Origin of the sequence: Streptococcus chenjunshii (assembly GCF_003086355.1) — a bacterium.
Classification (GTDB): Bacteria; Bacillota; Bacilli; order Lactobacillales; family Streptococcaceae; genus Streptococcus; species Streptococcus chenjunshii.
In genome coordinates, this window is the sequence record NZ_CP031733.1 from 516,055 (window position 1) to 573,725 (window position 57,671).

At 42.4% G+C, this 57,671-nt stretch carries 52 protein-coding genes (2 of these 52 only partly in view); 46 read left to right on the forward strand and 6 right to left on the reverse strand.

Annotation, left to right across the window (positions count from 1 at the left end):
- On the forward strand, positions 1-82 hold the 3' end of the coding sequence (gene recG, locus DDV21_RS02680; RefSeq protein ID WP_116878107.1) for an ATP-dependent DNA helicase RecG. 1,934 nt of this gene lie to the left of the window's left edge; only the last 82 of its 2,016 coding nucleotides appear in the window; the start codon falls outside the window, past its left edge; its stop codon occupies positions 80-82.
- Between the two features lie 353 nt (positions 83-435).
- Positions 436-1,368 (forward strand): aldo/keto reductase, encoded by a 933-nt coding sequence (locus tag DDV21_RS02685; protein ID WP_116878106.1) that lies wholly within the window; start codon positions 436-438, stop codon positions 1,366-1,368.
- Positions 1,369-1,419: 51 nt separating this feature from the next.
- Here the strand turns inward: DDV21_RS02685 and DDV21_RS02690 are convergent, their stop codons facing one another.
- Positions 1,420-2,379: an asparaginase gene (locus DDV21_RS02690; RefSeq protein WP_116878105.1), complete on the reverse strand. Its 960-nt coding sequence runs from the start codon at positions 2,377-2,379 to the stop codon at positions 1,420-1,422.
- 835 nt (positions 2,380-3,214) lie between these two features.
- Here DDV21_RS02690 and DDV21_RS02700 point away from each other — a divergent pair.
- Positions 3,215-4,597, forward strand: a complete 1,383-nt coding sequence (locus tag DDV21_RS02700) for a Cof-type HAD-IIB family hydrolase (protein WP_116878103.1) — start codon at positions 3,215-3,217, stop codon at positions 4,595-4,597.
- Between the two features lie 153 nt (positions 4,598-4,750).
- Here the strand turns inward: DDV21_RS02700 and DDV21_RS02705 are convergent, their stop codons facing one another.
- Complete coding sequence (locus DDV21_RS02705; RefSeq protein WP_116878102.1) at positions 4,751-5,203, reverse strand: universal stress protein; 453 nt, start codon at positions 5,201-5,203, stop codon at positions 4,751-4,753.
- A gap of 388 nt (positions 5,204-5,591) precedes the next feature.
- On the opposite strand from DDV21_RS02705, the gene DDV21_RS02710 reads away from it, so the two are divergent.
- From DDV21_RS02710 to DDV21_RS02725, 4 genes are all read left to right on the forward strand, one after another.
- A complete protein-coding gene (locus DDV21_RS02710) occupies positions 5,592-7,334 on the forward strand; it encodes a glycerophosphodiester phosphodiesterase (RefSeq protein WP_116878101.1) in 1,743 nt (580 codons plus the stop codon).
- Positions 7,335-7,397: 63 nt separating this feature from the next.
- Positions 7,398-8,612, forward strand: a complete 1,215-nt coding sequence (locus DDV21_RS02715) for a pyridoxal phosphate-dependent aminotransferase (protein WP_116878100.1) — start codon at positions 7,398-7,400, stop codon at positions 8,610-8,612.
- A gap of 418 nt (positions 8,613-9,030) precedes the next feature.
- Positions 9,031-9,813: a GTP-sensing pleiotropic transcriptional regulator CodY gene (gene codY / locus DDV21_RS02720; protein WP_116878099.1), complete on the forward strand. Its 783-nt coding sequence runs from the start codon at positions 9,031-9,033 to the stop codon at positions 9,811-9,813.
- On the forward strand, positions 9,814-10,362 hold the full coding sequence (locus tag DDV21_RS02725) for a cysteine hydrolase family protein (RefSeq protein WP_116878098.1): 549 nt from the start codon (positions 9,814-9,816) through the stop codon (positions 10,360-10,362).
- A gap of 72 nt (positions 10,363-10,434) precedes the next feature.
- On the opposite strand, the gene DDV21_RS02730 is transcribed toward DDV21_RS02725, so the two are convergent.
- Positions 10,435-11,229: a TraX family protein gene (locus tag DDV21_RS02730; RefSeq protein WP_116878097.1), complete on the reverse strand. Its 795-nt coding sequence runs from the start codon at positions 11,227-11,229 to the stop codon at positions 10,435-10,437.
- 209 nt (positions 11,230-11,438) lie between these two features.
- Between DDV21_RS02730 and gatC the strand changes: the two genes are divergently transcribed.
- The 26 genes from gatC (at position 11,439) to DDV21_RS02860 (ending at position 37,242) form a co-directional block, all read left to right on the forward strand.
- A complete protein-coding gene (gene gatC / locus DDV21_RS02735; protein ID WP_116878096.1) occupies positions 11,439-11,741 on the forward strand; it encodes an Asp-tRNA(Asn)/Glu-tRNA(Gln) amidotransferase subunit GatC in 303 nt (100 codons plus the stop codon).
- Positions 11,741-13,207 carry an Asp-tRNA(Asn)/Glu-tRNA(Gln) amidotransferase subunit GatA gene (gene gatA / locus DDV21_RS02740; RefSeq protein ID WP_116878095.1) on the forward strand — a complete coding sequence of 489 codons (1,467 nt, stop codon included), beginning with the start codon at positions 11,741-11,743 and terminating at the stop codon, positions 13,205-13,207. Before gatC ends, gatA begins: the two co-directional genes overlap by 1 nt.
- The gene (gene gatB, locus DDV21_RS02745; RefSeq protein WP_116878094.1) at positions 13,207-14,646 is read left to right on the forward strand and encodes an Asp-tRNA(Asn)/Glu-tRNA(Gln) amidotransferase subunit GatB; all 1,440 of its coding nucleotides are present in this window, start codon (positions 13,207-13,209) and stop codon (positions 14,644-14,646) included. The genes gatA and gatB overlap by 1 nt, the downstream gene beginning before the upstream one ends.
- A 940-nt stretch (positions 14,647-15,586) precedes the next feature.
- Entirely contained in the window at positions 15,587-16,972 is a 1,386-nt protein-coding gene (locus DDV21_RS02750; RefSeq protein WP_116878093.1) for an MFS transporter, read from the forward strand.
- Positions 16,973-17,146: 174 nt separating this feature from the next.
- Positions 17,147-17,674 carry a YqeG family HAD IIIA-type phosphatase gene (locus tag DDV21_RS02755; RefSeq protein WP_116878092.1) on the forward strand — a complete coding sequence of 176 codons (528 nt, stop codon included), beginning with the start codon at positions 17,147-17,149 and terminating at the stop codon, positions 17,672-17,674.
- Positions 17,675-18,793, forward strand: coding sequence for a ribosome biogenesis GTPase YqeH (gene yqeH, locus DDV21_RS02760; protein ID WP_116878091.1), 1,119 nt, complete (start codon positions 17,675-17,677; stop codon positions 18,791-18,793).
- A 70-nt stretch (positions 18,794-18,863) separates the two neighbouring features.
- A complete protein-coding gene (yhbY, locus tag DDV21_RS02765; protein WP_116878090.1) occupies positions 18,864-19,172 on the forward strand; it encodes a ribosome assembly RNA-binding protein YhbY in 309 nt (102 codons plus the stop codon).
- A gap of 437 nt (positions 19,173-19,609) precedes the next feature.
- The gene (locus DDV21_RS02770; RefSeq protein ID WP_116878089.1) at positions 19,610-20,242 is read left to right on the forward strand and encodes a nicotinate-nucleotide adenylyltransferase; all 633 of its coding nucleotides are present in this window, start codon (positions 19,610-19,612) and stop codon (positions 20,240-20,242) included.
- Positions 20,239-20,832 (forward strand): bis(5'-nucleosyl)-tetraphosphatase (symmetrical) YqeK, encoded by a 594-nt coding sequence (yqeK, locus tag DDV21_RS02775; protein WP_116878088.1) that lies wholly within the window; start codon positions 20,239-20,241, stop codon positions 20,830-20,832. Before DDV21_RS02770 ends, yqeK begins: the two co-directional genes overlap by 4 nt.
- 67 nt (positions 20,833-20,899) lie before the next feature.
- Complete coding sequence (gene rsfS, locus DDV21_RS02780) at positions 20,900-21,253, forward strand: ribosome silencing factor (RefSeq protein ID WP_116878087.1); 354 nt, start codon at positions 20,900-20,902, stop codon at positions 21,251-21,253.
- 214 nt (positions 21,254-21,467) lie between these two features.
- Complete coding sequence (locus DDV21_RS02785; RefSeq protein WP_142917737.1) at positions 21,468-21,707, forward strand: hypothetical protein; 240 nt, start codon at positions 21,468-21,470, stop codon at positions 21,705-21,707.
- 8 nt (positions 21,708-21,715) lie between these two features.
- Positions 21,716-22,456, forward strand: a complete 741-nt coding sequence (locus DDV21_RS02790) for a class I SAM-dependent DNA methyltransferase (protein WP_116878085.1) — start codon at positions 21,716-21,718, stop codon at positions 22,454-22,456.
- 70 nt (positions 22,457-22,526) lie between these two features.
- Positions 22,527-23,621 (forward strand): nucleotidyltransferase, encoded by a 1,095-nt coding sequence (locus tag DDV21_RS02795; protein WP_116878084.1) that lies wholly within the window; start codon positions 22,527-22,529, stop codon positions 23,619-23,621.
- A gap of 132 nt (positions 23,622-23,753) precedes the next feature.
- Positions 23,754-24,605 carry an SDR family oxidoreductase gene (locus DDV21_RS02800; protein WP_116878083.1) on the forward strand — a complete coding sequence of 284 codons (852 nt, stop codon included), beginning with the start codon at positions 23,754-23,756 and terminating at the stop codon, positions 24,603-24,605.
- A 65-nt stretch (positions 24,606-24,670) separates the two neighbouring features.
- Positions 24,671-25,225 (forward strand): hypothetical protein, encoded by a 555-nt coding sequence (locus DDV21_RS02805; protein WP_116878082.1) that lies wholly within the window; start codon positions 24,671-24,673, stop codon positions 25,223-25,225.
- 103 nt (positions 25,226-25,328) lie between these two features.
- Positions 25,329-26,051, forward strand: coding sequence for a YebC/PmpR family DNA-binding transcriptional regulator (locus tag DDV21_RS02810; protein ID WP_116878081.1), 723 nt, complete (start codon positions 25,329-25,331; stop codon positions 26,049-26,051).
- Between the two features lie 199 nt (positions 26,052-26,250).
- Positions 26,251-26,937 (forward strand): gamma-glutamyl-gamma-aminobutyrate hydrolase family protein, encoded by a 687-nt coding sequence (locus tag DDV21_RS02815; protein ID WP_116878080.1) that lies wholly within the window; start codon positions 26,251-26,253, stop codon positions 26,935-26,937.
- Between the two features lie 564 nt (positions 26,938-27,501).
- A complete protein-coding gene (locus DDV21_RS02820; protein ID WP_116878079.1) occupies positions 27,502-28,344 on the forward strand; it encodes an amino acid ABC transporter substrate-binding protein in 843 nt (280 codons plus the stop codon).
- A gap of 197 nt (positions 28,345-28,541) precedes the next feature.
- Positions 28,542-29,387 (forward strand): MetQ/NlpA family ABC transporter substrate-binding protein, encoded by an 846-nt coding sequence (locus DDV21_RS02825; RefSeq protein ID WP_116878078.1) that lies wholly within the window; start codon positions 28,542-28,544, stop codon positions 29,385-29,387.
- A gap of 368 nt (positions 29,388-29,755) precedes the next feature.
- Positions 29,756-31,132, forward strand: coding sequence for a M20/M25/M40 family metallo-hydrolase (locus tag DDV21_RS02830; protein ID WP_116878077.1), 1,377 nt, complete (start codon positions 29,756-29,758; stop codon positions 31,130-31,132).
- A complete protein-coding gene (locus DDV21_RS02835) occupies positions 31,122-32,186 on the forward strand; it encodes a methionine ABC transporter ATP-binding protein (protein WP_116878076.1) in 1,065 nt (354 codons plus the stop codon). The genes DDV21_RS02830 and DDV21_RS02835 overlap by 11 nt, the downstream gene beginning before the upstream one ends.
- A complete protein-coding gene (locus DDV21_RS02840) occupies positions 32,187-32,879 on the forward strand; it encodes a methionine ABC transporter permease (protein ID WP_116878075.1) in 693 nt (230 codons plus the stop codon). It abuts the gene before it with no gap.
- 319 nt (positions 32,880-33,198) lie between these two features.
- Complete coding sequence (locus DDV21_RS02845) at positions 33,199-34,044, forward strand: SAM hydrolase/SAM-dependent halogenase family protein (protein WP_116878074.1); 846 nt, start codon at positions 33,199-33,201, stop codon at positions 34,042-34,044.
- A gap of 115 nt (positions 34,045-34,159) precedes the next feature.
- On the forward strand, positions 34,160-34,705 hold the full coding sequence (locus tag DDV21_RS02850; RefSeq protein ID WP_116878073.1) for an ECF-type riboflavin transporter substrate-binding protein: 546 nt from the start codon (positions 34,160-34,162) through the stop codon (positions 34,703-34,705).
- A gap of 37 nt (positions 34,706-34,742) precedes the next feature.
- On the forward strand, positions 34,743-36,419 hold the full coding sequence (locus DDV21_RS02855) for an ABC transporter ATP-binding protein (RefSeq protein WP_116878072.1): 1,677 nt from the start codon (positions 34,743-34,745) through the stop codon (positions 36,417-36,419).
- The gene (locus DDV21_RS02860; protein ID WP_116878071.1) at positions 36,412-37,242 is read left to right on the forward strand and encodes an energy-coupling factor transporter transmembrane component T family protein; all 831 of its coding nucleotides are present in this window, start codon (positions 36,412-36,414) and stop codon (positions 37,240-37,242) included. The genes DDV21_RS02855 and DDV21_RS02860 overlap by 8 nt, the downstream gene beginning before the upstream one ends.
- A 109-nt stretch (positions 37,243-37,351) precedes the next feature.
- Here DDV21_RS02860 and DDV21_RS02865 read toward each other — a convergent pair whose 3' ends face one another.
- From DDV21_RS02865 to rsmG, 3 genes are read right to left on the reverse strand one after another with little or no spacing between them, the layout of a single operon-like run.
- Positions 37,352-38,023 (reverse strand): potassium channel family protein, encoded by a 672-nt coding sequence (locus DDV21_RS02865; RefSeq protein WP_116878070.1) that lies wholly within the window; start codon positions 38,021-38,023, stop codon positions 37,352-37,354.
- A 12-nt stretch (positions 38,024-38,035) separates the two neighbouring features.
- Entirely contained in the window at positions 38,036-39,436 is a 1,401-nt protein-coding gene (locus tag DDV21_RS02870) for a TrkH family potassium uptake protein (protein WP_116878069.1), read from the reverse strand.
- A complete protein-coding gene (rsmG, locus tag DDV21_RS02875) occupies positions 39,433-40,146 on the reverse strand; it encodes a 16S rRNA (guanine(527)-N(7))-methyltransferase RsmG (protein ID WP_116878068.1) in 714 nt (237 codons plus the stop codon). Before rsmG ends, DDV21_RS02870 begins: the two co-directional genes overlap by 4 nt.
- A 266-nt stretch (positions 40,147-40,412) precedes the next feature.
- Between rsmG and DDV21_RS02880 the strand changes: the two genes are divergently transcribed.
- From DDV21_RS02880 to mltG, 13 genes are all read left to right on the forward strand, one after another.
- Positions 40,413-40,967 (forward strand): LemA family protein, encoded by a 555-nt coding sequence (locus tag DDV21_RS02880; RefSeq protein WP_116878067.1) that lies wholly within the window; start codon positions 40,413-40,415, stop codon positions 40,965-40,967.
- Positions 40,968-41,862: 895 nt separating this feature from the next.
- Positions 41,863-42,753, forward strand: coding sequence for a zinc metalloprotease HtpX (gene htpX / locus DDV21_RS02885; RefSeq protein WP_116878066.1), 891 nt, complete (start codon positions 41,863-41,865; stop codon positions 42,751-42,753).
- Between the two features lie 209 nt (positions 42,754-42,962).
- A complete protein-coding gene (locus DDV21_RS02890; RefSeq protein WP_116878065.1) occupies positions 42,963-43,496 on the forward strand; it encodes a YceD family protein in 534 nt (177 codons plus the stop codon).
- 232 nt (positions 43,497-43,728) lie between these two features.
- Positions 43,729-44,418, forward strand: a complete 690-nt coding sequence (locus tag DDV21_RS02895) for a response regulator transcription factor (protein ID WP_116878064.1) — start codon at positions 43,729-43,731, stop codon at positions 44,416-44,418.
- Positions 44,419-44,898: 480 nt separating this feature from the next.
- Entirely contained in the window at positions 44,899-45,393 is a 495-nt protein-coding gene (nrdR, locus tag DDV21_RS02900; RefSeq protein ID WP_116878063.1) for a transcriptional regulator NrdR, read from the forward strand.
- A complete protein-coding gene (locus DDV21_RS02905) occupies positions 45,380-46,561 on the forward strand; it encodes a DnaD domain protein (RefSeq protein ID WP_116878062.1) in 1,182 nt (393 codons plus the stop codon). Before nrdR ends, DDV21_RS02905 begins: the two co-directional genes overlap by 14 nt.
- The gene (gene dnaI, locus DDV21_RS02910; RefSeq protein WP_116878061.1) at positions 46,562-47,473 is read left to right on the forward strand and encodes a primosomal protein DnaI; all 912 of its coding nucleotides are present in this window, start codon (positions 46,562-46,564) and stop codon (positions 47,471-47,473) included.
- A gap of 213 nt (positions 47,474-47,686) precedes the next feature.
- Positions 47,687-48,997: a ribosome biogenesis GTPase Der gene (gene der / locus DDV21_RS02915; protein ID WP_116878060.1), complete on the forward strand. Its 1,311-nt coding sequence runs from the start codon at positions 47,687-47,689 to the stop codon at positions 48,995-48,997.
- Positions 48,998-49,243: 246 nt separating this feature from the next.
- On the forward strand, positions 49,244-52,333 hold the full coding sequence (locus DDV21_RS02920) for a pilus expression-regulating Snf2 family helicase (RefSeq protein WP_116878059.1): 3,090 nt from the start codon (positions 49,244-49,246) through the stop codon (positions 52,331-52,333).
- A 996-nt stretch (positions 52,334-53,329) separates the two neighbouring features.
- Positions 53,330-53,935, forward strand: a complete 606-nt coding sequence (zapJ, locus tag DDV21_RS02925) for a divisome accessory protein ZapJ (protein ID WP_116878058.1) — start codon at positions 53,330-53,332, stop codon at positions 53,933-53,935.
- Between the two features lie 545 nt (positions 53,936-54,480).
- Entirely contained in the window at positions 54,481-55,812 is a 1,332-nt protein-coding gene (murC, locus tag DDV21_RS02935; RefSeq protein WP_116878056.1) for a UDP-N-acetylmuramate--L-alanine ligase, read from the forward strand.
- A gap of 550 nt (positions 55,813-56,362) precedes the next feature.
- Complete coding sequence (locus DDV21_RS02940) at positions 56,363-56,860, forward strand: GNAT family N-acetyltransferase (protein WP_116878115.1); 498 nt, start codon at positions 56,363-56,365, stop codon at positions 56,858-56,860.
- A gap of 96 nt (positions 56,861-56,956) precedes the next feature.
- On the forward strand, positions 56,957-57,671 hold the 5' portion of the coding sequence (gene mltG / locus DDV21_RS02945) for an endolytic transglycosylase MltG (protein WP_116878055.1). It continues 911 nt past the right edge of the window; 715 of the gene's 1,626 nt are visible here — the first part of the coding sequence; the start codon lies at positions 56,957-56,959; the stop codon falls past the right edge of the window.

A 57,671-nucleotide genomic window follows, 5' to 3' on the forward strand; every position in this document is an offset into this window, starting at 1 on the left:
TGTCTCTGATGAAAACTGGCGTCAGGACAAACGATGGGCATCGATTTTGCCCCATCTGGATCAAAAAGACAGCTTCGATTAGCTGTCCAACTATTTATTGAGGCAACTGTTCCGCAGGGGAGGTCTGCGAAATCACAGACTTCTGGCTTACCGCCAGCCGTAGCTGACTGAAGGCTGATTTAGAAAATAGCCCTTATTGTTTGTTAGTATTAGGTACGAGACGCAGTAGTCTAGCGGCACTTTATTCGCTTTTTCAAAGCTTTAAATTACCTACTAAGCCTTGCGGGGGCGAGACAGTGAACGTTATGGTTTGGGGTTCTGTCTCGCTCCCTAGTCATCTTGGCAGAGGTGCGCCAACGAAATCACAGATTTCTGGCTTACCGTCTTTTTATACGAATTTTTAAGAGCTTTTATACTTTGGGGGGAGGAGGATTTATGTTACAAAAACTTGGTCAGAGTGACGTTCAGGCTTCGGTTATTGCTTTAGGCTGTATGCGAATGTGGGCCTTGTCAGTCGGTGAAGCAGGACAGGTATTGGATGCCGCCTTAGAACATGGTATTAATTTTTTTGATCATGCAGATGTTTATGGCGGCGGTGAATCTGAGCTCCGTTTTGGACAGGCCGTCCGCAATTTGGGTGTGGAACGAGAAAATCTGCTGCTGCAGTCAAAATGCGGTATCCGTCCAGGTTATTTTGACTTTTCAAAAGAACATATTTTGGCTTCGGCTGAAGAAAGTTTAGAGCGGCTGGGAACCGATTATCTTGATTTTCTGCTGCTCCACCGGCCCGATGTTCTTATGGAGCCGGAAGAAGTGGCAGAAGCTTTCAGTCAGCTTAAAAAACAAGGGAAAGTCAAGTATTTTGGGGTCAGCAACCACAGCCGCTATCAAATAGAACTGCTGCAGACTTATCTTGACGAGCCGCTTGTTATTAACCAGATGCAGCTCTCTCCAGCTCACACTGTCATGTTTGATGCAGCATTTAATGTTAATATGGCTAATCAAGCCGGAGTCGACCGTGACAATGGGACCATGGAATACTGTCGCTTGAACCGTATTACGATTCAAGCGTGGTCCCCTTTTCAGATTGATTCAAATCAAGGCCTTTTTATGACAAATGAGCGCTACAAAGAGCTGGCTCAGAAAATCGAATCTTATGCTGAACACTATCGGGTTTCAGCGGAAGCCATTATTGTTGCCTGGCTTTTGCGTCACCCCGCTCATGTGCAAGTGCTGATTGGTTCAATGAACCCAGCACGTATTGCTCGGATCATGAAGGCACAGACTATTTCCCTGACACGCTTTGAATGGTATGATATCTATCAAAGTGCAGGAAACAGGCTGCCCAGCCGGTTAATGCGTCGGTAGCTTGTTAATTTAGCTGTCTCTAAAGAAGAAAGATGGCCGGACATAGCAGCATCAGCCCTCAATATAGCTTTTGAGGGCTTCTTCCCTTAGGCCTGCATTAAGAGCAATAAGAAGTTTCAGTCGGGCTTTTTGGCTGTTAAGTTCTTTCACAAACATCAGTCCGGCCTGCTGGAGTTTACGGCCGCCGCCTTGATAGCCATAGACAGGCTCAGCAATACCATTAAAGCAGCGAGAAACCAGTACAACTGGGATATCCTCTTCGACCAGCCTTGTCATAGCCAGAGCGGCTTTAGGCGGAAGGTTTCCTGCTCCTAATGCTTCAACAAAAACCCCATCAATTTGATCTGCTGTCAGAAGACTGATGATACCGTCTTCCATTCCCGCATAAGCTTTGATGATGGGAACCAGTCCTTTTATTTCTCTAATGCTAAACCTTCTGCGCTGCTCTGCTGCTTTAAAGAAGCGGATATCCTGTTTCATGACAATGCCTAAAGGCCCGTGAGTCGGTGTTTGAAAAGTAGAAACATTAGTGGTATGAGTCTTTGTGACATATTTAGCGGCATGAATCTCGTCGTTCATCACAACCAATACCCCCTTATCAGCTGCTTGAGGATGGGCAGCTACACGCAAGGCGGAAAGATAATTATAAACACCGTCGCTGCCGAGCTCATTTGCGCTCCGCATGGCTCCAGTCAGGATAAGGGGGACAGGCGGAAGCTGCAGGGTATCGAGAAAATAAGCAGTTTCTTCTAAAGTATCTGTTCCATGGGTGATAACAACGCCGTCATACTGCAGAGCAGTTTCTTTTATGTAGAGCCCCAAATCCAGCATGTGCTGTGGAGTGATGTGGGGACTGGGCAGATTAAAAAAGTCAACTGCCTCAACTTGAATATCTTTAAGCGGCAGACGAACATGATTCATAGGATTGTCAGCTTCAGGCAAGACTTCTCCGTAGGCATTGGCCTGCATCGAAATTGTTCCGCCAGTATGGAGGACCAGGATTTTTTTCATAGCTGTAAAACTTTCTTAAAAAATATGATATAATCTATTTTAACACAAAAACGAAACACGGCTAAATGCTGCGGGAGTACACTGGCAGCCCGAACTTGAAAATGGGAGAGTGAGGGAACCTGTCATTTGAGGTTCTGTCACAGGGCCTAGCCAGCCGTAGACGTCTGGAAGCTTTGTCGTCCTAGCGGCCGACCGCATCTTTCTAGCCGTCCTGGCAGGAGCGCGTCTGCAAAATCGCAGATTTCGGACTTACCGCCTTTTCATGCGGATTTCTTCACGGCCTTTGTATCTTGGTGGAATTGAACATGGCCTAAAATCCTAATGAAAAAGAGACGCAATCGTAGGAAGCGCAAGCTGACGTACGAGTGTGGCTGCTCTGTGAGTATGCCTGCCAGCGTGATGCAAGAGCATCACTTGTCAGTCCCTATTTTCATACGGATTTCTTCACGGCCTTTGTATCTTAGTGGAACTGAACACGGCCTAAGCTCTTTGCAAAAAAGATAAACCTTCCTAGAGTCTGGCGACTCTTCGTCAGTTTTCCTATTTTTGCGGTGAGCTTTTCACGGCCTTTGTATCTTAGTGGAACTGAACACGGCCTAAGCTCTTTGCAAAAAAGATAAACCTTCCTAGAGTCTGGCGACTCTTCGTCAGTTTTCCTATTTTTGCGGTGAGCTTTTCACGGCCTTTGTATCTTAGTGGAATTGAACACGGCCTAAGCTCTTTGCAAAAAAGATAAACCTTCCTAGAGTCTGGCGACTCTTCGTCGGTTTTCCTATTTTTGCTGTGAGCTTTTAACGGCCTTTGTATCTTAGTAAAGGAAAGCGTAAAAATAAATTTGGTAGTTAAAGCAGTATTTTTTGATATTGACGGGACACTCTTGAATGATCGCAAGAATGTTCAAAAATCAACGGAAAGAGCGATTAAAAGTTTAAAAGAGCAAGGTGTTTTTGTGGGCTTGGCAACTGGACGCGGCCCTGCTTTTGTGCAGCCTTATATGGAAAATTTGGGTCTCGATGCTGCTGTGACTTATAACGGTCAGTATATTTATACACGCGATAAAATACTCTACCAAAATCAGCTGCCTAAGTCGCTGATCTACAAGGTTATCCGTTATGCAGGCGAAAAAAGGCGGGAAATATCTCTCGGGTTAGCTTCCGGGCTGGTTGGCTCTAATATTATTAATATGGGTACCAGCAGATTCGGACAGGTAGTCAGCAGTCTTGTTCCCAAAAGGATGGCTAAAACCGTGGAGCAAAGTTTTAAACATTTAATCCGCCGTTTTAAACCGCAAAACATGGAGACTCTGGTAACCATCATGCGAGAGCCGGTCTATCAAATTGTTATGGTGGCGACTGCGGGTGAAACGGCGAAAATTGAAGAAAAATTTCCTCATATCACAATTACCCGCAGCAGCCCTTATTCGGCAGATTTGATTTCAGAAGGGCAGTCTAAGATCAGAGGGATTGCCCGTGTTGGTGAATTGTTCGATTTTAATCTGACGGAAGTTATGGCTTTCGGTGATTCCGAAAATGATATTGAAATGCTTTCCGGTGTAGGCATAGGAGTGTCAATGGGCAATGCGGCCGAGTCGGTTAAAGCAGCGGCTCACTACACAACAGCAAGCAACAATAATGATGGTATTTCTAAGGCCTTAGCTCATTACGGTCTGATTCATTTTGATACGGAACAAAGCTTTAAGAGCAAGGATGAAAACTTTAACAAGGTTAAAGATTTCCATCAGCTTATGGATGGCAGTACCAGAGAAACGCCGAAAGTTTACGCTGTTAAAGAAGCCGGCCATCGGGCAGATTTTAAGGCTGAAGAAATTGTGGAATTTTTATATGCGGCAAGCCAAGGAGATGAAACACAGTTCAAAAACGCCTTGCTGGATCTGCACTATGCCATTGATAAAGCTGGAGAGAAAGTTCGGTCAAAAGAGCATTCTGAGACGCCTTTAGTCGGTCAGGCGGATGCCTTAACAGATCTCCTTTATCTGACTTACGGTTCTTTTGTTTTGATGGGTGTGGATCCGAAGCCTTTCTTTGATATTGTTCATGAAGCCAATATGGGTAAAATTTTTCCGGATGGCAAAGCACACTTTGATCCTGTTACTCATAAAATATTAAAACCCGACGACTGGGAAGAGCGTTTTGCGCCGGAAACAGCTATAAAAACTGAGCTGGACAGGCAAATTCAGAAATCTTTAAATAAAAAATAAAGCTCGCTCAGATTAGACGGGCTTTATTTTAGGTATTAAAGACTGTAAACATAGATATAATGCAGATAAGCCACCTTTTATCAGCGAGCCGTGTGGCTTTGTGCCTTAAAGAGCATTAAGCAGTCAAACCAATAGAGAGCTGAAACAAATCTTCTAGAAGACCTTTTGGCTGTCCCGGACAACCAGCAAATCGACTTTAGCATGGCGGAGGATATATTCGGATGATGAACCAATCAGCAGACGCTCGAAAGTATTCAGACCTGTCGCTCCAACCATAATCAAATCTGCATGTTCCTTATCCGGAATATCTCTTGCCAGGAGTGATTTGGGATTGCCAAATTCAATAATCTGCTTAATTTTTGTCAGACCGGCCTCACGTGCCTGTTTTTCATAGTCAGAAAGCACATCCTTTGCCTCTTGTTCCAATTTTTCATAAATATAGGTGTCAAAAGTGGCAACACTTTGAAGAGCACGTGTATCAATAACATGTGTGAGCAAAAGTTCGGCATCATTGCGCAGAGCAACATTTACGCCTTTTTGAAAAGCCAGTTCTGATTCATAAGACCCGTCGATAGCAATGAGAATCCGTTCATATTTTTGTGACATATCCCTGCTCCTCCTTTGATTAACATTCTGGAAGAAATAAGCAGCAAAGTTCAGCTGCAGCAAAAATCTTACCTAAAAAAGGAATTTGCTTGTAAGATGAGCGCTGTCTTTCTGCTCTGTACCCTTATATTATACTCCTTTGCGAATAAAAGTGAAAGCGTTTTAAATAAATTTCTGAAATTTCATCCATACATCCTGTTTGACTGTAAGTGAAAAAGCCGTATTTTAAAGCAAAAAAGATCTGCTTAAAGGCAGTGTGATAATTTTCTCTCATATTTTGTATAAAAAGCCGTTTTTGGCTGGCTGTATATGACCTGCAGCAAAAAAGCATTTTCTAATGTTTAGCATTTTGATAAAATAGGAACTGATAAAAAACAGAGGAGTTAATATGTTAAAGACTGTTAAAAGCGTTTTAAAAGATCTTTACTGGTATAAAGACACTTATATCCTGCGTGCTGCCGTTTTGCAGCTGTTTCTGACAACTATCGGGGCCTATTTGCTTTCCCTGCTTTTTAGAGTGATTTTGATTAACAGTGGACTCCCCGGCTTAACCGCTGATAATATTTTGACTTTTTTTTCTAATCCGCTGACCCTCATCTTGCTGCCGTTTTACCTTTTGCTGTTAGCGTTCCTTATCTATGTGGAATTTTCTGTACTAGCTGAGATCATTAAAGTAAAAGAAGGAAAACTAAGTTTGATTTTTTCTAGACTGAAAGAAAGGAGCTCTTATTTTTTCCGGATTCTCTCTGGTTGGAATTTTCTGGCTTTTCTGCTTTATCTGGTTTTATCTCTGCCAGTCTTAGGTTTTTTCTATTCGTCATTTCTATTGGAGAATCTCTACATTCCTAAGTTTATTTCAGGGGAGCTCTTTAAAACAAGCAGCGGAACTTATCTGTATTATGCTGCTAATGCTGTGTTCATTTATCTTTATTTCCGTTTTATTTATACTCTGCCTTTGACTGTCACTGACAATCGGCAGGCTTTCATCCAAAATATGAAAAAAAGCTGGCAGTTGACTAAAATCAGCAAAATAAAAAATTTAGGCGGCTTAATTCTAGTTAATGCAACATTAACCAGCGGTTTGGTATTCCTGTTGCTTTTAGGACTTGGCGCAGCAGCAGTTATTGACCGCAGTCAAGGGAATGTGCTGATTGAAACCTTATTTTTAACGCTTATCTGGGGGCTTATGTTTACAGGCAGCCTTTTTGTAAAATTAGGTTCACTTGCTTACCTTCTAAGTAGTTTAAAGCAGGATAAGCGAACTGAAGTCAGACCTTCCTTAAAAAAACGTCCCTTTTCACTTTTGCTTCTTATGTTTGCAATCGGCAGTCTGGCTTATTTTTATAATAGCAGCCGTGTAGCAAAAGCCGATCCCCAGAAAATTCAAATCCTTGCCCATCGCGGCTATGTGAGTAAAGGAGTAGAAAACTCTCTAGAGGCCTTAAAAGCAGCCGCAGAATCTGGTTCTGACTATGTTGAAATGGATCTTATTATGAGTAAGGATAAAGAGTTCATTGTCAGCCATGATGACAATCTCAAGCGTCTGACCGGAAAAGATCTTGCTATCAGTGAATCTAAAGCATCTGATATTGTGGGTTTAAAAATAAAACAAAACGGCCTAAGCAGCCGCATGGTAAGCTTTGAAACCTATGTAGAGGAAGCTAAAAAGCTGGGGGTAAAGCTTTTGGTAGAGCTGAAGCCAAGCGGGAAAGAGCCTGCAGATTATGAAGAGCTGTTTCTTGCCCGCCTGCAGGAATTGGGAGTCAGTTGGGACTATAAAGTGATGTCTATGAATTTGGCGACTGTACAGCGCATCGAATCCCTAAATCCGGCTATTGAGACAGGCTATGTTATTCCCTTGCAAATCGGTCATTTCACTGTACGAAATATTGACTTTTATGCTTTAGAGGAATTTTCTTACCGGGAAAGTTTGGCTCGCTCTGCCAAAAAACAAGGAAAGGAACTGTATGTGTGGACCATCAACAGCGAAATTGAAGTTGAGCGCTACCTGCAGTCCAGTGTCACAGGAATTATTACCGATTATCCTGAACTTGTAAAAGAAGAAAAAGCAGCTTTAGCTGAGGATAATTCTTATTTAGCATATTTCCTGCGGCTCTTGAACCTTGCATAGCATGTTATAAACTATTTTAAATTTTAAAAGAACTGGGCTATAATTTATCGTGAGGTAAAAAGCATGAAAATATTTGAAAAATCATCTAAATTAGAACATGTCGCTTATGATATTCGCGGGCCGGTCTTAGACGAGGCTAACCGGATGCTGGCTAATGGTGAGAAAATTCTGCGCCTTAATACCGGCAATCCGGCAGAATTTGGTTTTACTGCACCGGATGAAGTCATTCGTGACCTCATTTTAAATGCCCGCAACAGCGAAGGCTATTCAGACAGTAAAGGGATTTTCTCAGCCCGCAAAGCTATCATGCAGTATTGTCAGATTAAGGGATTTCCAAAAGTAGATGTCGATGATATTTATATTGGGAACGGTGTCTCCGAATTGATTACTATGAGTATGCAGGGGCTGCTTGATGATGGTGATGAAGTACTCATTCCCATGCCGGACTATCCGCTTTGGACCGCTGCTGTCAGCCTTGCAGGCGGACACGCTGTTCATTACATCTGTGATGAGAGGGCAGAATGGTATCCTGACATTGCTGATATTAAGGCAAAAATAAGCTCTAATACCAAGGCTATCGTGGTTATCAATCCTAATAATCCTACAGGTTCTCTCTATCCCAAAGATATTTTAGAAGAAATCGTTGAAATAGCCAGACAAAATGATCTGCTGATTTTTGCCGATGAAATCTATGACCGTCTGGTCATGGATGGTTTGCAGCACACAGCTATTGCCAGCTTGGCGCCGGATGTGTTCTGTGTTTCCATGAACGGTCTGTCCAAGTCTCACCGCATTGCGGGTTTTCGAGTAGGCTGGATGGTGCTGTCCGGCCCCAAAAAACATGTCAGAGACTATATTGAAGGTCTGAATATGTTAGCCAACATGCGGCTGTGTTCCAATGTTTTGTCACAGCAGGTTGTGCAGACTTCATTGGGAGGCCACCAGTCGGTTGATGAACTCTTATTGCCGGGCGGCCGGATTTATGAACAGCGGAATTTTATTTATAAGGCCATTAATGAGATTCCCGGACTATCAGCTGTGAAGCCGTCGGCCGGACTTTATATTTTTCCGAAAATCGACCAAAATATGTACCGTATTGATGACGATGAACAATTTGTTCTGCGCCTGCTGCAAAAAGAAAAAGTCATGCTTGTGCATGGCCGCGGTTTTAATTGGAAAAATCCCGATCACTTTCGGATTGTCTACCTGCCGAGAGTAGAAGAACTAGCAGCCGTTCAGGAAAAAATCACACGGGTCCTGCACCACTATCGCCGGTAACACCAAGATACAAAGCCCGTAAAGAAATCCGTATGAAAAGACGGTAAGCCAGAAATCTATGATTTCGTCGGCGCACCTCTGTCAGGATGACTAGAAGGGTGCGGTCGGCTGCTAAGACGACAAAACCTTCAGTCAGCTACGGCTGACGGTAAGCCAGAAATCTATGATTTCGTCGGCGCACCTCTGCTAGGATGGCTAGAAGGGTGCGGTCTTGATTAGAATTCTAGTTTAAATTCTGTTTTCATTAGATTTCTTTAGTGAAATCTCATATTTTTATTTGAGCAGGGATTGCATAACGTCAGGGAAGGTGACGCTTACAAAAAATTGTCGCAATTGCCGGTAATTTTCAGACAATTGTTTGCAATTTATATAGGCCTTTGTTATAATGAAACTGTAAAACAATAAAAGGATTAGGGAAATGGCTAATTTATTACAAAAAACAAGGAAAATCACTTCGATTTTGCAGCGTTCGGTAGACAGTCTGGAAACTGATTTGCCTTATAACACGATGGCTGCTCAGCTGGCCGATATTATTGACTGCAATGCCTGTATTATGAATGGCGGCGGCACGCTTTTAGGCTATGCGATGAAGTATAAGACGAATACTGACCGGGTTGAAGAATTCTTTGCTGCTAAACAGCTGCCGGAAGACTATGTCAAAGCGGCAAGCCGTGTTTATGATACAGAAGCTAATCTGCCTATTGACAGTGACCTGACAATTTTTCCTGTGGAATCAAAGGATATCTATCCTGACGGGCTGACTACGATTGCCCCTATTTACGGCGGCGGTATGAGGCTGGGTTCTCTGGTTATTTGGCGGAATGATAAAGAATTTGATGAAGATGATTTGATTCTGGTTGAAATTGCTTCAACGGTAGTAGGCATTCAGTTATTGAATCTGCAGACAGAAAATCTGGAAGAAACCATTCGCAGGCAGACAGCTGTTAATATGGCGATTAACACACTTTCGTATTCCGAGATGAAGGCAGTAGCTGCTATTCTCGGTGAATTGGAGGGCAATGAAGGCCGATTGACAGCATCAGTTATCGCCGATCGAATCGGTATCACACGCTCGGTGATTGTCAATGCTCTGCGCAAGCTGGAAAGTGCCGGTATCATTGAAAGCCGCTCACTGGGAATGAAGGGAACCTATCTTAAGGTAATTAATGAAGGTATTTTTGATAAGTTAAAGGATTTTTAAATGACCAAAGCTTTAATCTCTATTGACTACACTTATGATTTTGTTGCTGATGATGGCAAACTGACTGCCGGAAAACCGGCCCAGACTATTGAAAAAGCTATCGCTGCTGAAACACAGCAGGCTTATGAAGCAGGAGACTATATCTTTTTTGCTATTGACGGTCATGATGAAGGAGATGCATTTCACCCTGAAAGCCGCCTCTTTCCGCCGCATAACATCAATGGTACTGCCGGGCGTGCTTTATACGGACGGTTAGGCCAGGTTTATGAGCAGATAAAGCAGGATACGAAGGTCTTTTGGCTGGATAAAAGGCATTATTCAGCCTTTGCCGGAACGGATCTTGACATTCGTTTGCGTGAACGCCATGTGACTGAGCTGGTTTTAACGGGCGTGCTGACAGATATCTGCGTCTTACATACAGCTATTGACGCCTATAATCTGGGCTACAGCCTTGAAATACCAAAAGACTGTGTAGCCAGTCTGACACCGGAAAATAATCAATGGGCGCTTAATCACTTGCAAAATGTTTTAGGGGCGGTCATTAAATAAGAATTCAGCTGATAAAAAGGCGGAATAAAATCGGTTTTTTATGTTTACCGATTTTGTTCCGCTCTTTTTAATTTATCCGGAAAAATGTATGAAATAGGCCAGCAGATGCAGCAGCCAGAACTGCAGGGGATAAAAAATATAGAAAATCCATTTATGAATCGGTTTTTTACTCCCCTTTTGACCATTATATAAAAAGATAATTGGCAAAAAGAGAAAGGTCAGGCTGTCGCTGTTGTAGCAAAAATGAGCAAACCAAGCAGCAAAAGACGGTGCCTGACTGATATTAAAATCAGGACCCATTAAAGCAAGGAGTAAGAGATTCCACAACAAAAAAACAAGCACTTGTTTCTGCCGATTGCCATAAAAGGCCCAAAAAATCAGCATTGTAAAGAGAATTTGAATACCGCCTTCAACACCAAAACTGTAGCTTCTGATTACGATTGGCAGAACCGAAAAAATTAAGCCGCTAATAAACAGGAGCAGCCCTGCCAAATAAAACAGCAATCGATAGGCTGATTTGGTTTTGCCTGTTTCAAAGAGAAAAATGACACTGTAACCTAAAGCCAGTGTTAAGAAGATATTATCTGTGATTTGGTATGCAGGCCCTAACAGAAGATAGGACAGGAAATTTCCCAGCTGCATGAGGCCTGCGGCCAGCCAAAGCCGTTTTAAATGTTTTTTTCGGCTGCTGCTGTGAAAGAAGCCTTCAACGGTAAAAAAAGCAAACAGAGGAGCGACAAAGCGGGTGATCAGGTGTATCCAAGCAGGGAAGATACCTGGGAAACTAAAGAATAACGAATCCAGAAACATAAAGACAAGTGCCAAATATTTCAGCTGGTTGGTGTTGAAAAGAATACGCTTTTCCATGGTCAGACCCTCCTTAATTTTAGTTTAACAAAGAAAAGAAAAAGTAACCTTACAGTCCTGTAAGGTTATGCTTAAAGCTGATTTTATGATATAATTTCTTAGGACTATGTAAAAGAAGGGTGAAGTGTAAAATGGTGAAAAACAGCCAGTCATAAAATGTCTGGGTTTTAACTGCTTTAAAAGTCTTTACTGTCTTGAAGGAGAAAGCAATGAAAATTTCTGAAGAAGATGTTCGGCATGTTGCCAGCCTGTCAAAGCTGTCGTTTTCTGAAGCAGAGACAGCAGAATTTGCGACAACTCTGACAAAGATTGTTGATATGGTCGAGCTGCTGAACGAAGTGGATACGACAGGTGTTCCGGTTACAGCAACGATGGCAGAACGGCAGACAGTCGTGCGTGATGATGTTGCTGCTGCAGGCGATGACCGTGATGAATTATTTAAAAATGTACCGCAGGCTGAAAATTATTACATTAAAGTGCCGGCTATTCTGGAAGACGGAGGAGATGCATAATGTCTTTAAATCATAAAACGGTTGACGAGCTGCATCGGCTCCTCGTCAAAAAAGAAATATCAGCAACGGAGTTGACTAAAGCTGCACTCAAAGATATCAAAGAGCGTGAAGAAGCAGTCGGCTCATTTATTACGGTTTCTGAGGAAGCTGCACTAGCTCAGGCTCAGATTCTTGATGAAAAAGGGATTGATGCAGATAATGTGCTGGCTGGTATTCCAGTAGCAGTCAAAGATAATATCTCGACTAAGGGTATTTTAACAACAGCTGCGTCAAAAATGCTTTATAATTATGAGCCAATCTTTGATGCTGCAGCCGTTGAGAAGCTTTATGCCAAGGATATGATTGTCATTGGAAAAACTAATATGGATGAATTTGCCATGGGGGGCTCCACTGAGACTTCTTATTATAAAAAGACAAAGAATGCCTGGGACCAAACCAAAGTTCCGGGCGGTTCTTCGGGCGGTTCTGCCTCAGCTGTAGCCTCCGGTCAGGTGCGTTTGTCACTGGGTTCCGATACAGGCGGTTCTATTCGCCAGCCGGCTTCTTTCAACGGCATCGTTGGCTTGAAGCCGACCTACGGCCGTGTTTCACGTTTTGGTCTGATTGCTTTTGGCAGTTCACTCGACCAGATCGGTCCGCTGTCGCAGACAGTCAGAGAAAATGCTCAGCTCCTCAATGTGATAGCCGGTCATGATGTCAGAGATTCGACTTCATCTGCACAGCCAGCCGGAGATTTTACGGCTAAAATTGGTCAGGATATCAAGGGGATGAGAATCGCCCTGCCTAAAGAATACCTCGGTCAAGGCATTGATCCGGAAGTGAAAGAAACGGTTCTTGCTGCTGCTAAACAGTTTGAAAAATTGGGGGCGGCAGTTGAAGAAGTCAGTCTGCCGCACAGCAAATACGGGGTGGCTGTTTACTATATTATCGCTTCTTCGGAAGCTTCTTCGAATTTACAGCGTTTTGACGGCATTCGCTATGGCTACCGTACGGAAAACTTCAGCAATCTGGATGATATCTATATCAACACACGCAGCGAAGGTTTCGGCGATGAAGTGAAACGCCGAATTATGCTGGGGACATTCAGCCTTTCTTCAGGTTATTACGATGCCTATTTTAAAAAGGCCGGTCAGGTTCGCACGCTGATTATCGAGGACTTTGAAAATGTATTTGCTGACTATGATTTGATTTTAGGGCCGACTGCACCGACTCCGGCCTTTGGTCTGGACACGCTTAATCATGATCCTGTTGCGATGTATTTGGCCGATATTCTGACGATTCCGGTAAATTTGGCAGGTCTGCCTGGGATTTCAATCCCTGCCGGCTTTGTTCAAGGTCTGCCGGTCGGTCTGCAGCTGATCGGTCCAAAATACAGCGAAGCGGCCATTTATCAAGCAGCTGGTGCTTTTGAAGCAGCAACTGATTATCATAAACAAAAACCACTTATTTTTGGAGGGGATGCCTAATGAACTTTGAAACAATTATCGGACTTGAAGTTCACGTTGAGCTGAATACCAATTCCAAGATTTTCTCACCGACACCTGCTCATTTCGGACAAGAACAGAATGCCAATACCAATGTGATTGACTGGTCTTTTCCGGGTGTTTTGCCTGTCATGAATAAGGGCGTTATTGATGCGGGCATCAAGGCTGCACTGGCTCTTAATATGGCTATCCATCAAAATATGCACTTTGACCGTAAAAATTATTTCTATCCCGATAATCCAAAAGCCTATCAAATTTCTCAATTTGATGAACCTATCGGCTATGATGGCTGGATTGAGATTGAGCTTGAAGACGGATCGAGCAAAAAAATCCGCATTGAACGCGCGCATTTGGAAGAAGATGCAGGGAAAAATACTCATGGCACAGATGGCTATTCTTACGTTGATCTCAACCGTCAGGGAGTGCCGCTGATTGAAATTGTCTCGGAAGCAGATATGCGCTCTCCTGAAGAGGCTTATGCCTATCTGACAGCCCTTAAAGAACTTATTCAGTACACCGGTATTTCTGATGTTAAGATGGAAGAAGGTTCTATGCGTGTAGATGCCAACATTTCCCTCCGTCCTTACGGTCAAGAAGAATTTGGGACAAAAACCGAGCTGAAAAACTTGAATTCCTTCAGCAATGTCCGCAAAGGCTTAGAATTTGAAGCAGAACGCCAGGCTAAGATCCTGCGCTCCGGCGGACAAATTCGGCAGGAGACCCGCCGGTATGATGAAGCCAATAAGGCAACAGTACTTATGCGTGTTAAGGAAGGATCGGCGGATTACCGCTATTTCCCAGAGCCGGATCTGCCGCTGTTTGAAATTTCTGATAGCTGGATTGCAAAAATGCGTGACAGTCTTCCTGAATTTCCAAAAGAACGCCGTGCCCGCTATGTAACTGAATTAGGCCTAAGTGCTTATGATGCTGGGCAATTAACCGCGACTAAGGGGATATCTGATTTCTTTGAAAAAGCTGTCGTTCTGGGCGGCGATGCTAAATTAGTGTCTAACTGGCTGCAAGGTGAAGTGGCACAATTCCTGAACAGTGAAAACAAAACGCTTGAACAAATCCAGCTGACACCAGAAAACTTAGTTGAAATGCTGACGCTTATCCAAGATGCTACCATTTCATCAAAGATTGCCAAGAAAGTCTTTACCCATTTGGCCAAAAATGGCGGTTCGGCGCGTGAATATGTTGAAAAAGCAGGCTTGGTTCAAATCTCAGATCCGGCAGTACTGGTTCCCATAATTCATCAAGTGTTTGCAGATAATGAAGCAGCAGTAGCAGACTTTAAATCAGGCAAACGCAATGCTGACAAGGCCTTTACCGGCTTTTTGATGAAAGCGACTAAAGGCAAGGCTAATCCGCAGATTGCCCAAAAACTGCTTAAAGAGGAACTAGCCAAGCTGCTGGAGTAAAATGTCATTTTAAATTTTTTCACAAAAAATTTGGGACAAACAGTTAGCATTCAGTTCGGAAATACATTTCTGCTGAGTTTGGCGCAGTGGTTGATTGGAAGCTCTTATCCCCTGATACAAAAGGGATAGCGGCCTCTCTAATCAACTGTGCGGAGCTGGGACGACAAAACCGAAATCATCATTTTATGGCAATTGACCGATTTTTGTTCCTCTCTTTAGCAATTTGCTCGATATATGCTCTGAGCTGCGTGATTATGCTGCCTTTTCTTAGTGAGTATGAAAACCCGAGGGAAAATGTTTTCTCTCGGGTTTCCGCTTCAGAGAGCGATGAGCTGAATAAATCTGTGATAACTACTGAAGACAGTCAAAATTCAGCCGCTTTAAATGTTAACCCAATAAACTCTGAAGCCATGTCAGTATTTGTCAGGGGACCAAACTTATTCTGAAAGGCTGGAGAAATAAGCTGATACGCCCTGCTTACTTCCCAAGACAAAAATATGTTACAATAATAAATGAGCTTTCAAGCAGGCAGCTGAAATAAGTTCAAGCTATTTCATTGCTTTACAGTCTACCTGTGCAAGCTCATCTGCTGAAAAAAGTACAAGGCGACAAGCCTCTTTTTTTACGGCAGAATCTAAATTGAATTAAATAAAAAGGCTGTCTTGGCAGGGACCTTGCGAATTCCTATGGCTTTCTTTACGGTCTTTGTATCTTGGTGAACTGCACACGGCCTAAAATCCTAGTGAAAAAAGGGTATGCAACTAGTGCTAACTTAAATATCAGTCAGCCGTAGACGTCTGAAGGCTTTGTCGTCCTAACGGCCGACTGCACCCTTCTAGTCATCTTGGCAGAGGGGCGTCTGCGAAATCACAGATTTCGGACTTACCGTCTTTTCATACGGATTTTTAAACGGCCTTGGTATCTATGTGAGGAGGATTTGATGTCACAAAAAACGTTATCAGGGAAGCTTATTTCTGCTATTCTGGCAACCGGCTTACTGTCTTTTGGCGGGGTTCTGGTTGAGACAGCAATGAATATTACCTTTCCGATTTTGATGAAAGAATTTGCTATCGGCACGGCCACTGTTCAGTGGATGACGACCGTCTACCTCTTAGTTGTTGCTATTATTGTGCCGCTCTCTGCTTATTTGAAACGTTCTTTTAAAATGAAACAGCTTTTTTTAACGGCCAATCTTCTTTTTTTAATCGGTCTTTTAATCGATATTGCCGCTCCGAACTTTACCTTGCTTTTGCTGGGCCGTGTGGTTCAGGGAGCTGGTGTAGGTATTGCTTTGCCGTTGATGTTTAATATTATTTTAGAGCAGGTACCAATGAGCAAAATTGGTCTTATGATGGGGGTTGGAACCCTGATTACTGCGGTGGCACCGGCGATTGGGCCGACATTCGGCGGTTTGGTTGCTGCCAGTCTTGGCTGGCGCTATATCTTTGTTCTCCTGGTTCCTTTGCTGCTCTTGTCCCTCTTTCTGGGAGTAAGAAGTATTGAACAAAAATCGGAAGTTGCGCTTGAAAAATTTGACTTGCTTAGCTTTTTAGCAATTATGGCTTTATTTGTTGGTTTGATTCTTGGCATTGAGGGTCTGAGTTCTCATCCCTTTTTTAGCTTTAATGTATTGGGATCTCTTGTTTTAGGTGTTTTAGGACTCGTCTTTTTGCTTAGCCGTTCAAAGCGGCTGGAGCAGCCGATTGTCAATCTCACTATTTTGAAAAATCCTGTCTTTGCCGGTCATGTTGCGGCCTTTTTCCTCTTTCAGATTGTCAACCTAGGTTTATCTTTTTTGATTCCTAATTATGTTCAGCTGGTCAATGGTGCCGATGCAACAGCTGCGGGCTTGATTGTGCTTCCGGGGGCCTTGCTGGGGGCCTGCTTTTCTCCATTTGGCGGGACCATTTTGGACAGATTCGGGGCCAGAAAACCGATTTGGCTGGGCGCAGGACTCGTTTTAGCTGCTTTAATCATTTATGCAGCCTTTGGTTTGCATCTGTCTAATACAGCAATCTGTCTCATCTATTTCCTTAATATGGTCGGGACTGGTATGGCTTTTGGCAATATTATGACCAATGGTCAAAAACAGCTGACCTTTCAGGAACGATCGGATGCCAATGCTGTTTTTAATACTCTGCAGCAGTTTGCAGGCGCTCTTGGAACAACCATAGCCGCCTTGATTGTCGCTATGAGTCAGGTTGGTTCTGCACTGACTTACAGCAGGGCCACGGCCCTTGGTTCCCGCCATGCTTTTATACTTTTCATGCTTCTGGCTGGACTTCAGCTTCTTATTCTTGTTTTTGTTGTTAAAAAAGATGACTGAGTCTGCTCTTCTCTAAACTTTCTTGCTAAAAAATCAAGTTTATTCAGTTATTTGCTAAAATATCAGCAAGCGGTGCACTGTCTCAGTTTAAAGGAGCGTTGAAAGGTCTTTGGCTTTTTCCAATTTCTGGATTTTATGCTATAATGGAGAAGAAATACATTTTTGGAGAGAAGTGTGAGTATAGATGATTATCGTCCGACCTTTGCGGTTGGAGCAGTTTACGACTTAAAAGCAGAAGATTTGCTGCGTCAGGGGATTCATGCCATATTAGTCGATCTGGATAATACGCTGATTGCCTGGGATAATCCCGATGGCACTCATGAAGTCAGAGTATGGCTGGACGAGATGACGATGGCGGATATTTCGGTTGTTGTCATCTCTAACAACAGCCATTCCCGTGTGGAACGTGCTGTGGCTCATTTTGGAGTGGATTTTGTCAGCCGGGCTATGAAACCTTTTGCGTGGGGAATTAACAAAGCTATTGAGCGCTATGGTTTTAATCGCGATGAAGTGATTATGGTCGGCGACCAGCTGATGACAGATATCAGAGCCAGCCACAGAGCCGGAATCAGGTCGGTTTTGGTTAAGCCTCTGGTCAGAACAGATGCTTGGAATACAAAGTTTAACCGCTGGCGGGAACGTCGGGTATGGGTTAAACTCGAAGAAAAATACGGTAAAATAGAGTATCAAAAAGGACTTTAAGTGGAAAAATTATCTTGCATAGGCTGTGGGGCCGAAATTCAGACAGAAAATAAGGAAAAAGCAGGCTACACGCCTGCTGCTTCTGTTAAAAAAGCAGAAGAAACTGGAGAATTATACTGCCAGCGCTGTTTTCGTCTGCGTCATTATAATGAAATCGTTGATGTATCTGTCACCGACGATGATTTTTTAAAACTGCTGCATGATGTAGGGGACAGCGATGCACTTGTGGTCAATGTGGTAGACATCTTTGATTTCAATGGTTCAGTTATCCCAAGTCTGTCACGCTTTGTTGCTGGTAATGACGTGCTTCTTGTCGGCAATAAGAAAGATATCCTGCCCAAGTCCGTAAAAGACAGCAAAGTAACCCAATGGCTAAGAGAGCGTGCTCACGAAGAAGGCCTTCGTCCGGTTGACGTTATCCTGACCAGTGCCCAAAACCATCAGGCTATCAAGGAATTGATTGATAAAATCGAACTGCTGAGACAAGGGCGTGATGTTTATGTGGTGGGGGTGACTAATGTTGGAAAATCAACCCTCATTAATGCTATTATTAAAGAAGTTTCCGGCGGCAGAGACGTCATTACAACATCACGTTTTCCTGGGACAACTCTTGATAAGATCGAAATTCCGCTGGATGACGGCAGTTGTATTTTTGATACACCAGGGATTATTCACCGCCATCAGATGGCACATTATTTGACTGCGAAACAGCTCAAATACATTAGTCCTAAAAAAGAAATTAAGCCAAAGACTTATCAGCTGAACCCCGAGCAAACCCTTTTCTTCGGCGGCTTGGGACGGTTTGATTTTAGATCCGGAACAAAGCAGAGCTTCACAGCTTATTTTGACAATAGTCTCAATATTCACCGCACTAAACTGGCTGGAGCTGATGCTTTCTACGCCAAACATGCAGGTGGGCTTTTGATTCCGCCGGCAGAAAAAGAACTGGAGACATTTCCCAAACTTGTCCGCCACGACTTTACTGTCAGAGATAAAGCAGATATTGTTTATTCTGGTCTCGGTTGGGTCTGTGTCCCAGCTAAGGAAGATCAACCTGTAAAAATTTCAGCTTGGGCACCAGAGGGTGTCGGCCTTATGGTGAGAAAAGCACTGATTTGATCTGTCGGCTGGTTCTGTAAGCCCGTTTGAATTTATTGCTCAAAATACCTTAAAAAGAAAGAAAGTAAATATGTTAACATCAAAACAGCGTGCCTTTTTGAAGGCAGAGGCACATTCTCTGAAACCTATCGTTCATATTGGTAAGAAAGGTCTCAATGACCCCGTCAAAACAGACATTCGCCATGCTTTGGATGCCAGAGAACTGATTAAGGTTACTCTTTTGCAAAACACTGATGAAGATATCCATGAAGTCGCTGATATCTTAGAAACTGAGATCGGCTGTGATACCGTCCTAAAAATCGGACGCATCTTGATTTTGTACAAGGAATCGGCCAAAAAAGAAAACCGAAAATTATCGCCAAAAGTCAAAATGATTTAATGCTTCAAAAATCGGGTAAAATATCACTTTGATGGTAAATACATTACCTGATTGATTAACTGTGTGAAATGGAAATCAGCTGCCAGATGATTTCAGGCCAAACTTGGAAATATGAGAGTGAGGATAAGTCGAACTTTTTTGAAGTGACCGGCTTGCCCGCTCTTTTTTAGTTTAAGACATCGGAGCCGTGTTCAGAATACTGGGATAGAATATTTTCGTTATAAAACGATACAGATGCTGCATCAGCTTTCAGCGCGGCCTGTTTCCGCCATGAGTTTGTGTAAAATAATTATCGGCAAGTCCTTTTCAACCGAAAAAGCCCTATATCCTAGGGAATGTAAAAGTTACCTAGAAGGATATAGAAGCTATGATGACAGCTTTTTCTTTCCCTGCTTTTGTGTTATAATGAAGGACGACTACAGACGAGGAGACTGACTATGGCTTTGGAGCTATTAACTCCGTTCACAAAAGTTGAACTTGAAACTGAAGTAAAAGATAAAAACCGTAAACAGGTGGGGATTTTGGGCGGTAACTTTAATCCTGTCCACAATGCTCATTTGCTTGTTGCTGATCAGGTGCGTCAGCAGCTTGGACTTGATGAAGTGCGCCTGATGCCTGAATTTATACCGCCTCATGCGGATAAAAAGGAAACAATTGACGAAAAGCACCGTCTCAATATGCTGCTGCTGGCTATCAACGGTGTTGAGGGGCTTGATATTGAGACAATTGAATTGGAGCGGCAAGGCATCAGTTATACCTATGACACGATGAAACTATTAAAAGAAGCCAATCCTGATACCGACTATTACTTCATTATTGGAGCCGACATGGTTGCTTATCTGCCTAAATGGTACCGTATTGATGAATTAGTTGATATGGTGCAGTTTGTTGGTGTTCAGCGCCCCAAGTATAAGACAGGGACCAGCTATCCGGTTATTTGGATTGATGTACCGCTTATGGATATCAGTTCGAGCAGTATCCGCAAGTTTATCAAAAAAGGCTGCCCTCCTAACTTTATGCTTCCTCAGCCCGTCCTCGCCTATATCAAGAAAGCAGGTCTCTATAGATGACTTATGAAAAATATTTGGACTTTGACCGTAACGAGCTTTTGGAGAAATTGCAGGCTGTCATGAGTCAAAAGCGCTACAATCATGTCCTGGGAGTAGAAAAAGCAGCTGTCCGTCTGGCAGGGCTTTACCATTTTGATAAAGAAAAAGCAGGTTTGGCCGGATTGGTTCATGATTACGCAAAAGAGGTCAGCGATCAAGAATTTTTGGATCTAATTGACAGATATCATCTTGATCCAGAGTTAAAAAACTGGGGGAATGAAATCTGGCATGGGGCAGTTGGAATTTACAAAATTCGGGAAGAACTGGGTTTGACCGACGAGGAAATCCTGCACAGTATTGCTGTTCATACAGTAGGCTCTGCAGCTATGACTAAGCTGGATAAGATTGTTTATGTAGCTGATTATATCGAACAGAACCGCCATTTTCCAGGGGTTGAAGCAGCGCGTGAAATCGCAGAGCAGTCTCTTGATAAGGCAGTAGCTTATGAAACAGCTCATACAGTAGCGCATTTAGCCGGCAAGGGTGTTAAAATTTACCCGCAGACTATTGAAACATACAATGCTTATATTGACTATTTGAAGAACGATTGAAAGGATTGAGGAAGACGGCAGAGCAGTTTTTACCGTTTTTTACCGTCTCTTTTATTAATAACTGACTATGGATAAAAATGAACTTTTAAGACTTATTGTCAGAGCGGCTGATGCCAAACGTGCTGAAGATATCGTCGTTTTGGATGTGGCTCCTTTGACCAGTGTAGCCGATTATTTTGTTATTGCAAGTTCCGTTAACAGCCGACAGCTGGAAGCCATTACAGATAATATCCGGGAAAAGATCAAGGAGGCTGGCGGCGATGCCAGCCGTCTGGAAGGAAGCGGCGGTACCGGCTGGGTCCTTTTGGATTTTGGCGATGTGGTTGTCCATATCTTTTCAGAGGATGAGCGTCAGCGCTATAATCTGGAAAAGCTTTGGCATGATGCACAGATAGTAGATATTGCAGGAATGTTGGCTTGATTTGTAAGGGTGTTTATAGCCTGACAGTTTTAGTTGCTGAAGGATAGAGTCTTGGTTTCTGGCGGGGCATCTGTCTTTCTTTTCTTGTTTATGCAGGAACAGCTGCAGTTGCTGCTGTTTTCAGGATTGAAAAAACTTATTAGGACTGTGCCGAACTCTCCCAACGACGTTCAGTCTGCTGAAAATGCTGCTTTCTCCCTGCATCAGGGCTGTTTTGGGCTTGAAAGCTGTCATGTCCTCTGGGGATTTGGATACATTTGCTGTTATGATGGCTGTTCTGTCTTTTCTGCCGCCATATATGGGCTCTATGGTCCACTTCTATTCAGATACGGTTCGTTCTGTTGATTTTATAGTTTTGCTGGCTGGTCAGCATACTATCTTTTTTATGGTTGCTTATAGCGACTTAGGAGCAGATGCGAGGACATCAGACAGATACCTTTTATCTATTGGGTAAGGAATATTATGGAAGCTTATGAAATTTTTGCTAAGGTTTATGACAGTATCATGGACCAGACGCTCTATGACAGATGGACAGACTTTTCGCTCCGTCATCTGCCAAAAACAAGTCAGAAGAATAAACTTTTAGAGCTGGCCTGCGGAACGGGTATCCAGTCCCTGTATTTTGCAGAAGCAGGATTTGATGTGACCGGATTGGACTTAAGTGCTGATATGCTTAAAATAGCTGAAAATCGGGCGTCTTCTGCTCAAAAGCAAATTGTTTTCAAACAGGGAAACATGCTGGATCTATCACAAGTCGGGAAGCACGATTTTGTAACCTGCTATTCTGATTCTTTGTGTTATATGCAGGATGAGGGTGATGTAGGCGATGTTTTTAAAGAAGTTTACCAAGTTCTTAATGATGGCGGTGTTTTCATTTTTGATGTCCATTCCACTTATCAGACTGATGAACACTATCCCGGCTTTTCCTACCATGAAAATGCAGATGATTTTGCTATGCTCTGGGATACCTATGCGGATACAGCTCCCCACTCTATTGTGCATGAACTGACTTTTTTTCTTCAGGATGAAGATGGGCGTTTTACACGTTATGACGAAGTTCATGAAGAACGGACTTACGATATTCTGACCTACGATATCCTTTTGGAGCAGGCCGGTTTTAAATCTTTCAGAGTTTATGCTGATTTTGAAGATAAGGAACCCGAAAAAGACAGCCTGCGCTGGTTTTTTGTGGCTGAAAAATGAGAACTGTAGGCCAGGATATTGTTGCTGCTGGCAATCTACAGTAACAGCTTTAAACTTAAAGGAGCATTTTATGACAGTTACAGGGATTATTGCAGAGTTCAACCCATTTCACAATGGGCATAAATACCTGCTTTCTCAGGCACAGGGAACAAAAATTGTTGCTATGTCGGGGAACTTTGTCCAGCGCGGTGAGCCTGCTATTGTTGATAAGTGGACGAGAGCGCGGATGGCGCTTGAAAGTGGAGCTGACCTTGTGGTTGAGCTCCCTTTTCTTGTTTCGGTTCAATCCGCTGATTACTTCGCGGCAGGAGCAGCCGCTATTCTAGGGCAGTTAGAAATTGACACGCTTGCTTTTGGTACTGAGTCAGATCTGGACTATCAGCAACTTTCGGCAGTATATGAAAAAAAGCACAAGGAGATGGCTGCATATCTGTCCGCACTTCCCGATACGCTTTCCTATCCCCAAAAAGCTCAGGCTATGTGGGAGCATTTTGCTGCTGTCAGATTTTCAGGTGACACTCCCAATCATATTTTAGCTTTGGCTTATGTTAAGGCCAGTGCAGGAAGGAATTGGCGGCTGCAGCCCGTCAAGCGTTTAGGAGCGGCCTTTCATTCGGACAGCAAAGATCAGAAGGTTGCCTCTGCAACAGCTATTCGTAAGCACATTGCAGATAGTGGCTTTGTGGAACAGGCTGTTCCGGATTCAGCTCTCCTTTTAAGCTCCCCGCAGGCTGTTTGGAATGATTATTTTCCCCTTTTAAAATATCAAATTGTGACCAACCCGGATTTGACTACTATCTTTCAGGTTAATGAAGAATTGGCCCATCGGCTCTGTGCAGCTGTCAGTAAAACAGCAAGAGTCGAAGAGCTGATTGAAAAAGTGGCAACCAAACGGTATACTAAAGCGCGTGTGCGCAGGATATTAACTTATATTCTTGTCAATGCCCGCGAAAGTCCGCTGCCAGCGGCTGTTCATATTCTTGGCTTCACTGCTAAAGGTCAGGCTCATCTGAATAAAGTGAAAAAATCTGCAGCTATCGTAACCCGCATCGGTTCTCAGCCTTGGGATAAACTCACTCAGCAGGCTGACAATGTTTACCAGCAGGGAAATTCCGCTATAGCAGAGCAGACATGGGGCCGAATACCGGTAAAGATACCGACTTAAAAACAGCAGCAGATTCTCAGCAGGGCTTGTTCGTTTTAGTCTAAAAAGTGTTGAGAGCTTGACACTAAATGTCTGCACTGATTTTTTAGCCATGTTATAATAATCCTATTAAATAATAGATGGAGGCAGACTATGACAGCAATTGCAATTACAGGAGTGACAGGACATTTAGGTGGCTTTGTTGCCCGCCGTATTTCTGAAGCAGGGCTTCCGGCCAAGCATTTGGCCCGCCGTCCCGAAAAAGCACCAAAACTGTCAGGAGCAGACGTGTTTAAAGCCAGTTATGAGCAGTCACAGGAGGTGGTAGCGGCTTTGAAGGGAACAGAGGTGCTTTTTATGGTATCAGCCAAAGAGCATCCGGAGCGCTTGCAGCAGCATAAAGGCTTTATTGCTGCTGCCCGTGAAGCCGGTGTTAAGCATATTATTTATACTTCCTTCTATAATGCCAGTCCGCAGTCGATTTTTACTTTGGGGCGTGACCATGCGGCAACAGAGCAATATATTAAACAGCAGGGCTTTGCTTACACTTTCATTCGCGATAATTTCTATATGGATTTCTTTGTTGACTTGATAAGGACTGATGGGGAAATTAAAGGACCTGCCGGACAAGGTAAGGTATCAGCTGTTTTACGGAACGATGTAGCAGAGGTAGCAGCAGAAATTTTGCAGAATCCGAAAAAATGGGAGAATCAAATTCTGGACATGACTGGGCCGGAAGAGCTGACTCTGGCAGATATCGCATCTCAGGCCGGTCAAATACTGGGTAAAGAAGCGGCCTATGTTGAGGAAACTGTCCCGGAAGCCTATGAATCCCGTAAAGCTTGGCCGGCTCAGCAATGGGAGTATGATTCCTGGGTATCAACCTACACCGCCATTGCAGCAGGGGAACAAGCCGGTCTTTCTGAGGATATTGAGCGGGTTTTGGGCAGGAAACCGACCAGTTTGAAATTGTATTTACAGACTCTTGCTGCTGAGAATCAGTGATATGTGGATGACAATTTAAAATCAGCTTGTAATAAGTGATGAAAAACGGGGGGGAGAGTGCATTTATGACTGAGTTTCGCTATCGCTACCGCAAAACAGCGTTGCTTTGGCAGATTGTTTTAGGTTTCTTCTTTTTGGGTTTTGTTCTATTTTGTCTGAGAACAGCCTCTTTTATCTTAGGCGATACAGCGAATATATCTGGGCATTCTGACAGTTCTCCTTTTGCTATCGCCGGGTTTATGTTTACCTTTGTATTTATGATTATGATTGCTGCCGGTTTATGGCTCATTATTCCGACTTTGATTAAAATTCTTGTTCCTCTAAATATTATCGCTGGAGATGAACAGGGACTGTCTGTCAGAGGGCCGTGGCTGAAGAACTATTATTTTTCTTGGAGCGATATTGATTACCTTAGATATGAGAAGCGTCTGAGTTACTATCGCTCGTCAAACAGTAGGCATACTGTTTTGGAAACCATGAATGAAATTCTTCCGATTAAGCTTTTGCAGAGCAAGAGTGTTCGGATTAATGTGACCTATCTGGATGGCAGTATTGATGATATTGTAGCAGATATTCGGCGTTATCTTCCTAATATTAAGGTAAACGGTCTGGATATTTGAAAAGCCATTTTACTAACGTCTGCCAAAGTGCTATAATATTAACGTTAAAATAGAGACACTCTTAGGAGTGTAATAGGATTAATTTAAGAAAAGGAGATTATTTGTGGGACGTAAATGGGCCAATATTGTAGCGAAAAAAACAGCTAAAGACGGAGCTAACTCAAAAGTTTATGCTAAATTCGGTGTTGAAATCTATGTAGCTGCTAAGCAGGGTGAACCGGATCCGGAATCGAATTCAGCGCTTAAATTTGTGCTGGAGCGTGCCAAACAGGCACAAGTACCTAAACACGTCATCGATAAAGCTATTGATAAAGCTAAAGGCAACACAGATGAAACATTTGTTGAAGGGCGTTACGAAGGTTTTGGACCAAGCGGTTCAATGATTATTGTCGATACGCTGACATCAAATGTTAATCGTACGGCTGCCAATGTTCGCAGCGCTTATGGCAAAAATGGCGGAAACATGGGAACTGCCGGTTCCGTATCGTATTTATTTGATAATAAAGGGGTCATTGTTTTTGCTGGTCAGGATGCAGACAGTATTTTTGAGCTGCTTCTTGAGGCAGAAGTGGATGTTGATGATGTCGAAGCTGAGGACGGAACGATTACGGTTTATACGGCACCGACAGACCTGCATAAAGGAATGGAAGTTCTTCGTGCCAATGGTGTTGAGGATTTTCAAGTGACAGAGCTGGAAATGATACCCCAGTCAGAAGTTGAGCTGGCCGGTGAAGATCTTGAAACCTTCACAAAATTAATCGATGCGCTTGAAGCGGATGATGATGTGCAAAAGGTTTACCATAATGTGGCTGATTTCGATGCTTAACTCATTATAAAAGAAGACGTATTCCTGCTTTAAAACCTCTTTCTTTCGGATTGTTACCGAAAGAAAGAGGTTTTTTCATGATAGTCTGTCTTTATAGCAGTGATAAAAAATATATATTAGCCATTCCGACAGATTTAGGATAAACTAATTTTATTAAAAACAGCTAATCTTTTGAGCGAATGAAAAGGAGGGAAGGCTAATGGGAACAGTTATTGTCGGAATTACGGGGAATGAAAAGGAAATACCGGCAATGTCCGGGCTGCGGTTTGATGCAGTATCACGCCATCTGTCAGATGGTGTAAAGGCTGCCGGCGGCCTTCCTGTCATTATTCCGATCGGGACGGCAGCGCTTGCTAAGAGCTATGTGTCCATGATTGATAAGCTGATTTTATCTGGCGGTCAGAATGTTGATCCCAGCTTTTATGGTGAGAAAAGAACTGGTGACAGCGATGATTATTCCTTAGCGCGAGACGAATTTGAGTTTGCTTTGGTTAAAGAAGCTATTCGTCAGGAGAAGCCTATTTTTGCAGTCTGCCGCGGGATGCAGCTGTTAAATGTTGCTTTAGGCGGCACGCTAAATCAAACTGTGGCTGATCACTGGCAGGAAGAGATTTTTGGCACATCGCACGAAGTGGCTATTCTGCCCAACAGCCGTGTAAGCCATATTGTTAAGTCAGGAAGTTGGATTAATTCTATTCACCATCAAAGTGTTAAAGATTTAGCTCCGGGCTTGATTGCAACAGCACACGATCCTAGAGACGGCACTATTGAAGCTTATGAAAGTGAGGCTGGCTTCCCTATCTTAGGTATTCAGTGGCACCCCGAACTCCTTTTAGAGGAGAGCCACCGTCAGTCCGTATTTACTTATTTAGTGCATACCTTGTAAAAAGCTGAAAAGACTGAGATTTTGCTATTTATATCTGCCGGCTGTATTTTTACGTGGAGAATAAAGAGTGATAAAAAATACTTATCACGGTGATAGTTTTTTAATATTAGTTATGATTGATTAAAGATGATAAGATATAAATGTTAAACTCAAAATAAAGAGATTTTTAGAACTTCTTTAATTCTTTGACGTTTGGCTGTGCCATAAAGAAACGCTTGCTGACAGTTTGTTTATCAGTATAGGCTTTGATGCTAAAATTGGGACTGCACACGGCCTAAAATCCTAGTGAAAAAGAGACGCAATCGTAGGAAGCGCAAGCTGACGTACGAGTGTGGCTGCTCTGTGAGTACGCCTGTCAGCGTGATGCAAGAAGTATCACTTGTCAGTCCCTATTTTCATACGGATTTCTTCACGGCCTTTGTATCTTATTGGAATCGGACACGGCCTAAACGCTGTGAGAAAAAGATAGCCTGTCCTAGAGCCTTGCGGCTCTTCGTCCAGTCTCCTATTTTCTCTTTGCGTTTTTAACGGCCTTTGTATCTTATTTTAAGGAGAATAGAAGAGATGAAATTAAGAAAAATTTTTGGAATTGCCGGTTTGGCCCTAGCTGCAGGATTTGCTCTGTCTGCTTGCAGCTCTCAATCAAATTCTAATACAGATGATTCAGCTAAAGAGAAAGTCGTTTTTGCAACAGTTGGGACAACAGCTCCTTTTTCATATGAAGAAGACAGTGAACTGACTGGTTTTGATGTGGAGCTGGCTCGAGCAGTTTTTGAAGAGTCTGATAAGTATGAAGTCAGCTTTCAAAAAACAGCCTGGTCCTCTATTTTTACCGGTTTGGATTCCGATAAATACCAGATGGCTGGGAACAATCTTTCTTTCACAGAAGAACGTGCTGCTAAATATCTTTACTCCTATCCTTTAGGGGCTACGCCTTCTGTTCTGACAGTAACGAAAGACAGTGATATTGACTCTTATGAAGATATCGGCGGGCACTCTACTCAGGTTGTCCAAGGAAACACAACTGTTACCCAGCTGGAAGAGTATAACGAGGAACATCCTGATAACGAAGTGGAACTCAATTATACTGATGAAAATATTACCCAAATTTTGACTAACCTCAACGAAGGGAAATATGACTTTAAGATTTTTGATGCTCCAACCGTAAATGCGATTATCAAAAATCAGAATTTAAATAATTTAAAGACGATTGAACTTGAATCATCAGAGCAGCCTTTTATATACTTTATTTTCGGCCAAGATCAAGAAGATCTTCAGAAATTTGTTAACGGCCGGATTAAAGAGCTTTTAGAGGATGGAACGATTGCTCAGCTTGCTGAAGAATATCTCGGCAGCGCCGATTATGTTCCGGCTGCTTCTGATTTGAAAGTGCCTTCTCTTGATTAAAAAGCACAGAAAAAACAATTTGCCTGCCTGTAAGCTGGATTCGGATCATTTTCAGGCAAGTATCTATTGTTTTTTCTCTTTTTATTTAAAGGAGGTATAGTTTTAAACTATATAAAAGCCCTAGAAAAAACAATTTGCTAGCTATAATTAAATATGAGAAAATAAGAACATTAAAAAAAGAAAAGAGGAGTCAAAAAATGAAATTACGGAAAATTCTTGGCCTCACAGGTCTTGTTTTGGCAGCAAGCTTGGTTTTAACAGCATGTGGCAATGATAAAGGCGATGATAAAACGTTAACAGTCGGTGTAATGACCATGTCGGATTCGGATAAGGCACGCTGGGATAAAATTGAAGATCTGCTTGAGGAGGAAAAGATTGACTTAGAATTTAAAGAGTTTACCGACTATTCACAGCCCAATAAAGCGTTGGCTAACGGAGAAGTAGATATAAATGCTTTCCAGCACTATAATTTTCTAGATAACTGGAATAAAGAAAATAAAGAAGATTTAGCTGTTGTTGCGGAAACTTATATCAGTCCGATCCATCTTTTCTCAGGCACAGAAAATGGCAAAGCTAAATATACAGATTTAAAAGATTTACCGGATGGAGCCCAAATCGCCGTCCCTAACGATGCTACCAATGAAAGTCGGGCGCTTTATGTACTTCAGGACGCCGGTCTGATTAAATTAAATGTTTCCGGACAGGAATTAGCAACAATTGCAAATATTTCCGAAAATAAGAAAAACTTGGATATTAAAGAGTTAGATGCCAGTCAGACTGCCCGTGCATTATCTTCAGCAGATGCTGCTATTGTCAATAACAGTTACGCTGTGGAAGCCGGAGTCGATTATGACACGTCGCTTTATACTGAAGAAGTTAATGATCAATCAGAACAATGGATTAATGTCATTGCTGCACAGGCAGACTGGAAAGATTCAGATAAGGCTGATATCATTAATAAATTGGTGGAAGTTTACCACACGGATGATGTTAAAAAAGTGATTGATGAGACGTCTGAAGGAATTGATCAGCCGGTTTGGTAAGCCGTTTTTCAGCTGTTATTTAAAATAAAGGGGCTGGGAAAATCTCTTTTCTCACCTCCTTTTCTATATGGTATTTATTTTGATGCAGCAGTCTGTTTAGATGAGAAGCATCATACTTTTGGTGTTCTTAACCTAAATAAATCATTCGGAAAGTGCCGTTGAAAAGTAAGAGTTTTCCTGAAGTCTGAGGCACTGTCCCATTCTTCAGGCTGCGCTCTTTACGGCTTTTGTATCTTGTTGGAATTGAACACGGCCTAAGCTCTTTGCAAAAAAGATAAAACTTCCTAGAAACTAAGGTTTCTGCGTCAGTTTTCCTATTTTTGCTGTGAGCTTTAAACGGCCTTTGTATCTTGGTGAAGGAGGGGGAGATGGTTTTTTCTACATCTGAAGAGCAAATAGAGAAATTTAAACAGGACGAGGTCGCTCAGCATTACTTTGAGGTGCTCAGGACCTTAATTGCTAAAAAATCGATTTTTGCTCAGCAGCTTGGTCTGCAGGATGTTGCTGCTTACCTCGGCGAAGTGTTCTCCGGTGTCGGTGCTGAGGTGACTATTGATGAAACCTATCCGGCTCCCTTTGTCATTGCTGAGTTTAAAAGTTCACGGTCCGATGCGCCTACAATTATTTTTTATAACCACTACGATACGGTTCCGGCTGATGATGATCAAGTTTGGAGTGATGATCCTTTTAAACTGACTGTCCGCAAGGGTTATATGTACGGCCGCGGCGTAGATGATGATAAAGGCCATATCACAGCTCGTCTGACGGCTGTCAGAAGATATTTGAGACAGTTTGGCGACCTGCCTGTCAATATCATTTTTATGATGGAGGGAGCAGAGGAGTCCGCATCAAAGGATTTAGAAAAATATCTGGAGAAGTACCGTGACCGGTTGCTGCCGGCTGATCTTTTAATTTGGGAGCAAGGCAGTAAAAATGTTTTAAATCAGCTGGAAATAACTGGTGGTAATAAAGGGATTATCACTTTCAATGTCTCAGTAACCAGTGCTGAAGTTGATATCCATTCAAAGTATGGAGCAGTGCTTGAATCTGCCACTTGGTATTTGCTGCGTGCTATTTCCAGCATGCGGGACAACAGCGGCCGCATATTGGTTGAAGGGATTTACGATCATGTGCTTGAGCCGAGTGCGCGTGAATTGGATTTAATTGACCGTTATGCTATTGAAAACAGTGAATCCCTGCGTAAGCTTTACGGCTTGCGTCTGCCTGCTCTGAAGTCTGAGCGCCGCGCTTTTTTAAAGTCTTATTATTTTGAACCGGCACTCAGCATTGAAGGACTTTCTTCGGGTTATCAGGGACAGGGTGTGAAAACCATCCTACCTGCAGAAGCCGAGGCGAAAATGGAAATGCGCTTGGTTCCAGGCTTATCACCCAAATTGGCTTTTGATTTACTGCAGAAACATTTGTGGCAACACGGCTTTGATCGTGTCAAGCTGACTTATACACTCGGCGAAGAAAGCTACCGCAGTGATATGAGCGATCCGGCTATTCTGAGGGTTATTGATTTAGCCAAAGACCTGTATGAAGAAGGGGTATCTGTGCTGCCAACGACAGCCGGAACAGGGCCGATGCATACTGTTTATGAGATTTTGGGTGTGCCTATGCTGGCTTTTGGTATCGGTAATGCCAACAGCCGCGACCACGGCGGTGATGAGAATGTAGCTATTGCCGATTATTATACCCATATTGAATTAATTGAGGAGCTGATTAAAACTTATGAGCCATGAAATGATTAGATTAAACCATATTGTGATTTCTTTTCGTCAGAAAAAACAAATTATTGAAGCTGTAAAAGATGTTACTGTTCATATTAATCAAGGAGATATTTACGGGATTGTCGGTTATTCCGGAGCTGGCAAGTCCACTCTCGTACGGGCAATCAACCTCTTGCAAAAACCGTCTGCCGGGACTGTTACAGTCGATGGAGATCTTCTTTTTGCAGACGGAGAGATTCAGTTATCAGCTGCTGAGCTGCGGGAAAAGCGGCGTGATATCGGTATGATTTTCCAGCATTTTAATCTGATGGCTCGTATGACGGCTCGTGAAAATGTGGCCTTTGCTCTAAAGCATTCTAAGTTAACAAAAGCAGAAAGGCATGCCAAGGTGGACAGGCTTCTGGATCTTGTCGGTCTGTCGGACCGGGCTGATAATTATCCTGCGCAGCTGTCCGGCGGTCAGAAACAGCGTGTGGCAATTGCCAGAGCTTTGGCAAATGATCCTAAGATTCTCATTTCAGATGAAGCCACTTCAGCGCTGGATCCTAAAACGACCAAGCAAATTTTAAAGCTCTTGCAGGAGCTGAATCAGACTTTAGGTCTGACGATTGTGCTGATTACTCATGAAATGCAGATTGTCAAAGATATTGCCAACCGTGTTGCTGTCATGCAAAATGGGCACTTAGTGGAAGAAGGATCAGTTCTGGATATTTTTTCTAATCCTAAGGAAGAACTGACACGTGATTTTATCAATACTGCAACCGGCACACAGGAAGCCTTGGCTAAAATTGAACAGCAGGATATTGTAGTTAATCTCCCTCAAAATGCTATGCTGGTCCAGCTGGAATACGCCGGCTCTTCAACTGATGAGCCCATTCTGAATGATATCTATAAGCACTATGATGTGTCAGCTAATATTCTCTATGCTAATATTGATATACTGGATGATACGCCTGTCGGTGAGCTGATTGTTGTGCTTACCGGTACTGAAAGCAGACTTGAACAGGCAAAGAATGCGCTGACAGCTTCCGGAGTCACTGTGAAAATTTTAAAGGGAGGTGCCTAAATGGCTGAGTTTATACAAACTTATTTGCCCAATGTGTATGAAATGGGCTGGGCAGGCGATGCCGGCTGGTGGACTGCGATTGTCAATACCCTGTTTATGACCTTTGTTTCCTTTGTGATTGGGGGTATTTTGGGACTTGTCGGCGGCCTTTTCTTAGTCTTAACAGGTCCGGGCGGTGTTATTGAAAATACCTTTGTTTTTCAGGTTTTAGATAAGATTGTCTCTGTTTTTCGGGCGATTCCCTTTATTATTCTCTTAGCTGTTTTAAGCCCTTTAACCTATATGATTGTCGGGACAAACCTAGGAGCGACAGCGGCTCTGGTCCCTTTATCTGCGGCTACTTTTCCTTTCTTTGCCCGGCAAGTTCAGGTCGTTTTAGCAGAGCTGGATAAGGGAGTTATTGAAGCGGCACAGGCTTCAGGTGCGACTTTTTGGGATATTGTCGGTATTTATCTGAGTGAAGGGCTGCCTGATATTATTCGGGTAATGACAGTGACCCTTATTTCCTTAGTCAGTGAAACGGCTATGGCCGGGGCAATCGGCGCCGGCGGTTTGGGCTATGTGGCAATTTACTATGGCTATAACCGTTATAATCAGGATATCATCTGGCTGGCGACCGTTTTAATTGTGGTTCTGATTTTTGCTCTGCAGTTCCTAGGGGATTTTGTCACAAGAAAACTCAGCCGTAAATAATATTTTCAGCTGTATAAAGAGTACTTGCAGTAAAACGGCTTTCAGTGGAATAAGCTTTTCCAAAGACCGGTTTGACAAAGCTGGAGGTCTGTTTTTCTGCATTGTTACAAACCGATGCTCACCAGCTGAAGCAGAATGCTGTTTAAAGACCCTGTCCTTTGTGATAAAATAAAGACAAAGCATAGTGTTTTTCAGGAGAAACTGACTAAACAGCAAAAGAGATGCTGAACCGTCCTTTTGCTGCTCGCAGCCGGTATTTTATCAGTTTTATGATTGCAGCTGTTTTTTATCCTGAATGACGAGAGAAAGGTAATGATTTATGAATAACCAGTTATTAGTCCTGCAATCTGATTTTGGCTTGGCAGACGGTGCGGTCTCTGCCATGGTAGGCGTTGCTCTGCAGGAGGAAGCAACGCTTGGGATTCATCATTTGACCCATGACATCACTCCTTATAACATTTTTGAGGCTTCCTACCGCCTTTTTCAGACCGTCGAATACTGGCCGCAAGGGACAACTTTTGTTTCGGTAGTTGATCCTGGGGTTGGATCTAAGCGCAAAAGTGTCGTGGCACTGACAGAGTCGGAACAGTATATTGTGACTCCTGATAACGGCACCCTTTCTTATATCAAGAAGCATGTCGGCATTAAGGCTGTCCGAGAAATATCAGAGCTCGCTAATCGGCGCAGCAACACAGAGTTATCTTATACCTTCCACGGCCGCGATGTTTATGCCTATACAGGTGCCAAGCTGGCCAGCGGGCATATTTCTTTTGCGGAAGTCGGACCCGAACTTTCTGTTGATGAGATAGTCGAGCTGCCAGCTGTTGAAACAGAGTTTGCTGAGAATACAGTTATTGGGGCAGTGGATATTTTAGATGTGCGTTTTGGGTCACTTTGGACGTCTATTACGCGCAAAGAGTTTTATCGCTTAAAACCTGAATTCGGCGACCGCTTTGAAGTGACTATTTATAATAATGATATGCTGGTTTATCAAAATCAAGTGACCTACGGTAAATCGTTTGCTGATGTTCGCATAGGTCAGCCACTTATTTATATCAATTCGCTTTACCGGGTCGGTCTGGCCATCAATCAAGGCTCTTTTGCCAAGGCCTATAATGTAGGGGTCGGCTCAAACTGGCGGCTGGAGATTAAAACGATTAACTGAAATTCTCTGCTGGCTGAGCTGGTCTGATAAGACCAAGAGGTTTGCAGGTTAATGTCGCGAAGGATTTTGCTTTTATATTGTATTATTTTTAAACGTTCTGAAATGAGGAGGAGACATGAACAATAATTCTATAAAAACAGTTGTAGCAACCGGAATTGGCGCAGCACTGTTTGTTATCATCGGCCTGTTTGTCAATATTCCGCTGTTTTCAAATACCAGTATTTCCCTGCAGTATGCAGTACAGGCCTTCTTTGCCGTTATTTTTGGCCCTGCTGCCGGTTTTTTCATCGGTTTTATCGGCCATATGGTTAAGGATATGTTTGCCGGATACGGTGTTTGGTGGTCTTGGGTTCTGTCGAGCAGTCTTGTCGGATTCGGTATCGGTTTTTTAAAGAACCGCCTGCAAGTTGAAAAAGGTATTTTTACCAGAAAAGATATTGTCATTTTTAATCTTGTACAAGTTCTGGTGAATATTGCAGCTTGGGCCGTTATTGCTCCAATCGGTGATATTCTGATTTACAGCGAGCCGGCTAACAAGGTTTTCACGCAAGGTCTTATTGCTGCTCTGTCTAATTCTTTGACAATCGGAATCGGCGCCACTATTCTTTTGGCTGTTTATGCTAAAACACGCACTCAAACAGGCAGTCTGGCGAAAGATTAGAGTCTGCCTGCATCTGAGTTTTAAGGAGTCGCTTGTTATGCGTCCATTTATTGAATTTAAGGATTTTACATTTAAGTATGATGCTCAGGCTGAGCCAACTTTGAAGGGAATTGATTTAGCGATTGAGAAGGGTGAGAAAGTTTTAATTCTGGGACCTTCAGGCAGCGGTAAATCAACGTTGGGGCACTGCCTCAATGGTATTATTCCCAATATTTATCAAGGGGAGCGAAGCGGTTCCCTCTTGATTGACGGACAGGATATTTTTGATCTGTCTGTTTATGAGAAATCGGAATTGATTTCAACGGTTCTACAAGACCCTGACGGTCAGTTCATCGGTTTAAGCGTGGCAGAGGATATTGCCTTTGCTTTGGAAAACGACTGTCTGGATCAGCAGACCATGCGGGAAAAGATTAATGCCTGGGCTGAAAAACTGGAGCTGCAGGATTTACTGGAGAAAAGACCTCAGGACTTATCAGGCGGTCAAAAACAAAGAGTCAGCTTAGCAGGGGTTTTAATTGATGAGAGTCCTATTCTGCTTTTTGATGAGCCTTTGGCCAACCTTGATCCTAAATCCGGCCAAGATACAATTGCTCTGATTGAGCAGATTCATCAAGAGGAGGGAGCGACAACAGTTATCATTGAACATCGTTTAGAAGATGTTCTCTACGCTCCGGTTGACAGAATTGTGCTGATTAATGACGGTCAGATTCTTTTCAACGGCCGGGCAGATGATTTGCTTAAAACAGATCTTTTGCGGGAGAATGGAATCCGTGAGCCTCTTTATATAACGGTTCTGCGTGATTTAGGCCTAGACTTGCAAAAGACAGGAAATTTAGCGAAACTGGCTGATTTAGATCTTTCTGCTATCAGCTTTAAGCAAAACGCGGAAAGACTTCCAGCTGCAGAGAGAGAGCCTTTGTTGAAGATTGCAGATCTTGATTTTGCTTACGATAATCAGAATCCGCTTTTAAAACATATCAGTCTGACTGTCAGAAAAGGCGAGCGCATCTCTCTCGTTGGTAAAAATGGTGCGGGAAAATCCACATTGGCAAAGGTTTTATGCCGTTTTGTGACAGCCGACAGCCCTATTTTTTACCAAGATCAGGATATTTCGGAAGATTCTATCAAAGAACGGGCTGACCGTATCGGCTATGTCCTGCAGAATCCTAATCAGATGATCAGTCAGACTATGATTTTCGATGAGGTCGCTCAGGGCTTGCGCCTACGGGGAAAAGCAGAGGAAGACATTGAGAGAGAAGTTCTAAAAACCCTGAAGGTCTGCGGGCTGTACGAATTTCGTAAATGGCCGATTTCTGCCCTTTCTTTTGGGCAGAAGAAGAGAGTAACCATTGCATCCATTTTAGTCTTAAACCCGGAGATTATTCTTTTAGATGAGCCGACAGCAGGTCAGGATAAGAGAAATTATACGGAGATTATGAATTTCCTTGATGAACTTAATGCTTTGGGACACACTGTTATTATGATTACCCATGATATGCAGCTGATGCTGGAATATTCTGACAGGACAGTAGTCATTCACGAAGGCCGTATTTTGGCCGACTGCCGGCCTGTAGAAGTTTTCAGCGACCCAGACTTGCTGGCTGAAGCTAATCTTAAAAAAACCAGTCTTTTTGACTTAGCAGTGAAACTTCAAGCAGATCCTATAGCTTTAACAAACTTTTATATCGCAAATCAAGGAGGCCGGCATGACTAATCGCTTAATCGGTTATTACGGCGGTGAAGGCTTTCTTTACCGTCTATCAGGAGCCAGCAAATTACTCTTTTTTCTGCTGGCTTCGATTGCTTGTATGACAACTTATGACACACGTCTGATTATTCTTATCGGACTTTTGTCGCTTATTCTTTTCAAACTGGCTCATGTTCGCTGGCAGGATATTTCCTTTGTTATCAAATTTGTCAGCTTTTTTGCGCTTTTGAATGTTGTAATGGTCTACCTTTTCGCACCGGCTTACGGCGAACAGATATATGGCTCTAAAACGGTTTTGTTTAACGGCTGGGGGAGATTTTATCTGACCAGCCAAGAACTTTTTTATCTCTTCAATTTGTCGCTTAAATACTTTTCAACTGTTCCCTTGGCTTTGCTTTTTTTACTGACGACCCACCCCAGCCAGTTTGCTTCCAGTCTCAATCAAATTGGAGTTCCTTATAAGGTGGCTTATGCAGTCAGTCTGACTTTGCGTTATATTCCCGATGTGCAGGAAGAATTTTATATGATTCGTATGTCGCAGGAAGCTAGAGGTTTGGAGCTGTCTGCCAAAGCTAAGCTTCTTGACCGCATCAAAGGCAATCTGCAGATTGTTCTGCCTTTAATTTTCAGTTCTCTTGAACGAATTGATACGGTATCAACAGCAATGGAACTGCGGCGTTTTGGCAAAAATAAAAAACGGACCTGGTACACCTATAAAAAATTCTCTGCCTATGACTTGCTGACAATTGCGCTAGGCTGTCTGCTTCTGCTGGTTAGTCTGCTTTTATTTGTTGTAAATCACGGCAGATTTTACAATCCTTGGGTTTAAAAGGCACCCCGAAAGCTGGATTTTTTAATCTAACTTTCGGGATGCTTTTTTAATGACTGACCAAGGGAAATCAAAACAGACTGAAGTCCGCATCGAATAAGGGAATACTTTATTTGAGATAGCCCAGATAATCCAGTTTTTCAAAAGTCCGCTCGCTGGCTACGGCTCCTACGAACATTTCTTTGGTCAGAGGTGCATTGGGATCAAAGTGGGTGTTTAAGGGAGCCGTTTTGGCAGTTCGAAAACCGATGATGTTTAAATCATATTTCCTGCGAACATCCAGCTGGCTCAGAGTTTTGCCCAGCCACGCTTTGGGCAGAAGAAACTCGATAAAGGAGATATCATCTTCTACATGAATAATATTAGTGATAGAGTGGCGCAGCAGATTTGAAGTTAAATTTTTAGCTGTACTGCGCTCAGGAGAGATTACTTGGTTTGCACCAAGACCGTAAAGAACATCTTCATAATTTTTTCCTCGAGCTTTAGCGATAATATTAGCGACTCCCAGCTTTTGGCAGTGAATGAGTGCAAGCGCAGAGGCCTCCAAATTATTTCCTGTTGCAATGATAACGGTGTCGCACTGTTCAATGCCGGCAGCTTTTAAAAAATCAAAATCTGTGATATCGCCGACAGCTCCTTTAGTAACATAATCGGCCACTTCCTGTACATGTTTTTCCCGATTGTCCAGAGCGATTACTTCCTGCTCAAAATTGGCCAACTCATAGGCCAGCGTTTTACCGAAAATACCTAAGCCAAGCACGCCAAAAATTTTATGTGTCATAATGTTCCTTTCTTAACCAAGAGAAATATCGGTTGGGGTGTAATGAATAACTTTTTCCTTTTTTTGCAGAAAACTCAGCAAGACTGTAATCGGACCGACACGTCCGACAAACATCAGCAGCATAATGATAAAACGTCCGGCTGACGAGAGCTCTGGTGTGACATCCATTGAAACACCTACCGTTGCAATAGCTGAGACAGTTTCGAAAAGGAGCGCGGTCGGTGCCAAGTGCGATTCGGATAATAGCAGGAAGAAATAACCTGCTGCAGCTAAAGCAAAGAAAAAAATCAGAACTGTCAGAGTTTGCTTAATGGTTTTATTGTGAATTACCCGATGCCTGAAGGTAACCTCTGACTGACCGGACAGCTCAGATTTAAACAGTAAAAAAGTAATGGCCGCAGTTGTGACTTTAATACCGCCGGCAGTACCGCCAGGCGCACCGCCGATAATCATTTGCGCTATATAAAGAAAATTTGTGGCAGCTTCAGTATCCAGATAGCTCAATGTTGAGAAACCAGCTGTGCGCATGGTAACAGTCTGAAAAAAACTAATCATAACCTGCTGCGGAACTGTATGATTAGCGAGTGTTTCGGCATTTCCCATTTCTGTCAGCCATGAAAGCAGGGTGCCTCCAAAGAGAATAAAAGCCGTGGTGTAGAGCACCAGCCGGCTCTGATTGCTTATCTGGCGCACCGCGGCTCTGAAACGGCGAGGCCTTCTTTGTAGGTAACACTTAAATGCCTGAAAGAGATCCAGCCAGACAGCAAAACCTAAGCCGCCGGCAATAATAGCAAAGGCTAGAGTGAAATTGAGCAGTGGATTCAGCAGAAAATCTTTCAGACTGTCTGGCCCTAAGTTATCAAAACCAGCATTGCAAAAAGCCGAAACAGCTAAAAAAAGACTGTTAAACATTCCTGATTTCCAACCGAATCTCGGGATAAAATCAAACATGAGGATAAAAGCAATCAGACCTTCGAGGGTCAGTGTAATTTTATAGACACTAAAAAGATAATGTTTTAAATTGGTATTGTCAGGACGGCTGAGCGCTGACTGAAGCAAACTTTGTGCAGATAGGCCTAACCTTTGCCGCAGAGCAAACATACTGACCGCAATTAGTGTAACAACTCCTAATCCGCCAATCTGCATCAGCAGCAGAGCAATTATCTGGCCCAATCCGTTGTAAACCTGACTGATTGGGAAGACTGATAAACCAGTGACACAAACCATAGAGACAGCGGTAAAGAGATGATCAAAATAAGGAGTATCCGGAGCGGTGCTGTAATGGGCAAAAGGAAGAGATAATAAAAGACTGCCTATTAAAATAACAATCAGGAAGCTGACAGTCAGTTTTTGCGTGACAGATCCAATTCGCAGCTTATTAATAAAAGAAAACATATGATTTTTCTCCGTCATAAAGGTTTTTTATTGGGAGTTCCGGCCTTCCGGGGATATTTATTAGGCGTTTCTTTTTTCTTTTCCAGAATAACCAAGGTTCGGCCATCACCATTAGGAAGCGTATAGTGGTCACTTTGTATCAGCTGAGCAAACAGTAACCGCAGAGCATTTTGAGCTTGCAGTGTTTCCTTTTCAGCAGCGGCAGCTTTGAGAGCAAGAAGACGTCCATTAATTTTTAAAAACGGCAGAGTCAGTTCTGTCAAAACCGGCAGAGCTGCGACAGCCCGAGCAGTAACAAAATCAAACTGCTGACGGAATGTCTTGTCATGGCCAAAGTCTTCCGCCCGTCCATGGTAAAAAGAAACACCGTCAAGCTTTAACGTTTCAGCTAAACGGTTTAAAAAAAGGATCCGTTTATTAAGAGAATCGATAATAGTCACCTTAATGTTGGGATAAATGATTTTGATAGGAAGACTGGGGAATCCTGCTCCAGCTCCTATATCTAAGAGCTGAATCGGTTCGTTTTTCAGATATCCCCGCAAAACAGGAGCCAGCGAATCATAAAAATGTTTAAGATAAACATCATTTTTATCTGTAATTGCAGTAAGATTGGCCTTTTGATTCCATTCTATAAGACAGTTAAAATAAGCGGCAAACTGCTGTTTTTGCTGTTCGGATAAATTGATGCCGGACTGGGACAGTGCCGCATAAAATTCTTCAGGTGTCATCATTTCTCCCTCAAAGTGTTTTTCCTTATTCTACCATAAAACTGACAAGGGCATCATAAAAAAGATGAAAAAGAAGGCCTTTACTTTCATAAAAACAAGAAAATTGCTATAATAAAACAAGATGGAACAGAAGAAAAGTTAACGGTCTCTGTCCACTCTCTAGCCATCTTGGCAGGGGTGTTGCCTGCGAAATCGAAGATTTCGGACTTACCGCCTTTTCATACGGTTTTTCAACGTTTTTTGTATCTTTGTTAAGGAGTTTGGTTATGCTGTTAATTGGTATTATAGTTATTCTTATTTTAGTTGGTATTTGGATTATTGTTGCTTACAATGGCTTGATTAGAAGCCGCATGCAGACTAAAGAAGCCTGGAGTCAGATTGATGTGCAGCTGAAACGCCGAAACGATTTAATTCCTAACTTGCTGGAAACTGTTAAAGGCTATGCTGACTATGAAGGGAAAGTTTTGACGCAGGTGACAGAGCTGAGAGCTCAAGTTGCTAAAGCTGAAACACCAAATGAGGTTATGCAGGCATCAGATGCTTTATCAAAACAGCTGTCCGGTATCTTTGCTGTGGCAGAAAACTACCCTGATTTGCAAGCTAATAAGAGCTTCATTAAGTTGCAGGAGGAACTGGCTAATACAGAAAATAAAATTTCTTATTCCCGTCAGCTTTTTAATACGACAACTGCTAATTACAATATGAAGCTGGAAGTTTTTCCGACTAATCTTATCGCTTCAATGTTTGGCTTTAAGCCGAGTCAATTTCTAGAGACTCCTGAGGAAGAAAAGGATGTTCCGCAAGTTAAATTTGACTTTTAAATCTATCATATTGGAATAGTATCAGAGAATGGCCTAAGAGCTGTGAGAGTACACAGACAAGCCCGAACTTGACAATTAGAGAGTAAGGGAACCTATCATTTGAGGTTCTGTCAGGGTTAGCCGTCCGTAGACGTCTGAAAGCTTTGCCGTCTTAGCAGCCCATAGACAGTTCTAAAGGATGCTTTAAAAACTAATCCTTAATTGTGTTAGAGTTATGTACAAGACGCAATAGCCTAGCGTCATTTTAGCCGCTTTTTCAAAGCTTTAAAATGTCTGCTAGGCTTTGCGGGGGCGAGACATCGAACGTTATGGTCTGGGGTTCTGTCTCGCTCCCTAGTCATCCTGGCAGAGGTGCGTCTGCGAAATCACAGATTTCGGACTTACCGTCAGCCGTAAACGACTGAAAGCTTTGTCGCCTTAACAGTCGACCGCACCTTTCTAGTCGTTCTGGCAGGGGTGCGCCTACGAAATCATAGATTTCTGGCTTACCGCCATTTTTGCTGTGAGCTTTTCACGGCCTTTGTATCTTGTTGGAATTGAACACGGCCTAAAATCCTAGTGAAAAAGATGAAGTTCGTCGCGATGTGGGTCATCGCTCGTCCTTCCCTATTTTCATACGGATTTTTAAACGGCCTTTGTATCTTGTTGGAATTGAACACGGCCTAAACGCTGTGAGAAAAAGACAGCCTTCCCTTGAGTCTTTAATGACTCTTCGGTCAGGCTCCTAGTTTCTCTTTGCGTTCTTAACGGCCTTTGTATCTTGATGAATTGAACACGGCCTAAGCTCTTTGCAAAAAAGATAAACCTTCCTAGAAACTAAGGTTTCTGCGTCAGTTTTCCTATTTTTGCTGTGAGCTTTTCACGGCCTTTGTATCTTGGTGTGAGGAGAGGGTTCATGCTTTATCAGCAAATTTCCAGTAATAAGAGAAGAACAGTTGTTTTGATTTTTGTCTTTTTTGTGCTTCTTGCTCTTATCGGTGGAGCTGTTGGTTATTTATTATTGGGCAGTTTGGAGCTGGGAGTAGCTCTTGCCTTGATTATCGGTGCGATTTATGCTATCAGCATGATTTTTCAGTCAACCAATGTTGTTATGTCTATGAATAACGCGCATGAGGTAACTGCTGACCAAGCGCCTGAATATTATCATATTGTTGAGGATATGGCTATGGTAGCGCAGGTGCCTATGCCACGGGTTTTTATTATTGACGATCAGTCATTGAATGCTTTTGCGACAGGATCGAGCCCAGAGAATGCGGCTGTAGCCGCTACGACAGGACTTTTAGCTGTTATGAACCGAGAAGAATTAGAAGGAGTAATCGGTCATGAAATCAGTCATATCAGAAATTATGACATTCGGATTTCTACCATCGCAGTTGCTTTGGCCAGTGCTGTAACTCTTATTTCCAGTTTAGGCGGCCGGATGATGTGGTTTGGCGGTGGCCGGCGTCGCAATGATCGGGATAGCGGCGGTTTTGGTATTTTACTGCTTATTTTTTCTCTGCTGTCTTTGGTTTTAGCCCCTTTAGCGGCTAGTTTGGTGCAGCTGGCTATTTCCCGGCAGCGGGAGTATCTGGCGGATGCGAGTTCCGTAGAGCTTACCCGAAACCCTCAGGGAATGATTAATGCCTTACAAAAACTGGAACAGTCCCAGCCTATGGCTCATCCTGTTGATGGGGCCAGCAGCGCTCTTTATATCAATGATCCGGCTAAGAAGGAAGGACTCAAGTCCTTATTTTATACACACCCACCAATTGCTGACCGCATCGAACGTCTGCGGCAAATGTGATCGCAGCTTAGCGGGAGTTCCTCTGTTTTTAATAAAAAAGAAAAAAGTTCTGCGGAACTTTTTAATTTTCTTCTGTAGAGAAGAGGTGGGCTGTAAAAGCCCCAGTAAATAATGTTTGTAATAAAGTTGACATCTATCTTCTAAAGAGATGACATTTTATTATTGTATAATATAAGAATTAAAAGTGATTTATTAGAAGGGTAACAATAATGTTTGCCATTGCTGAAGTGAGAAAAAGCCCTGAGGGGATTAACTTTGATCAGGTATTATCGGTTAGTGATGAGCTTAAAGAGCGCAATCCTGAGATTCTGAATGTAGAAAATGTCCGGGCGAAAGGTAATATTTCTTATGACAACGGCTTATATTTGTTAAACTATGAACTGACTTATCTGTTGCAGCTTCCTTCAAGCCGTTCGCTGGAGCCGGTTTCTTTGGAACAAAGTCAAAGGGTGGCTGAAGTTTTTGCTGAGCAGACGGAATGGCCTTCTAAAGATGAGCTTGCTGATCAGGATTTACTGCTTGTTATTGAAGGATCCAATATTGATTTGGCAGAAAGTGTCATTGATAATATTCTTCTGTCCATTCCTTTACAGGTGCTGACAGAGGAGGAAAAAGCAGCTGCCGATTTACCAGCAGGTGATAACTGGACAGTATTGACAGAAACACAGTATCAAGCTTTGAAATCAGAAAAGAAAGAAGCTTCAAATCCTTTTGCTGCGCTGGACGGTTTGTTTGATGAATAAAGCTATTTTCTTTGAAATTTATGACAAATTCTGTTGTGAAAGCAGAAATTCTTTGCTATAATCTTTTTACAATTATTATTGCATGTATCATTGTAAAGAAGAAGGTCTGATCGTTCTTCTTTTTTGGCGGGTATAACATGAAAAAGGATTTAAATTTTAGGGGGTCTGTCTTTTTTGCAATTGACTTGACACCTATTGATTTTGAGTCGCAAAGAAAAAGGGAAGGTGTAAAGTGATTAAAAAGGTATTGATTATTGAAGATGAAAAAAATTTGGCGCGGTTTGTTTCTTTAGAATTGCAGCAGGAAGGCTATGAGGTTCAGATTGAGTCGAATGGGAGAAAGGGTCTTGATTTGGCCCTTGAAAAAGATTTTGATTTGGTTCTTTTGGATTTGCTCTTGCCGGAAATGGATGGTTTTGAAATTACTCGCAGGCTTCAGGCTGAAAAGAACACCTATATTATGATGATGACAGCCAGAGATTCTGTTTTGGATATTGTAGCCGGCCTAGATCGCGGTGCTGATGACTATATTGTCAAACCGTTTGCTATTGAAGAACTCTTAGCACGGGTGCGTGCTATCTTTCGCCGACAAGATATGGAATCAACCAAAAAGACACATTCAGCACAAGGTTCTTACCGGGACTTGACTATGAATCCTCAGAATCGTTCCGTACTTAGAGGGGATGATGAAATTTCTCTGACTAAACGTGAGTATGATTTGCTGAATATTTTAATGATAAACATGAATCGAGTTATGACTCGCGAAGAGTTGCTGTCGAATGTATGGAAGTATGAAGAAGCAGCTGAAACAAATGTTGTAGATGTCTATATTCGTTATTTGCGCGGTAAAATCGATGTCCCTGGCAAAGAATCTTATATTCAAACGGTTCGCGGTATGGGGTATATGATTCGTGAAAAGTAAGGCCTATGTGCAAGAAGTGCAGTCTTTATCTATGCATTTCTTGCTTTTTCGGCTGGATGTTAACAGCAGATTTTGTTTCCTTTAGACAGTTTTATTTGCCCTCAGCCTTTCAGGTTTTAAAAGAGGGCTTTTTATATATAGCAGCTCATTAGTAGAAAGACCGAAAAAATCCATATGAAAATGACGGTAAGCCAGAAATCTCTGATTTCGTCTGCGCCCCTCTGGCAAGACGACTAGAAGGGTGCAGCCAGCTACTAGATGATAAAGCCTTCAGATGTCTACATTGGGTATGTTGATTTACTCTGGTTTGGGCTGATCGCTGTCCTTTTGGATGGTTTTACCTACAGGGATTTAAGAGCTAAAACTGTTTAGCTAACGGCTTTTTTGGCAGCTGTTTCCGCCAGTTTGGCTCGCTTTTGTTATTAAAAAAAATATGATAAAATAAGGGTTAAGCGATAGTGTTAGAAGTGAGGTGTCTGTATGCGTTGCCCAAAGTGTCATTATAATAAATCAAGTGTTGTTGATAGCCGTCAGGCTGAAGATGGCAATACCATCAGACGCCGGCGGGAGTGTGAACAATGCCGGACACGGTTTACAACCTTTGAACGTATTGAAGAGCTGCCGCTTTTGGTAGTTAAGAAAGATGGTACGAGAGAACAGTTCTCTCGTGATAAAATTTTAAATGGGATTATCCAGAGTGCCCAAAAACGTCCGGTTTCCAGCAGTGATATTGAAGCCGTTATTTCGCGCATTGAACAAAAAGTTCGCAGTGAATATGAAAATGAAGTGTCTAGTGTTGTCATTGGCAATCTTGTTATGGATGAACTGGCAGAACTGGATGAGATTACCTATGTTCGCTTCGCCAGCGTTTACAAAAGTTTTAAAGATGTTGATGAAATTGAGGAGCTTCTGCAGGAAATCACCAGCCGTGTGCCAGGTAAGAAGAAAAGCAGTGTAAAAGATGAAACCGATTGATGATTTTTACTATATCACAGGGAACAAGATTCCTTATGACTCACTGAACCTCATCCAGCTTTATTTTCCGATTATTGGTCAGGATGCCCTGTCACTTTATGATTATTTCATTCATTTTTTTGATGGAGGTCAAAAGCGGCATAAATTGTCAGAAATTCTCAACCATCTGCAATTTGGAATGAAGCGCTTGGAGGATGCAGTGTCTGTCTTAGGAGCAATGGAACTGTTAGAGCTTTATCAAAGTAAGGGTATTTATTATTTCAGGCTGAAGCAACCCTTGTCTAAGGACTTATTTCTGGCCCACCCAGCCTATCGCCGGCTGCTGTCTGCTAAGATTGGTGATGTCGCTGTACAGGAATTAAATGTGCAGCTTCCTAAGGATGCACACAATATTTCGAAAAAGTTTTCTGATGTTTTTGACAATTTGGAGTCAGCTTCAGTTTCTGTTCAGCCGAAGCCGGCCCCTCATTTTGATTTAGAGAATTTCCAGCGTTTAATGCAGCGGGACGGTCTGCGGTTTAAAGATGAAAAAGCAGACGTTATTGCTCTTTATAACTTAGCAGAAAAATATGAGCTGAATTGGTTTGCTCTTTATGGTCTGGCTAAAGAAACGGCCATTAAAAAGGTTATATCCCCTCAAAGAATGCTGGTTAAAAAGCAACAGACGGCAAAAGTGCAGCAGCAAAAACAGCAGACTGAGACTTTTAGCAAAGAAGAGCAGATTGTACTACGGGAGGCAAAAGCAGCAGAAGCAGAACTTTTCCTGTCAAAAATAAAAAAAGCCAGACGGGCCCGCATAACGCAAGACGAGAAAAAGTTATTGGAAGAACTGGCTCAGATGAACTTTCTGGATGAAGTGATTAACGTGATGGTACTGTATACACTCAATAAAACAAAATCAGCTAACCTGAACAAGTCCTATCTTATGAAAATTGCCAATGACTTCTCTTATCAAAAAATTTCAACTGCAGAAGAAGCTGTTTTAAAAATGCGCAGTTTTGCTGAGCGTCAGGCAGCAGCAAAGACAAAGCAGGTTCGGTCTGCCAAATCTAATGTTCCCGAGTGGAGCAACCCTGATTATAAAAATGAAACCACTGCAGAAGAGCTGCAGGAACTGGCAGAGTTCAAAAAACGAACGTTAGCGCAATTGCGAAAGGATGGTGAATAAATGGAAAAAATCGCCCAGGCTATCGAGCGCGGCAATAAATCTCATTTATCACAAATCAATACTGATGAACTCAAACAAGCTATTTTAGCGGACAAGGAAGTGGCGGATTTTATTACGGCTCACCAGCTGTCAAATCGGGAGATTAGTCTTAGTCTTTCTAAATTCAACCAATTTCTGATTGAACGGGAAAAATTTGTAACTGGCGACGCAGCTTATCTTGCTAAAGGCTATCAGCCGATTTTAGTGATGAATGAAGGCTATGCAGATGTCACTTACCGTGAAACAAAGGAATTGAAACTTGCTCAGGCAAAACAAGCTGTCGCAGAGCGTGTCAGCCTTGTTAATCTGCCTAAATCGTATAAAAATCTTACTTTTGATGATATTAGCCTTGATGACAAACGCAGACAGCCTCTCTTTATAGAGCTGACAAAATTTGTTGCTGATTACCCGGATCCCCAGCAAAAAGGACTGTATTTATACGGTGATATGGGAGTTGGCAAATCCTTTATGCTGGCTGCAATGGCTCATGAACTTTCAAAAGCAAAAGGGGCCTCAACGACCCTGCTCCATTTTCCCAGCTTTGCTATCGATATTAAAAATGCCATCAATACCGGCACTGTCAAAGATGAAATTGACACTGTCAAAAAGGCAGAGGTTTTAATTCTTGATGATATTGGTGCTGAACAAGCCACTTCATGGATTCGCGATGAAGTTCTGCAGGTTATTCTTCAGTATCGAATGCTTGAGGATTTGCCAACCTTTTTTACTTCTAATTACAGCTTTAAAGATTTGGAAAAGAAAATGGGCAATATCAAGGGAACTGATGAAACGTGGCAGGCTAAGCGTGTGATGGAACGAATTCGCTATCTTGCTAAGGAATTTCATTTGGCAGGCGATAATCGCAGAAACTGATTGGTAAGGGCAGATTTACCCTATTTTGTTTTCATTCTGTCTGGCGTTTAGGGTCTGTTTTGCTGACAGGCTTTTTGGGATAAGAGTTCTGTAAAAAATTGATGTTTTTATCTCGCAGAAAATTATTGATTCGGATTGCTGAAAGAGCTGTTTGTCGGGCTCTAAATCGGTTAATCTATTATTTTGAGAATCAAACGGTATAGAGGAGGGAAGATGGCACTACCTACAGTTGCTATTGTTGGCCGTCCCAATGTTGGGAAATCAACATTATTTAATCGTATTGCTGGGGAGCGTATCTCTATTGTTGAAGACGTAGAAGGTGTTACTCGCGATCGTATTTATGCAAGCGGAGAGTGGCTTAACCGCAGGTTTTCTCTGATTGATACCGGCGGTATTGATGATATTGATGCGCCTTTTATGGAGCAGATTAAGCATCAAGCTGATATTGCTATTGCGGAGGCCGATGTTATTGTTTTGGTTGTATCCGGAAAAGAAGGAATAACGAATGCGGATGAGCACGTTGCTAAGATACTCTATCGGGCTCAAAAGCCGGTTATTTTAGCAGTTAATAAGATTGATAATCCCGAGATGCGCAGTGATATTTATGATTTTTATGCGCTTGGCTTAGGAGAGCCCTATCCGGTATCCTCTGTACACGGTATCGGCACAGGTGACCTTTTGGATGCTATTATTGCTGAGCTCCCGCTTGAAGAAGAAGAGGAACAGGCGGATATCATTAAATTCAGTCTTATAGGCCGCCCCAATGTTGGCAAGTCGAGTCTGATTAATGCCCTTCTCGGCGAAGATCGTGTGATTGCCAGCCCCATTGCTGGGACAACACGTGATGCTGTCGATACAGAATTCACCGATCAGACCGGCCAGCGCTATATCATGATTGATACAGCAGGCATGCGCAAAGCTGGAAAAGTTTATGAAAATACAGAAAAATATTCAGTTATGCGGGCTATGCGGGCTATTGACCGTTCGGATATTGTTTTAATGGTTATCAATGCTCAGGAAGGAATCCGTGAGTATGATAAACGGATTGCCGGTTTTGCCCATGAAGCTGGCAAAGGCTTGATTATTGTCGTGAACAAATGGGATATGATAGAAAAAGATAGTCATACTGTGCGTCAGTGGGAGACAGATATTCGTGATCAGTTTCAGTATATTTCCTATGCGCCGATTGTTTTTGTTTCAGCACTGACTAAGCAGCGTCTGCATAAGCTGCCCGATATGATTAAAAAAATCAGCCAAAATCAGAATAAACGCATCTCTTCCGCTGTACTTAACGATGTGATCATGGATGCTGTTGCTCTAAATCCGACACCGACCGATAAAGGGAAACGTCTGAAAATTTTTTATACGACTCAGGTTGCTCACAAGCCGCCTACTTTTGTTATTTTTGTCAATGAAGAGGAACTGATGCACTTCTCTTACCTGCGTTTTTTGGAAAACCAAATCCGTCAGGCTTTTGTCTTTGAAGGAACGCCGATTAAACTGCTGGTGCGAAAACGTAAATAGGGAAAGAGAGAAGCTCAGAATGGCTGCCGGTCTAGGTTTAAAAAACAGCTTCTCCGACAGGTAATTTCTGGCCCAGTCTGGCTGCTGGAGAGAATAAAAATCGCTTGCTTATGCAATCCCGATCTTTATTCTCTCCTTTCTTTTTTTTGTTTCAAAATGATAACAAAACAATGAAAATACTTATTTTTTTCAGAAAAAAACAGCTGTTTTTGCTATAATAGTGGGACAAGGTAAAGGTGGTATAATATGGGTAGAATGATTCCGGGACGTGTCCGCAATCAAGGGATCGCATTATATGAACAAGGCCTGCTTAAGATTATCAGTCATCAGGATCGGCTTTTAGAGGTTAAGGTTGATGGCTTTCTCCTCCAGTATGCTCTTGAGGATGACTATGTTGACTGTCAGTGCAGTTTATTTGCTAAAAAACAGTACTGCGAACATTTAGCTGCTTTGGAGTATTTTCTGAAAAATGATACAGAAGGGAAAGAGCTGGCAGATCTTCTATCTTCCCGCAACGAAGACTATCAAAAGAAAAAAAGAAAACTGTCATTTGGAAGTATCTTTCTTGATGGTTTAGCTATCAATGAAGATGTTACCACTAAATACCGTCTGGCGGCCTCTGCCAGTCAGAGCCCTTTTTCATCTGATTTTTGGTGGACTCTGAAAATTAACCGTCTGCCAGATGACCGAGCCTATATTGTGCGTGATATTAAAGCTTTTTTACAGCTTGTCGGAAAAGAAGATTATTATCAAATCGGGAAAAACTATTACGAACCTCTTTCTGTGCTGCAGTTTGACGATGCCAGCCAAGAACTTATCCGTTTTTTATGGCGGATTGTTCCTGATAAAGCAGCTGACAGTACTTACATCCTTCCCAATCATGGCCGTAATCTGGTTTTGCCAAGTGGCTTTTTTGAAGAAGGTCTTAATTTGTTTAAAAACCTTTATGCTTTCTCTTTTGCCGTGGGACAGCAGCAGTACACTGATGTCACTGTTGAAAATCTTGATGGCTCAGAAGAATTGTATCAGTTTGAAGTGCTGGTGCACCGGCACTCCATTGAATTGACTGTAAAAGAAAAAAATGTCCTTTCTTTTTTTGATAATACTTATCTTCTCTATCAAAACACCTTCTACCGTCTCACTATGAAACAGGCTAAAATAGTGGCTGCTTTAAAAACACTGCCCTTAGAATCCGATTTAGTTAAACATATTCATTTTGACTTAGATGATCAAGCTAAACTGGCTGCCAGTTTATTGGACTTTCGTACTTTGGGTCCAGTCAAAGCACCAAAAAGTTTTGAAATTCGGGATTTTTCGCCAATCTTTTATTTTAGCTTAGAAGAGAATCAAAATCTCCACTTATCCTTAGTTTTTGATTATGGAAAGCTTAAGGTGGCCAGTAAAAAAGAATTAGGAGAGCTTCCCTTTGCCAGCAATTTTAAGCGGGAACAGCGTGTTTTTAAGCTATTGGAAGCTAACGGTTTTACTAAGGGATTTTCCAGCTATCGCAAACCCTTGCAGACAGAAGAACTGTACCAGTTTTTTAGTCAGACTTTGACTGAATTTACTGCTCTCGGTAACGTTTTTTTAGCAGATGAACTAGAAGCTTTGCGTTTTTCGGAAAAACCGCAGTTAGCTGTCAGTGCTTCCGGCAGTCTGTTAGATATTTCCTTCGATTTTTCCACTGTTCTTGAAAATGATATCGACACTGCTACAGCGGCACTTTTAAGCCATCAGCCCTACTTTGTCAGCCAGTCAGGGCAATTAGTTATTTTTGATGAACAAACACAAAAGATTAGTGCAGATATTAATAAATTCAAGCCTAAACAATTAAAAAACGGTCATTTGCAGCTCCCTGCCCTGTCTGCTTTTCAGCTTTCGGATGTTTTACAGGCTCAGAATAATGTTTCCCTGAAACAGTCTTTTACAGAATTGATTCAGGACCTCAGACAGCCGGAAAACTTTGAGCTGCCTGATTTTAAAGTAAAGGCAGAACTGCGGGATTATCAGCTGACCGGCGTCCGCTGGCTGTCCATGCTGGATAAATACGGTTTTGGCGGTGTTTTGGCAGATGATATGGGTTTAGGTAAAACACTGCAGACGATTGCTTTTCTGAGCAGCAGACTTGACAGGGGACAGCGGGTTTTGATTTTATCCCCGTCAAGCCTTATTTACAATTGGCAGGATGAGTTTAAAAAATTTGCTCCGGATTTGGATTTTGCTGTAATCTATGGTCTAAAACCTGTACGGGATGACCTTCTAAAGGAAGATCACCAAATCGTTATTACCAGCTACAGTTCTTTCAGACAGGATTTCGCCAACTACAATCAGCTCCACTTTGATTATTTGATTTTGGATGAAGCCCAAGTCATGAAAAATACGCAGACTAAGATTGCTCAGTATTTGCGTTCTTTTGAAGTTAACAATTGTTTTGCACTGTCTGGGACACCGATTGAAAATAGATTGCTGGAAATTTGGTCAATTTTCCAAATTGTACTTCCGGGACTTCTGCCGGAGAAAAAAGCTTTTCTGAAATTGTCTGCAGAGGAGGTGGCACGTTATATTAAACCTTTCATCATGCGGCGTAAAAAAGAGGATGTTTTGCCTGAATTGCCTGAATTGTTAGAAATTAATTATCATAATGAGCTGGCAGACAGTCAGAAGGCGATTTATTTAGCACAGTTAAGACAAATGCAGGATAATATCCGCGGTTCATCGGATGCGGATATCAACCGCAAAAAAATTGAAATTCTCTCTGGGATTACTAGGCTGCGGCAGATTTGTGACAGTCCCAGTCTGTTTACAGATTATGATGGCGGCAGCGGCAAGCTGGACAGTTTAAGGGATTTGCTGCTTCAGATTAAGGAAAGCGGCCACCGTGCTTTGGTTTTTTCTCAGTTTCGCGGAATGCTGGACATAGCAGAGCGGGAACTGCAGCATCTTGGGCTGACAGCCTACAAGATGACTGGTTCAACGCCGGCTGCTGAGCGTCAGGCAATGACACGGGCTTTTAACAGCGGGGCTAAGGATATTTTTCTGATTTCCTTAAAAGCCGGCGGTATCGGTCTTAATTTAACCGGAGCTGATACTGTTGTTTTAATTGATCTCTGGTGGAATCCAGCCGTGGAAATGCAGGCGATCAGCCGGGCTCACCGGATTGGCCAAGATAAAAGTGTCGATGTTTACCGTCTGATTACCAGAGGAACGATTGAAGAAAAAATTTTGGAATTACAGGAAAGAAAGCGCCACCTGGTGACAACTGTTCTGGACGGTAATGAAACGCGTGCCAGCATGTCTGTTGAAGATATTAAAGAAATTTTAGGGCTTAATGATTGAATAGTGGCAGCAAGCTATGAACTGTCAGCGTTTTGATAAGAGATGCAGGATGAACTCGGCTGATTTTTAACTGGAGCTCATCACAGTGGAGCAAATAAAACATACAGTTAAATGAATGGCATGAAAATGTGGAAGTGCGACTATTTGAAACAAGAAAGAATGACAGGACTGGTTATTAGAAATTAAAACGGTCTCTAAGAGCATTTGTGTGAAACGATTTAAGACAAGAAACAAGATCAAATCGGTTATTTTCTAGGAGGTGCTGGAAGAAGGGCTATGCTTTGGCTGCAGCCAAAGCAACATTCTTATGATGATGTTCTTACTTTACAAAAACTTATGCCGAGATAAGGGAACGGAACGCAGCTTAAATCTGGTTAAAAATAGAACGGTGAGAAGAGAATGCTCCCCTTAAGCTATTTAGCCTTAGGACTAGTAAAAAGCAGTCATTACATGTAGGAGCGGGCCGTCTAGGACAGCTGTAATTTCTGTGGAAGTTTTCACGCTTAAAAATTTTAGCCAAAGTGATATTTTTGCTATTCATTTTAATCAATTCTATGATAGAGTTATCCTGTATGAGTCTTTTTAATGTGGGTTTCGATGCTTATCATTATAAGCCCATATAGGATTATTTATATACTCAATTCCATAATCCCTGCGGAAGCTTTTTCCTAGCTGGCAGATATGATAGATCCAGATATATTTAACTCTAAGCCCAAAAATTCTGACAAAAGGTAAAGATTAACCGTCATTGGCTCCTTAATTAATACAGTAAAGTTTCTTTGATAAAGTGCTGTAAAGCTGCGGGTCATTTTTAACTATAAGAAAATTTTGAAAAAATACACTTTTTAGTTTATAATAGGAATGCTGTATAGAAGATATCGACGGTTCTTATCCAGAGACGTAAAAACTGTCGGAGCTTTTCCTGATACAGAAGGGTCAGCTGCCGCTGGCTAACTGCAAATATTTCAAGTTCAAGAAAAAGGAAGCGGCCTTGATATGATGAGAAAAAAATTTCCTCTTGTTGCAGATGATGAGCAAATCGCCCAAGAACCGATAATCATGCGGCTTTATAACAATGAAGATTTGATTAATAATATTCATGGTCCTTATCAAGACAAAGACTTCACTGATGTGACCAAGGATTTTAATTTTGTTGACCAAACGCCGGGGGTAAGGGAGAAGGCGCCTGAACGCCTGCAGACAGTTAATGAAGGAAAATCTTATGCGCAGAAAGCGAAAGAAGAAGCAAGACGCGATATTAAGGAAAAACGCCGGACTTTTTTAGCAAATGAAACGAAAGTGCCTGCCAAACCTGCTTTTCAGCGTCAGTCCTCATCCTATGTTTCTCAGCCCAAATCCAGCCGCCGGTCTGATAATGAACTGAGCCGTTTTTCAGAAAAACTTCATCAGGAAACCTATATTTTAGCTGAACTGCCTCGGGTATATACAGAACCTGATAATTCTTCGCGGACGAAACCGCAAAAAAATACTTATGATTTTCTCAAACGCAGTCAGATTTATAATAAACAGGATCTACAAACGCAGAGGGAACATCAGTTAGCTCAGGAATTGAATCTGACCCGTTTTGCAGAGATGGACTGATGAGGAACAGCGAAACGTTTTTTCAGGCATTTAGGCAAGGCTGTGAAAGTGCCTGGAATTTTTTGTGAGTAAACAGAACGGCCTAAATGCTGCGGGAAAAAGATAGACTTCCCTTGAGTCTTTAATGACTCAGCGGTCAGTCTCCTATTTTCCTTTTGCGTTTTTAACGGCCTTTGTATCTTGATGGAATTGAACACGGCCTAAGCTCTTTGCAAAAAAGATAAAACTTCCTAGAAACTAAGTTTTCAGCGTCAGTTTTCCTATTTTTGCTGTGAGCTTTTCACGGCCTTTGTATCTTGGTGGAATTGAACACGGCCTAAACGCTGCGGGAAAAAGATAGACTTCCCTTGAGTTTTTAATGACTCAGTGGTCAGTCTCCTATTTTCCTTTTGCGTTTTTAACGGCCTTTGTATCTTGGTGAATTGAACACGGCCTAAAATCCTAGTGAAAAAGATGAAGTCCGCCGCGATGTGGGTCATCGCTCGTCCTTCTCTATTTTCATACGGATTTTTATACGGCCTTTGTATCTTGGTTAAGGAGTGAATATGTCAAAGACCTATCATTTTATTGGAATTAAGGGCTCAGGGATGAGCGCTCTTGCGCTTATGCTTCAGCAAATGGGCTATAAGGTTCAGGGGAGCGATGTGGAAAAATATTATTTCACACAGCGGGGGCTTGAACAGGCTGGTATTGCCGTTCTTCCTTTTTCAGAAACCAATATCACACCTGATTTGGAACTGATTGCCGGCAATGCTTTTCGTGCAGATAACAATATTGAAGTTGCTTATGCTCTTAAGAACGGTCTTGGCTTTAAACGTTATCATGAGTTTCTTGGAGACTTTATGACACAGTTCACCAGCTTCGGGGTAGCTGGTGCTCATGGGAAAACATCAACAACCGGACTTTTATCCCATGTCCTAAAAAATATAACTGATACATCCTATCTTATTGGGGATGGGACCGGACGCGGTCTGGCCGGCAGCAAATATTTTGTTTTTGAATCAGATGAGTATGAGCGTCACTTCATGCCTTATCACCCAGAATATTCAATAATTACCAATATTGACTTTGATCACCCTGATTACTTTACCAGCATTACTGATGTTTTTAATGCTTTTAGTGATTATGCGCAGCAGGTCCAAAAAGGTCTTTTTGTGTACGGCGAAGATCCTCATCTTAGGCGTCTGAAGACAGAGGCTCCTATTTATTATTATGGATTTGATCCTGCTGATGACTTTATTGCTTATGATATTATTCGTACAACAAATGGGTCTGATTTTAAAGTTAGATATGGTGAAAAAGTACTCGGTAACTTTCATGTTCCAGCCTATGGGCGCCATAATATTCTGAACGCAACAGCTGTGATTGGCAATCTCTTCATTGCCGGATTTGATATGGACTTGGTTGCTCAGCATTTGAGAACATTTAAAGGGGTTAAACGGCGTTTTTCTGAAAAAGTAATTAATGGGACTGTTATTATTGATGATTTTGCGCATCACCCGACCGAAATTATTGCCACTCTTGATGCAGCCAGACAAAAATACCCCAGTAAGGAAATTGTCGCTATTTTTCAGCCGCATACCTTTACTCGCACCATTGCTCTGCTGGATGAATTTGCTGAGGCTCTTAATGAAGCTGACAGCGTCTATTTAGCACAAATTTATGGTTCAGCGCGCGAAGTAGACAATGGTGATGTTAAAGTGGAAGATTTAGCTCAAAAAATTAATAAGCCTTCCGAAGTTGTTACGGTTGAGAATGTTTCGCCTCTGCTTGACCATGACGATGCCGTCTATGTTTTTATGGGAGCAGGAGATATTCAGCTTTACGAACGGTCTTTTGAAGAACTTTTGGCAAATCTGACCAAAAATACACAATAACTATTGGAGAGTGGGACAAAAATTGTAAATTGTCATAAAATGACGCTTTGGTTTTGCTGTCCTGTCTCCGCACAGTTGATTAGGTATCCCTTGTGCAATAAGGGATAAGAACTTCCAATCAACCACTGCGCCAAATGCATAAGTTTAAAAAAAGTAAAGCGAGGCAGGACTTTTGTCCCTGCCTCTTACCATCTTTGTATCTTGATGGAATTGAACACGGCCTAAGAGCAGTGCAAAAAAAACATAGCTAAGTTTAGAATTGATTTCAAGTTAATAGCCGTAGACGTCTGAAAGCTTTATCGCCTAACAGTCGACCGCAGCTTTCTAGTCGTCTTGGCAGAGGTGCGTCTACGAAATCAGAGATTTCGGACTTACCGTCATTTTTGCTTTGCTCTTTTTACGGCCTTTGTATCTTGATGGAACTGAACACGGCCTAAGAGCTGTGCAAAAAAGATAGTCTGTCCTAGAACCTTGCGGTTCTTCGTCCAGCCTCCTATTTTTGCTTTGCTCTTTTTACGGCCTTTGTATCTTGATGAGAGGAATTTTTATGTTGTTGATTAGGGAGGGAAAGGAAGAGGATTGGGTTACTGTTTCCGGTATAGAACAAGCGAATTTTCCGCCGGAAGAGGCTGCGGATTCTCAAACGATTAAGGAGCGTCTCAGCTGTATCAGTGATACCTTTCTTATTGCAGAAATTGCTGGGGAAGTTGTCGGTTATATTGAAGGGCCGGTGATTTCGCAGCGTTACCTGACAGATGATCTTTTTCACACTGTGGCGCCTAATCCTCCTCAGGGCGGGTTTATTGCAGTGACAAGTCTGTCAGTAGCACCTGCTCATCAAGGTCAAGGTGTTGGGACAGCTCTGCTTGCGGCTTTGAAAGATTTATCGCTTGCTCAGAAACGTCAGGGGATTACACTGACTTGCCATGACTATTTAATCTCCTACTATGAAATGAATGGTTTTACCGATGAAGGAGAATCAGTTTCGCAGCATGGCGGTTCTGTTTGGTATAATTTAGTATGGGAAAATCTGCAGGATGATATGTAAGCCTTTTATTAAGAATAGATGACAAAAAAGTATCCAGTTGCTTTTATCCCGCTTTTGGGTTATAATGGCGTTTGATTAAGATGAGGAGGGTGTGTTTTGACCGATTTTAAGGATGATAAGCAAGACAGTCAAGATTTGAAACACTTTAAAGAAAAGCTTCTTGCTGAATTAGAAGAGGCCAATCAACTCAGAAAACAGCAGGAAGAAGCCTTAGCACAAAAAGAAGCAGCTGGCAGTGCCCCTGCTGATTTTGTAGCCGACAAGGCCGGCGATGATGAGTCTATTCCGCAAAAGGAGCCTATTTTTCCTGAGGATAAGCAAACAGGGCTGCAGTCCGCTGATTCAGAACTGTCTTTCGCTGACAGTTCTTCTCAAGAAGCAGCGGCTGTCGGGGATGTAGATGCTTTTCAATCCTTTCCTGCAGATAATGCCGCTGAAAAGAAGCAGCCCAGTTTGGACAGAGCTGAGCAGCTGAAATCTGATGGTGAAGAAAAGCCGGATTCAGCTGCTGAACAAGAAGATTTTTCTGCAGCTGAACAGAGAGCAACAGTTGGCAGAAGACGGAGGCAGAAGCAGAAGACAGATAAAATGGCTAAGAGAATTGCTCGTGTTCTTATTCTAGCCATTATTCTGCTTTTGGCAGCCTTTATCTTTTTTGCCTATCGCTATGTTGCAGACGGAATTGCTCCGGTTGATAAAAAGTCAACAGACTATGTTACAGTAGAAATCCCTGAAGGTTCCGGTAATAAGTATATTGGCCAGATTTTAGAAGAGGCCGGCTTAATTAAAAGTGCAACTATTTTTAATTACT

What these genes read in the sequence shown, in the direction of transcription:
- DDV21_RS02685 (WP_116878106.1), top strand. Translation starts at nt 436, where the DNA reads ATGTTACAAAAACTTGGTCAGAGTGACGTTCAGGCTTCGGTTATTGCT.
- DDV21_RS02690 (WP_116878105.1), bottom strand. Translation starts at nt 2,379, where the DNA reads ATGAAAAAAATCCTGGTCCTCCATACTGGCGGAACAATTTCGATGCAG.
- DDV21_RS02705 (WP_116878102.1), bottom strand. Translation starts at nt 5,203, where the DNA reads ATGTCACAAAAATATGAACGGATTCTCATTGCTATCGACGGGTCTTAT.
- DDV21_RS02710 (WP_116878101.1), top strand. Translation starts at nt 5,592, where the DNA reads ATGTTAAAGACTGTTAAAAGCGTTTTAAAAGATCTTTACTGGTATAAA.
- DDV21_RS02715 (WP_116878100.1), top strand. Translation starts at nt 7,398, where the DNA reads ATGAAAATATTTGAAAAATCATCTAAATTAGAACATGTCGCTTATGAT.
- codY (WP_116878099.1), top strand. Translation starts at nt 9,031, where the DNA reads ATGGCTAATTTATTACAAAAAACAAGGAAAATCACTTCGATTTTGCAG.
- DDV21_RS02725 (WP_116878098.1), top strand. Translation starts at nt 9,814, where the DNA reads ATGACCAAAGCTTTAATCTCTATTGACTACACTTATGATTTTGTTGCT.
- DDV21_RS02730 (WP_116878097.1), bottom strand. Translation starts at nt 11,229, where the DNA reads ATGGAAAAGCGTATTCTTTTCAACACCAACCAGCTGAAATATTTGGCA.
- gatC (WP_116878096.1), top strand. Translation starts at nt 11,439, where the DNA reads ATGAAAATTTCTGAAGAAGATGTTCGGCATGTTGCCAGCCTGTCAAAG.
- gatA (WP_116878095.1), top strand. Translation starts at nt 11,741, where the DNA reads ATGTCTTTAAATCATAAAACGGTTGACGAGCTGCATCGGCTCCTCGTC.
- gatB (WP_116878094.1), top strand. Translation starts at nt 13,207, where the DNA reads ATGAACTTTGAAACAATTATCGGACTTGAAGTTCACGTTGAGCTGAAT.
- DDV21_RS02750 (WP_116878093.1), top strand. Translation starts at nt 15,587, where the DNA reads ATGTCACAAAAAACGTTATCAGGGAAGCTTATTTCTGCTATTCTGGCA.
- yhbY (WP_116878090.1), top strand. Translation starts at nt 18,864, where the DNA reads ATGTTAACATCAAAACAGCGTGCCTTTTTGAAGGCAGAGGCACATTCT.
- DDV21_RS02770 (WP_116878089.1), top strand. Translation starts at nt 19,610, where the DNA reads ATGGCTTTGGAGCTATTAACTCCGTTCACAAAAGTTGAACTTGAAACT.
- yqeK (WP_116878088.1), top strand. Translation starts at nt 20,239, where the DNA reads ATGACTTATGAAAAATATTTGGACTTTGACCGTAACGAGCTTTTGGAG.
- rsfS (WP_116878087.1), top strand. Translation starts at nt 20,900, where the DNA reads ATGGATAAAAATGAACTTTTAAGACTTATTGTCAGAGCGGCTGATGCC.
- DDV21_RS02790 (WP_116878085.1), top strand. Translation starts at nt 21,716, where the DNA reads ATGGAAGCTTATGAAATTTTTGCTAAGGTTTATGACAGTATCATGGAC.
- DDV21_RS02795 (WP_116878084.1), top strand. Translation starts at nt 22,527, where the DNA reads ATGACAGTTACAGGGATTATTGCAGAGTTCAACCCATTTCACAATGGG.
- DDV21_RS02800 (WP_116878083.1), top strand. Translation starts at nt 23,754, where the DNA reads ATGACAGCAATTGCAATTACAGGAGTGACAGGACATTTAGGTGGCTTT.
- DDV21_RS02805 (WP_116878082.1), top strand. Translation starts at nt 24,671, where the DNA reads ATGACTGAGTTTCGCTATCGCTACCGCAAAACAGCGTTGCTTTGGCAG.
- DDV21_RS02815 (WP_116878080.1), top strand. Translation starts at nt 26,251, where the DNA reads ATGGGAACAGTTATTGTCGGAATTACGGGGAATGAAAAGGAAATACCG.
- DDV21_RS02820 (WP_116878079.1), top strand. Translation starts at nt 27,502, where the DNA reads ATGAAATTAAGAAAAATTTTTGGAATTGCCGGTTTGGCCCTAGCTGCA.
- DDV21_RS02825 (WP_116878078.1), top strand. Translation starts at nt 28,542, where the DNA reads ATGAAATTACGGAAAATTCTTGGCCTCACAGGTCTTGTTTTGGCAGCA.
- DDV21_RS02830 (WP_116878077.1), top strand. Translation starts at nt 29,756, where the DNA reads ATGGTTTTTTCTACATCTGAAGAGCAAATAGAGAAATTTAAACAGGAC.
- DDV21_RS02835 (WP_116878076.1), top strand. Translation starts at nt 31,122, where the DNA reads ATGAGCCATGAAATGATTAGATTAAACCATATTGTGATTTCTTTTCGT.
- DDV21_RS02840 (WP_116878075.1), top strand. Translation starts at nt 32,187, where the DNA reads ATGGCTGAGTTTATACAAACTTATTTGCCCAATGTGTATGAAATGGGC.
- DDV21_RS02845 (WP_116878074.1), top strand. Translation starts at nt 33,199, where the DNA reads ATGAATAACCAGTTATTAGTCCTGCAATCTGATTTTGGCTTGGCAGAC.
- DDV21_RS02850 (WP_116878073.1), top strand. Translation starts at nt 34,160, where the DNA reads ATGAACAATAATTCTATAAAAACAGTTGTAGCAACCGGAATTGGCGCA.
- DDV21_RS02855 (WP_116878072.1), top strand. Translation starts at nt 34,743, where the DNA reads ATGCGTCCATTTATTGAATTTAAGGATTTTACATTTAAGTATGATGCT.
- DDV21_RS02860 (WP_116878071.1), top strand. Translation starts at nt 36,412, where the DNA reads ATGACTAATCGCTTAATCGGTTATTACGGCGGTGAAGGCTTTCTTTAC.
- DDV21_RS02865 (WP_116878070.1), bottom strand. Translation starts at nt 38,023, where the DNA reads ATGACACATAAAATTTTTGGCGTGCTTGGCTTAGGTATTTTCGGTAAA.
- DDV21_RS02870 (WP_116878069.1), bottom strand. Translation starts at nt 39,436, where the DNA reads ATGACGGAGAAAAATCATATGTTTTCTTTTATTAATAAGCTGCGAATT.
- rsmG (WP_116878068.1), bottom strand. Translation starts at nt 40,146, where the DNA reads ATGACACCTGAAGAATTTTATGCGGCACTGTCCCAGTCCGGCATCAAT.
- DDV21_RS02880 (WP_116878067.1), top strand. Translation starts at nt 40,413, where the DNA reads ATGCTGTTAATTGGTATTATAGTTATTCTTATTTTAGTTGGTATTTGG.
- htpX (WP_116878066.1), top strand. Translation starts at nt 41,863, where the DNA reads ATGCTTTATCAGCAAATTTCCAGTAATAAGAGAAGAACAGTTGTTTTG.
- DDV21_RS02890 (WP_116878065.1), top strand. Translation starts at nt 42,963, where the DNA reads ATGTTTGCCATTGCTGAAGTGAGAAAAAGCCCTGAGGGGATTAACTTT.
- nrdR (WP_116878063.1), top strand. Translation starts at nt 44,899, where the DNA reads ATGCGTTGCCCAAAGTGTCATTATAATAAATCAAGTGTTGTTGATAGC.
- DDV21_RS02905 (WP_116878062.1), top strand. Translation starts at nt 45,380, where the DNA reads ATGAAACCGATTGATGATTTTTACTATATCACAGGGAACAAGATTCCT.
- dnaI (WP_116878061.1), top strand. Translation starts at nt 46,562, where the DNA reads ATGGAAAAAATCGCCCAGGCTATCGAGCGCGGCAATAAATCTCATTTA.
- der (WP_116878060.1), top strand. Translation starts at nt 47,687, where the DNA reads ATGGCACTACCTACAGTTGCTATTGTTGGCCGTCCCAATGTTGGGAAA.
- DDV21_RS02920 (WP_116878059.1), top strand. Translation starts at nt 49,244, where the DNA reads ATGGGTAGAATGATTCCGGGACGTGTCCGCAATCAAGGGATCGCATTA.
- zapJ (WP_116878058.1), top strand. Translation starts at nt 53,330, where the DNA reads ATGATGAGAAAAAAATTTCCTCTTGTTGCAGATGATGAGCAAATCGCC.
- murC (WP_116878056.1), top strand. Translation starts at nt 54,481, where the DNA reads ATGTCAAAGACCTATCATTTTATTGGAATTAAGGGCTCAGGGATGAGC.